General features: G+C 44.7%; 49 protein-coding genes (1 of these 49 running past the window's edge). 27 read left to right on the top strand and 22 right to left on the bottom strand.

Annotated elements, in window-relative coordinates:
* The 7 genes from H0R92_RS11750 to H0R92_RS11720 all read right to left on the bottom strand — a co-directional run.
* Positions 1-745 carry the 5' portion of a PHP domain-containing protein gene (locus H0R92_RS11750; RefSeq protein WP_432965007.1) on the bottom strand. 602 nt of this gene lie to the left of the window's left edge, so only the first 745 of its 1,347 coding nucleotides appear in the window; its start codon is at positions 743-745; its stop codon lies off the left edge, out of view.
* Positions 746-845: 100 nt separating this feature from the next.
* Positions 846-3,302 (bottom strand): alpha-ketoacid dehydrogenase subunit alpha/beta, encoded by a 2,457-nt coding sequence (locus H0R92_RS11745; RefSeq protein WP_432965004.1) that lies wholly within the window; start codon positions 3,300-3,302, stop codon positions 846-848.
* A 21-nt stretch (positions 3,303-3,323) separates the two neighbouring features.
* Complete coding sequence (gene lpdA, locus H0R92_RS11740) at positions 3,324-4,688, bottom strand: dihydrolipoyl dehydrogenase (RefSeq protein WP_432965001.1); 1,365 nt, start codon at positions 4,686-4,688, stop codon at positions 3,324-3,326.
* Between the two features lie 12 nt (positions 4,689-4,700).
* Positions 4,701-6,125 carry a dihydrolipoamide acetyltransferase family protein gene (locus H0R92_RS11735; RefSeq protein ID WP_432964998.1) on the bottom strand — a complete coding sequence of 475 codons (1,425 nt, stop codon included), beginning with the start codon at positions 6,123-6,125 and terminating at the stop codon, positions 4,701-4,703.
* A gap of 60 nt (positions 6,126-6,185) precedes the next feature.
* On the bottom strand, positions 6,186-6,950 hold the full coding sequence (locus tag H0R92_RS11730) for a DeoR/GlpR family DNA-binding transcription regulator (RefSeq protein ID WP_432964995.1): 765 nt from the start codon (positions 6,948-6,950) through the stop codon (positions 6,186-6,188).
* 172 nt (positions 6,951-7,122) lie between these two features.
* The gene (locus tag H0R92_RS11725; RefSeq protein WP_432964992.1) at positions 7,123-8,277 is read right to left on the bottom strand and encodes an iron-containing alcohol dehydrogenase; all 1,155 of its coding nucleotides are present in this window, start codon (positions 8,275-8,277) and stop codon (positions 7,123-7,125) included.
* Between the two features lie 167 nt (positions 8,278-8,444).
* Positions 8,445-9,293 (bottom strand): AraC family transcriptional regulator, encoded by an 849-nt coding sequence (locus H0R92_RS11720; RefSeq protein WP_432964989.1) that lies wholly within the window; start codon positions 9,291-9,293, stop codon positions 8,445-8,447.
* A gap of 83 nt (positions 9,294-9,376) precedes the next feature.
* On the opposite strand from H0R92_RS11720, the gene H0R92_RS11715 reads away from it, so the two are divergent.
* The 8 genes from H0R92_RS11715 to H0R92_RS11680 all read left to right on the top strand — a co-directional run bounded on the left by H0R92_RS11715 (position 9,377) and on the right by H0R92_RS11680 (position 16,636).
* Positions 9,377-10,459, top strand: coding sequence for a mannonate dehydratase (locus H0R92_RS11715; protein ID WP_432964986.1), 1,083 nt, complete (start codon positions 9,377-9,379; stop codon positions 10,457-10,459).
* Positions 10,452-11,114 carry an RraA family protein gene (locus H0R92_RS11710; RefSeq protein WP_432964983.1) on the top strand — a complete coding sequence of 221 codons (663 nt, stop codon included), beginning with the start codon at positions 10,452-10,454 and terminating at the stop codon, positions 11,112-11,114. Before H0R92_RS11715 ends, H0R92_RS11710 begins: the two co-directional genes overlap by 8 nt.
* 9 nt (positions 11,115-11,123) lie before the next feature.
* Positions 11,124-11,897, top strand: a complete 774-nt coding sequence (locus H0R92_RS11705; RefSeq protein WP_432964980.1) for an SDR family NAD(P)-dependent oxidoreductase — start codon at positions 11,124-11,126, stop codon at positions 11,895-11,897.
* A gap of 26 nt (positions 11,898-11,923) precedes the next feature.
* Positions 11,924-12,910 (top strand): C4-dicarboxylate TRAP transporter substrate-binding protein, encoded by a 987-nt coding sequence (locus H0R92_RS11700; RefSeq protein ID WP_432964977.1) that lies wholly within the window; start codon positions 11,924-11,926, stop codon positions 12,908-12,910.
* A gap of 55 nt (positions 12,911-12,965) precedes the next feature.
* Positions 12,966-13,484 carry a TRAP transporter small permease gene (locus tag H0R92_RS11695; protein WP_432964975.1) on the top strand — a complete coding sequence of 173 codons (519 nt, stop codon included), beginning with the start codon at positions 12,966-12,968 and terminating at the stop codon, positions 13,482-13,484.
* Positions 13,469-14,752, top strand: coding sequence for a TRAP transporter large permease (locus tag H0R92_RS11690; RefSeq protein WP_432964972.1), 1,284 nt, complete (start codon positions 13,469-13,471; stop codon positions 14,750-14,752). Before H0R92_RS11695 ends, H0R92_RS11690 begins: the two co-directional genes overlap by 16 nt.
* 29 nt (positions 14,753-14,781) lie before the next feature.
* The gene (gene uxaC / locus H0R92_RS11685) at positions 14,782-16,173 is read left to right on the top strand and encodes a glucuronate isomerase (protein ID WP_432964969.1); all 1,392 of its coding nucleotides are present in this window, start codon (positions 14,782-14,784) and stop codon (positions 16,171-16,173) included.
* Positions 16,174-16,483: 310 nt separating this feature from the next.
* Positions 16,484-16,636 carry a hypothetical protein gene (locus H0R92_RS11680; RefSeq protein WP_432964966.1) on the top strand — a complete coding sequence of 51 codons (153 nt, stop codon included), beginning with the start codon at positions 16,484-16,486 and terminating at the stop codon, positions 16,634-16,636.
* A 14-nt stretch (positions 16,637-16,650) separates the two neighbouring features.
* Here the strand turns inward: H0R92_RS11680 and H0R92_RS11675 are convergent, their stop codons facing one another.
* A complete protein-coding gene (locus H0R92_RS11675) occupies positions 16,651-17,400 on the bottom strand; it encodes a hypothetical protein (RefSeq protein WP_432964963.1) in 750 nt (249 codons plus the stop codon).
* A gap of 226 nt (positions 17,401-17,626) precedes the next feature.
* On the opposite strand from H0R92_RS11675, the gene fucU reads away from it, so the two are divergent.
* From fucU to H0R92_RS11645, 6 genes are all read left to right on the top strand, one after another.
* Complete coding sequence (gene fucU / locus H0R92_RS11670; RefSeq protein WP_432964960.1) at positions 17,627-18,076, top strand: L-fucose mutarotase; 450 nt, start codon at positions 17,627-17,629, stop codon at positions 18,074-18,076.
* 50 nt (positions 18,077-18,126) lie between these two features.
* Entirely contained in the window at positions 18,127-19,209 is a 1,083-nt protein-coding gene (locus tag H0R92_RS11665; RefSeq protein ID WP_432964957.1) for a substrate-binding domain-containing protein, read from the top strand.
* A gap of 104 nt (positions 19,210-19,313) precedes the next feature.
* Positions 19,314-20,840, top strand: a complete 1,527-nt coding sequence (locus tag H0R92_RS11660) for a sugar ABC transporter ATP-binding protein (RefSeq protein ID WP_432964954.1) — start codon at positions 19,314-19,316, stop codon at positions 20,838-20,840.
* Positions 20,841-20,874: 34 nt separating this feature from the next.
* Positions 20,875-21,870 (top strand): ABC transporter permease, encoded by a 996-nt coding sequence (locus H0R92_RS11655; protein ID WP_432964951.1) that lies wholly within the window; start codon positions 20,875-20,877, stop codon positions 21,868-21,870.
* A 48-nt stretch (positions 21,871-21,918) separates the two neighbouring features.
* Positions 21,919-22,896 carry a LacI family DNA-binding transcriptional regulator gene (locus H0R92_RS11650; RefSeq protein WP_432964949.1) on the top strand — a complete coding sequence of 326 codons (978 nt, stop codon included), beginning with the start codon at positions 21,919-21,921 and terminating at the stop codon, positions 22,894-22,896.
* Positions 22,897-22,956: 60 nt separating this feature from the next.
* Positions 22,957-24,756: an L-fucose isomerase gene (locus H0R92_RS11645; protein ID WP_432964947.1), complete on the top strand. Its 1,800-nt coding sequence runs from the start codon at positions 22,957-22,959 to the stop codon at positions 24,754-24,756.
* Between the two features lie 128 nt (positions 24,757-24,884).
* Here H0R92_RS11645 and H0R92_RS11640 read toward each other — a convergent pair whose 3' ends face one another.
* Positions 24,885-25,397, bottom strand: coding sequence for a ferritin (locus tag H0R92_RS11640; protein WP_432964945.1), 513 nt, complete (start codon positions 25,395-25,397; stop codon positions 24,885-24,887).
* A gap of 111 nt (positions 25,398-25,508) precedes the next feature.
* Between H0R92_RS11640 and H0R92_RS11635 the strand changes: the two genes are divergently transcribed.
* Positions 25,509-27,773 carry a peptidase U32 family protein gene (locus H0R92_RS11635; RefSeq protein WP_432964943.1) on the top strand — a complete coding sequence of 755 codons (2,265 nt, stop codon included), beginning with the start codon at positions 25,509-25,511 and terminating at the stop codon, positions 27,771-27,773.
* A gap of 115 nt (positions 27,774-27,888) precedes the next feature.
* Here H0R92_RS11635 and H0R92_RS11630 read toward each other — a convergent pair whose 3' ends face one another.
* Positions 27,889-28,281, bottom strand: a complete 393-nt coding sequence (locus H0R92_RS11630) for a single-stranded DNA-binding protein (protein ID WP_432964941.1) — start codon at positions 28,279-28,281, stop codon at positions 27,889-27,891.
* A gap of 119 nt (positions 28,282-28,400) precedes the next feature.
* Positions 28,401-30,350 (bottom strand): hypothetical protein, encoded by a 1,950-nt coding sequence (locus tag H0R92_RS11625; protein WP_432964939.1) that lies wholly within the window; start codon positions 30,348-30,350, stop codon positions 28,401-28,403.
* Between the two features lie 118 nt (positions 30,351-30,468).
* On the opposite strand from H0R92_RS11625, the gene H0R92_RS11620 reads away from it, so the two are divergent.
* Together H0R92_RS11620 and H0R92_RS11615 are read left to right on the top strand one after the other, a co-directional pair.
* Positions 30,469-31,596, top strand: coding sequence for a pyridoxal phosphate-dependent aminotransferase (locus H0R92_RS11620; RefSeq protein ID WP_432964936.1), 1,128 nt, complete (start codon positions 30,469-30,471; stop codon positions 31,594-31,596).
* A 62-nt stretch (positions 31,597-31,658) separates the two neighbouring features.
* Positions 31,659-32,339, top strand: a complete 681-nt coding sequence (locus tag H0R92_RS11615) for a metallophosphoesterase (RefSeq protein ID WP_432964933.1) — start codon at positions 31,659-31,661, stop codon at positions 32,337-32,339.
* 39 nt (positions 32,340-32,378) lie between these two features.
* On the opposite strand, the gene H0R92_RS11610 is transcribed toward H0R92_RS11615, so the two are convergent.
* Together H0R92_RS11610 and H0R92_RS11605 are read right to left on the bottom strand one after the other, a co-directional pair.
* Complete coding sequence (locus H0R92_RS11610; protein WP_432964930.1) at positions 32,379-33,530, bottom strand: formylglycine-generating enzyme family protein; 1,152 nt, start codon at positions 33,528-33,530, stop codon at positions 32,379-32,381.
* Between the two features lie 2 nt (positions 33,531-33,532).
* A complete protein-coding gene (locus H0R92_RS11605) occupies positions 33,533-34,519 on the bottom strand; it encodes a magnesium transporter CorA family protein (RefSeq protein WP_432964927.1) in 987 nt (328 codons plus the stop codon).
* Positions 34,520-34,953: 434 nt separating this feature from the next.
* Here H0R92_RS11605 and H0R92_RS11600 point away from each other — a divergent pair, with 434 nt between their 5' ends.
* The 4 genes from H0R92_RS11600 to H0R92_RS11585 are packed head-to-tail and all read left to right on the top strand — an operon-like array spanning position 34,954 to position 40,493.
* Complete coding sequence (locus tag H0R92_RS11600; RefSeq protein ID WP_432964924.1) at positions 34,954-35,649, top strand: LolA family protein; 696 nt, start codon at positions 34,954-34,956, stop codon at positions 35,647-35,649.
* Between the two features lie 14 nt (positions 35,650-35,663).
* The gene (locus H0R92_RS11595) at positions 35,664-36,764 is read left to right on the top strand and encodes a helix-turn-helix domain-containing protein (protein WP_432964921.1); all 1,101 of its coding nucleotides are present in this window, start codon (positions 35,664-35,666) and stop codon (positions 36,762-36,764) included.
* Complete coding sequence (locus tag H0R92_RS11590) at positions 36,757-38,226, top strand: MiaB/RimO family radical SAM methylthiotransferase (protein ID WP_432964918.1); 1,470 nt, start codon at positions 36,757-36,759, stop codon at positions 38,224-38,226. Before H0R92_RS11595 ends, H0R92_RS11590 begins: the two co-directional genes overlap by 8 nt.
* The gene (locus H0R92_RS11585) at positions 38,223-40,493 is read left to right on the top strand and encodes an ATP-dependent helicase (protein ID WP_432964915.1); all 2,271 of its coding nucleotides are present in this window, start codon (positions 38,223-38,225) and stop codon (positions 40,491-40,493) included. Before H0R92_RS11590 ends, H0R92_RS11585 begins: the two co-directional genes overlap by 4 nt.
* Before the next feature lie 158 nt (positions 40,494-40,651).
* Here the strand turns inward: H0R92_RS11585 and H0R92_RS11580 are convergent, their stop codons facing one another.
* Positions 40,652-42,244: a glucose-6-phosphate isomerase gene (locus H0R92_RS11580; protein ID WP_432964912.1), complete on the bottom strand. Its 1,593-nt coding sequence runs from the start codon at positions 42,242-42,244 to the stop codon at positions 40,652-40,654.
* 41 nt (positions 42,245-42,285) lie between these two features.
* A complete protein-coding gene (locus tag H0R92_RS11575) occupies positions 42,286-44,049 on the bottom strand; it encodes a flavocytochrome c (RefSeq protein ID WP_432964909.1) in 1,764 nt (587 codons plus the stop codon).
* A 165-nt stretch (positions 44,050-44,214) separates the two neighbouring features.
* Between H0R92_RS11575 and H0R92_RS11570 the strand changes: the two genes are divergently transcribed.
* The 4 genes from H0R92_RS11570 to H0R92_RS11555 all read left to right on the top strand — a co-directional run bounded on the left by H0R92_RS11570 (position 44,215) and on the right by H0R92_RS11555 (position 47,551).
* A complete protein-coding gene (locus H0R92_RS11570; protein ID WP_432964906.1) occupies positions 44,215-45,345 on the top strand; it encodes a TlpA disulfide reductase family protein in 1,131 nt (376 codons plus the stop codon).
* 13 nt (positions 45,346-45,358) lie between these two features.
* A complete protein-coding gene (locus H0R92_RS11565) occupies positions 45,359-45,571 on the top strand; it encodes a CD1871A family CXXC motif-containing protein (protein WP_432964903.1) in 213 nt (70 codons plus the stop codon).
* Between the two features lie 12 nt (positions 45,572-45,583).
* A complete protein-coding gene (locus H0R92_RS11560) occupies positions 45,584-46,558 on the top strand; it encodes a 4Fe-4S binding protein (RefSeq protein ID WP_432964900.1) in 975 nt (324 codons plus the stop codon).
* A gap of 288 nt (positions 46,559-46,846) precedes the next feature.
* A complete protein-coding gene (locus tag H0R92_RS11555) occupies positions 46,847-47,551 on the top strand; it encodes a DNA alkylation repair protein (protein WP_432964897.1) in 705 nt (234 codons plus the stop codon).
* A 95-nt stretch (positions 47,552-47,646) separates the two neighbouring features.
* On the opposite strand, the gene H0R92_RS11550 is transcribed toward H0R92_RS11555, so the two are convergent.
* Positions 47,647-48,198 (bottom strand): GNAT family N-acetyltransferase, encoded by a 552-nt coding sequence (locus H0R92_RS11550; RefSeq protein WP_432964894.1) that lies wholly within the window; start codon positions 48,196-48,198, stop codon positions 47,647-47,649.
* Between the two features lie 214 nt (positions 48,199-48,412).
* Between H0R92_RS11550 and H0R92_RS11545 the strand changes: the two genes are divergently transcribed.
* Positions 48,413-48,856: a PepSY-like domain-containing protein gene (locus H0R92_RS11545; RefSeq protein ID WP_428770837.1), complete on the top strand. Its 444-nt coding sequence runs from the start codon at positions 48,413-48,415 to the stop codon at positions 48,854-48,856.
* Positions 48,857-49,032: 176 nt separating this feature from the next.
* On the opposite strand, the gene H0R92_RS11540 is transcribed toward H0R92_RS11545, so the two are convergent.
* The 4 genes from H0R92_RS11540 to H0R92_RS11525 form a co-directional block, all read right to left on the bottom strand.
* Positions 49,033-50,544, bottom strand: coding sequence for a hypothetical protein (locus tag H0R92_RS11540; protein WP_432964891.1), 1,512 nt, complete (start codon positions 50,542-50,544; stop codon positions 49,033-49,035).
* A gap of 232 nt (positions 50,545-50,776) precedes the next feature.
* Positions 50,777-52,216, bottom strand: a complete 1,440-nt coding sequence (locus H0R92_RS11535; RefSeq protein ID WP_432964888.1) for a flavocytochrome c — start codon at positions 52,214-52,216, stop codon at positions 50,777-50,779.
* Between the two features lie 127 nt (positions 52,217-52,343).
* The gene (locus H0R92_RS11530) at positions 52,344-52,724 is read right to left on the bottom strand and encodes an FMN-binding protein (protein WP_432964885.1); all 381 of its coding nucleotides are present in this window, start codon (positions 52,722-52,724) and stop codon (positions 52,344-52,346) included.
* 110 nt (positions 52,725-52,834) lie between these two features.
* Positions 52,835-54,061, bottom strand: a complete 1,227-nt coding sequence (locus tag H0R92_RS11525; protein WP_432964882.1) for an OmpA family protein — start codon at positions 54,059-54,061, stop codon at positions 52,835-52,837.
* Between the two features lie 34 nt (positions 54,062-54,095).
* On the opposite strand from H0R92_RS11525, the gene H0R92_RS11520 reads away from it, so the two are divergent.
* Positions 54,096-54,968: an acyl-[acyl-carrier-protein] thioesterase gene (locus H0R92_RS11520; protein ID WP_432964879.1), complete on the top strand. Its 873-nt coding sequence runs from the start codon at positions 54,096-54,098 to the stop codon at positions 54,966-54,968.
* Between the two features lie 56 nt (positions 54,969-55,024).
* Here the strand turns inward: H0R92_RS11520 and H0R92_RS11515 are convergent, their stop codons facing one another.
* Together H0R92_RS11515 and H0R92_RS11510 are read right to left on the bottom strand one after the other, a co-directional pair.
* On the bottom strand, positions 55,025-56,749 hold the full coding sequence (locus H0R92_RS11515) for a leucine-rich repeat domain-containing protein (protein WP_432964876.1): 1,725 nt from the start codon (positions 56,747-56,749) through the stop codon (positions 55,025-55,027).
* Positions 56,750-56,927: 178 nt separating this feature from the next.
* A partial coding sequence (locus H0R92_RS11510; protein WP_432964873.1) for a DUF4469 domain-containing protein occupies positions 56,928-57,671 on the bottom strand: 744 nt, incomplete at its 5' end.

The following is a 57,671-nucleotide window of genomic DNA, read 5'->3' as shown; positions in this document are numbered from 1 at the left end:
AAACACCGAGCAAATCGTAGAGATAATGCGGATTTGAAGCGTCTGCGAGCCTGTCGGCTATTTTGCCTTCGATATACAAGTTAAAACGTGCTCTCAGGTTTTTTAAGAGTTCTTCGCCGATACCGTAGATGTCCGTAAAGCGTTTTGCCAAAGCAAACAAAATATGACGTTCGGTAACGCCGCCGGCCTCATCCTTTTTCGATAAGTTTTCAATGTCTTTTTCATACGACAGCGGTTTTAAGCCCGCTTCGGTTATAATCTCATTTAAAGCTTCCGTCATTGCGATGCTGCGTTTTTTACGGGCTTCCTGAAGGGGCTTTAAGAACAATGCGGCCAATTCTCTTTTGGAGGCGGGAATACCCTGTACCGTCATATAGACAATGCCTGCCGAATCGGGATTGTTAAGTTTCATATCGGCAAAGCGCGTATGCTTAAAACTTACCCGTACTTCAAAGCCGGTAACGCTTCCCATACCCAGAATGTGACACGCATCGGTCATTTCAGCGGCAGCCGATACGGAATCGTGGTCTACGGAGCCTGCAACCGAAAGTCCCGCTTCACGCGCTTTTAAAGCGGCCATAGACGGGGTATAGGGGCTGAAGCTGTATATCGTGTGAATGTGATTGTTCGTTTGTTTGTTCAAAGGCGGAAGCGTTTCTTTGTTTTTTTCAGCCCATGATTGAAGGGCTGCAATACGCTTTTCTCCCGTACTCTTAAACTCGTTTATTTTTCCGTAATCGTTCATAGCTTACCTTTATACTCGCACACGGATGTGCAAAAAACACTATAGCTTGAGTTTTGCACCTGCAAAACTCAAGCTAAAAAACGTACAGGATGTACGTTTTTTAAACACCCATGCGGTTTTTGCGCATAATGTCCATCGTTGTTTGGACGGATTTAGGCGTATGTCCTTTTAAAGGAATGATTCTTTCGTGAATTGCATCCAGCATCCATTCCGTGCTCGGGAAATAGTAGTGTTCGCATTCCGGAGCGGGGGTAATCCAGTTGCGGCTTCCCAAAACGGCCGGCGGCGCGTCCAAGTAATCGAAAGCCAGGGCGCTTATGTTTGAAGCAACCGTATGCAGGTAAGAACCGCGTTCGGCCGCATCGCTTGCAAGCAGGATTTTTCCGGTTTTCTTTACCGATTCAACCAACTTTTCGTAGTTGAGCGGGTTAATCCAGCGGATATCGATAACTTCGGCATCCAAACCGTATTTTTCCTCTAAAATCTTTGCCGTGCTCAATGCGGTGTACAAGGTTGCGCCCAATGTTGCAATTGTAATGTCTTTACCCGTTTTGCGGACTGCCGGTTCTCCTTCGGGTACTTCATAATAGCCGGCCGGTACTTCTTTTTCAAATTCTTCACCCTTATCGTAGAGTTTTTGGCTTTCAAAGAAGATTACAGGGTCGGTACCGCGCAAAGCGTAGTTCAGCATACCCTTTGCATCATAGGGGGTTGCCGGGAATACGGCTTTAAGACCGGGAATTGCCGCGACGATGGCGCTCCAATCCTGGCTGTGCTGTGCGCCGTATTTGTTACCGACCGAAACGCGCACCGTAAGCGGCATTTTAAGAAGACCTGCGGACATCGATTGCCACTTGGATGCCTGGTTGAATATTTCGTCTCCGGCGCGTCCCATAAAGTCGCAGTACATCAATTCGACAACTGCACGTCCTCCGCTCATTGCATAGCCGACGCCCGCGCCGACGATTGCGGCTTCGGATATGGGGCTGTTGAACAGGCGCTGGTAGGGCAGGGCTTCGGTTAAGCCGCGGTATACGGCAAAGGCTCCGCCCCAGTCGCGGTTTTCTTCACCCCAAGCCGCCATGGTCGGGTCTGTTGTAAAGCGGTGGAACATCGCTTCAAACAAACCGTCGCGGTATTGAAACATTTTGTTTTTGGAAACGGGTTTGCCGTCCGGCCCGAAGGCGGAGCGTACCTTTCCGGCAATCGCCTTTAAGCGCACATTGGTTTCGGGATTGACGTCAAGCACTTCGGGCTTGCCTTCTTCCATTTTTTCGGCTTTGGTGTTCGAAAACATAACCGACTCGATAAAGGCGGCACTTGCGCGCGGACTTTCTTCGTCGTTAACCGCCAATTTTACCACTTGAATCAGTTTTTCACGGATTATCTCGTCCTGCTTTTCGGCATCGGCCTTTGTAATCAGCTTGTTTTTAATCAAATAGGCTTTGTATTCTTCGATAGCGTCCGCCTTTTCCCACGCTTCGATTTCTTCTTTTGTGCGGTAGCTGGAGGCGTCCGAGGGAGAGTGCCCCGAAACGCGGTAGGTAATCGTGTCCAAAAGAACGGGGCCCTTACCCTTTAAAAGGATTTCTTTTTTGCGTGCGATTGCATCGGCAACGGCCAAAGGATTGTAACCGTCTACGCGCTCGGCGTGCATATTGTCGGGATTGACACCCGCACCGACGCGCGCGACATATTGATAGCCCATGGTTTCGCCGCAGGTTTGGCCGCCCATACCGTAAAAGTTATTAAAGAAGTTAAATAAAATAGGCGGCGCTCCTCCTACCGATTCGGGCCAAAGGTTGTTGTACTGGTCCATCGAAGCCATCATCATAGCTTCCCATACCGGACCGCATCCGAGGGCGGCGTCTCCGACGTTGGAAATAACGATACCCTTCTTTTTATTGATGCGTTTAAAGAGGGCCGAACCGGTTGCAATGTCGGCGCTTCCGCCTACGATTGCATTGTTGGGCATGGAGCCGAAGGGCAAAAAGTATGCGTGCATGGAGCCGCCCAAACCGCGGTTAAAGCCTGCGTTGCGGGCAAAAATTTCGGCCAATGTTCCGTATAAAACGAAGTTTTCAGCCAAATCCTTTACGTTTTTGTAGCCGATTTTTTCGGCCATTTTAAGCGTATCGCCGCCTAAAAATTCTTTCATAATTTTTTCGAGTTCTTTTTCGCTCAGTTTTTCTACAGCGGAATAGCATTTTGCCAAGATTTCGCCGTGGCTTCTGTGTGAACCGAATATAAAGTCGTCTATTCCCAAGTTGACGCACTGACCGACAGCGGCGGCTTCCTGTCCCATCGAAAGGTGGGCAGGGCCCTTGTGGTTGTATTCAATGTTTTCCCATGCGCCCTGGGTTTTAAATGTATTGAGCATGTTTTCAAAGGCGCGGATTGTCTGCATATCGTAGAGGATTCTCTTAAGCCCTTCCGCTCCGTACGTTTTAAGCTCTTTTTCAAAATTGCTTTGATATTGGTTAACCGGAATGTCTTTAATTTTTAAGATTTCCGCCTTTCTGACCTTTTTAGGGTCCACAAATAATGACTTAGGCATGTTCTTCTCCTTATATAAAACCTACAGTGTCCAAATTGCTTCCCGGATCGCTTCACAAACGGTCGGATGGGGGAAGATCATTTGTTTGACATCTTCAACGCGCATTTCGTTTTCGACGAGGGCGGCCGCTCCCCAAATCATTTCGGAAGCATAGGGGCCCAAAACGTGAATACCGAGTATGCGGTTATCGTCTTTTGAAACAATGACTTTTACGCTGCCGGGAGCTTTTACGCCGTTTTCGGCAATAAAGCGTCCCGAAACGAGCATGGGAACCGTTGCCGTTTTTACGGCAATCTTTTTGGCTTCGGCTTCCTGTTCGGTAATACCGCAGCCGGAAGCTTCGGGGATCGAATAGACAACCCAGGGGACTGCGTTATAGCGCATACGGTCGGTATTAGGCGTTCCGTCCAAAACCGAGCAAATATCGTTTACGGCAACTTCCGCCATGCGGTAGGCCGAGTGTGCGAGCATACTGCGGCCGTTTACGTCTCCGATAGCCCATACGCCGCTGATATTCGTCCTCATTCTGTCGTCTACGGCAACACCCTTGGCAGTGATGTCTACTCCCGCGGCCTTACCGTTCCAGTTTTCGGTTTGGCATCTGCGTCCTGCGGCCATCAATACGATGTCGGCTTGCGAAGAAAGACTTTTACCGTCCTTTGTTTTGAAAAAGACCGTTCCGCCTTCGATTTTTTCGACGCGGCAGCCCAAGTGAAATTCCGTGTTTTTAAGGCTGTTTCTCAATACGGGGGCAAGTTCTTTGTCCATAGGCGGAATGATTTCGTCCATCATTTCGATAACCGAAACCTTGCTTCCCAGGGTGCCGAATAAGCTTGCAAACTCGATACCGATAACGCCGCCTCCGATAACGCATAAGCGCTCGGGAACGTGATCGATGTCCAAAAGAGCGGTCGAATCCAATACCTTGGGATTGTCCTTTGCTCCGGGAATGGGCGGCATTGCCGGAAGAGAGCCGGCCGCAATGACAACCGCTTTGGCTTCGTGTACGGCACCCGTTTCGGCTATTTTAACCTTGCCGGCTGATACAAGTTCTCCCGTTCCCATAATAACTTCGACTTTTAAACGCTTCATAAGAGCGCTTACGCCCGAACAAAGGGTTTCGACCGTTTTCTTTTTCCACGCCGACATTTCCTTCATGTCGAAACGGATATTGTCCGCATGAACGCCGAACATGGGTGCTTCGTGGGCATGGAGATAGTGTTTTGCCGAATTCAAAAGCGTCTTTGTGGGGATACAGCCGACATTCAGGCAGGTACCGCCCAGAAATTCTCTTTCAATAAGTAAAACCTGTTTTTTCCGTTGAGCGAGCCGTTCCGCGGCAAGATAGCCTCCGGGGCCGCCTCCGATTACAATAACATCATACATACGTTTTCCGCCTTATTTTGCAATCCAAATATCGATGTCTTTTAAAGCAAGGCATAGAGCTTTCATAAACCGGGCTGCAGGAGCGCCGTCAACCACCGCATGGTCTATCGTTAAACTGAACGAAAGGTGCGGAACGATATCGTACGAACCCTGGGCATTGGCTTCGGGCTTGGGCTGAATACCGCAAACGCCTAAAATCGCAACTTCGGGCGCATTGATAACGGGGGTAAAGCTTTCGATTCCCGTATTGCCGAGGTTTGTGATTGTGAAACTCGAGCCGCCTAAAAGGTCGGGGCTTATCGAACCGTTTTGGCATTCGCCTGCAAGGTATTTTGCCTGAGCCGAGATTTCCGCCAGGGAAAGGGTGTCGGCGTTGCGGATAACCGGAACCATAAGGCCGCGCGGGGTGTCGACCGCCATACCGAGGTGAACGTTTTTGTATTCGCGTACAACGCCGTCTTTTTTTACCGCATTCATATAGCTGTAGTCTTTAAGCAGCCGTGAAGCCAAAAAGAGGATTAAGTCGTTTACGGTAACCTTTGACAAGCCCATCGCAGGGTCGCTTGCTTTAAAGCGCTCGCGGAGCTTTTGCATACGGACAGCGCTTGCACTTGCATTTAAAGTGAACTGGGCGGATGTAGCCAAAGAACTCATCATGCGTTCGGCAATAACTTTGCGGATACCTTTAATCGGTGTATCGGTATACTCGTCCGCTTTGCTTGCGGCACATCCCGTTTGTCCGGCCGGTGCGCCTTGAGCAAGGACCGCTTTTGCGCCCGATGCGACGGCGGCTATATCTTCCAAGGTTACTCTTCCGCCGATACCGCTTCCGCTTGCAGGGATTGCACCGCCTGAACGCAGGGCTTCTTTTGCGGCCGCCGTCAGCGGAGGTCTTTGAGAAGCGGCGCGCAATACGTCGGCTTCTATAATGCGGCCTTCCGCTCCGGTACCCGTCAGCGTGCTTACGTCAATGACTTCTTTTAAAGCCGCAGCGCGTGCGCGCGGAGATACCGCAAGATGTCCGCCGCTTGCAGTCTGTGCGGCGCTTGCCTGCGTTACAAGTGTCTGCACGGCAGGTGCACTCGGTGCAGGGGCGTCTGCCGGACTTTGTGCGGGTGCCTGCGCTGCCGGAACACTTTCCGCGGCGCCGGCCGATTCCGAAGAGGTTCCCGCATCCACAAACTTCGTCCAATCTTCTCCCGCGTTACCGACAACCATAATCGGCTGCAAGACGGGAACGTCGTCCCCTTCCGGGTGAATGATTTTTAAAATCGTTCCGGCAGCTCCTGCGGGAACTTCAAAGGTTGCCTTGTCGGTTTCAACTTCACATACGGTTGTATCCGCGTCTACGGCGTCCCCCTCTTTTTTCTTCCATTCTACAATAATGCAAGATTCTACAGTGTTGCCCTGTCTGGGCATAATCAAAACATGAGCCATGTTTCCTCCTGTTTTTTATATAGGGGTCTTCCAAAAACACCCGTTTTATGGAAGTACCCGTTAGCCTTTGCACGTAATAAGGTGCAAGGGAACTTGTTCCAATTCCGTTTTATCCTGCGCCCTTATGCCGCCGTCGGTAATTAAAATATCTATATCGCTCATCGGTAAAATCGTTACCACCCCGCTTTTACCGTGCTTTGAAGAGTCGGCCATAAGAACGAGCTTTTCCGCGCGTTCTCGCATAGCCGTAATAACGTCGCCGCCTTCGACCAAGTGGGTGGTAATGCCCGTCTTTACACTGAAGCCGTCGGTGCCGACAAAGGCGTAGCGCACGTTAAAGCGGCGTATCGTATCCAATGCAATGCTGCCTACAAAGGAATCGGTGCTGTTGCGGAACTCGCCGCCTACAAGGGTGATTTTTAAAGCGGGGTTCGACTTTGCTGATTCGAAGGCCGCGATGGAATTGGTGATAATCAATACATCGCGCTTACCCGTTAAATACCGCGGTAAAAGAGCGGTTGTTGTTCCCGCTTCTATCATGATTGCATCTCCGTCCCGCACCAACTCTGCGGCGGAACGCGCAATGCAGTGCTTTTCTTCGATATTCATATTTTGCCGCTGGAAGATATGGGGGTGAATGGTGGGCAGGGCTCCTCCGTGAGTGCGGCTTAAAAGACCTCTTTCTTCCAAGCTGCTTAAATCCGAACGAATCGTAACTTCCGAAACGTCCAGCTCGCCGCTCAATTCGGCGACGGACACGGCCCCCTGCGCCATAAGACGGTTTAATATACTGTGTTCGCGGTCGGATAATTCCTGAATCACCATTGTTTCCCCTTTCTTTTCGATTATATTACGAAATTGAATAAAACGCAAGCAAAAAGCAAGATAAAAGATAAAAAAACGTAAAAAAAAGCTGCCGAAAGCTGAAAATTGATGCTTAGGGCAGCTTTTTTATCAAGACCGCCGGTAAAATTATTCTTATCGGCGGCTTCCTTTTTTAGTTGATTTTTTTTCCGTAATACGCTGCTTCGTAAATCATCTTGACGTCTTCCGGAGTGGGTTTTCCGGGGTTGGTCAGCGTACAGGGGTCGCCGTGGGCGTTTTTACTCATGCGCTCCAAAACCGTTTTGAACTTTTCTTCGTTAAAGTCGACTTCTTTACAGTCTTTAAAGCACAAGGGAATGTCGAGTTTTTTGTTAAGTTCACGGACGGTTTCGGCAATGTCTTTTACGCCGAGTCTTTTTTCCGCCAAATCGTATTTATCCGAGAATTTGCGGTTAAAGTCGATAATGTAGGGCATGAGGATTGCGTTTGCCAAGCCGTGCGTAACGCCGAATTCGCCTCCGATTTTATGGGCAAGCGAGTGTACCAAGCCCAAGGATGCATTTGTGAAGGCCATACCGGCAAGGCTGGATGCATTGTGCATGTGGGCGCGGGCTGTCATATCTTTGCCGTTTTTGTATGCAGCGGGAAGATATTCAATGACGAGGCGCAAAGCTTCGATGGAATAAGGTTCCGTAAACGAAGTTGCGGCCGTTGAAGCAAAGGATTCAATTGCGTGGGCAAATACGTCCATACCGGTGTTTGCGGTGATGTGGGGCGGCATACATGCGGGAAGTGCGGGGTCGAGGATTGCGATATCCGGAACCATATCCGCAGCGACTATCGGGTATTTAATGTGATTGTCGGTATCGGTGATAACGGAAAATGCCGTGATTTCGCTTGCGGTTCCGCTGGTTGAAGGAATACAAATCATCTTTGCCTTGTTGCGTAGCGGAGGCATTGCACCGACGGGGATGATGGCTTCGAATTTAACGGAAGGATGTTCGTAAAAACACCACATAACCTTGGCCGCATCGAGCGCCGAACCGCCTCCGAGTGCGACAATCCAATCGGGGCCGAAATCGCTCATTTTTTTGCCGCCGTCCACAACGGTTTTTACCGAAGGGTTCGGTTCTACACCGTCGATAATAATCGATTCGATGCCGGCTTTTTTCAACAGCTCTACGGCCTTATCCAAAAAGCCGAATTTTTTCATCGAGCTTCCGCCGGTAACGATGGCGGCTTTTTTGCCCTTTAATTGGGCCAAATGATCCATTGCATTTTCGCCGTAAATAATTTGGCGCGGCACCGAGAAATTCATAATACTCATGTGGAGTCTCCTTAGCGGTACAGATAACCCTCTTGTTTTGAATTAGAGTACCTTTATAAATATATAATTATTTATATATAAAAAATGTTTTATTGTCAAGAGGAGGGTGTGTTTAGATTAACTTTTTTTTGGAAACAAAAAAAGAGGGAGAATCATGGTTTTTAAGTTTATTCGCTTATCTTTTTTTTCATTCTGTATTGTCTGGGGGTCATTGAAAAAGCCTTTTTGAATTGTTTATAAAAATAGCTGATTGAATTGAAATTAAGATCTTCGCTTATAGTTGAAATTTCCTTGTCAGTGTATGAAAGCATGTGGGCTGCGAGATTTAGTCGATGAATATTGTGATAGGTCGTGGGGGTTGTTCCTAAGTGCTTTTTAAAGGAACGAATTACATGTTCCTTGCTTAATCCGGTTTCTTTTATTATTACCGACATCTGTTCGTTTATGCTGTTTGGAGAATCTAAACGATTTAAAAGAGTATCAAGCCAAAGGGGAAAATCTGTTCTTTTCAATTCTTGCCCGACTTTTGGATTTATTATGTAGTGCAACAGTTCTGTAAGCAGCCATCTCATGTGATGTTTTTCCGCTTCGGCATTTTCCGTTACATAACTGGAGAGTCTTTGCATTTCCCGCTTTATAAGATCTAGATAGTTGTCATTCAAATGGAACAGTACTGTATTTGAAGAAAAATATTCCTCATCGTTCTTATCATATAGATAATTTATCGCGCTATTCATTACACTTTTGAGAAATGCAAGGTTTATATGAACCGGCGTTTGTCCGCTAAGATATTTTTTCTTATGAATTGTTCCCGGTTTTGTAAGTATCAAATCTCCTTGTTCGAGTTCATATACATGGTTCTTTTGTTCCATAATAAAGCCTCCGCTTAGGACCAAGGAGAATTCATAGAAATCATGAACTTGGGGATAACTTTTTATATCAATTGCGGTTCGAAAGGAATAATGAACTTCTCTGTCCGAATCTATTACTTCCGAGGCTAAAATTTTATTTATCACAATATCAATATACAGCAATAAATTTTAATTGTAAATACAATATTTAAAGGGAAAATGAATGTAATCTAATGTTAGAGGTAAAAATGAAATTAGGAATAGGTCTTTATAGACATATGCTTGATCGTAACCATTTCAAATTTGCAAAGCAGCTGGGTTGTTCCCATGTTATCGTTCATCTTGTAAATTATTATTCAGAAAAACAGGGCATATTACCGGCTACGGATGATAAGACGAATTATGGTGAATCGATAGAAAATGATTTTATTTGGAGTTACGACGGATTAAAGAATCTGAAAGATATTGCAGCAGAAGAGGGCATTGAAATATACGGTATTGAAAATTTCAGCCCCGCAGATTGGTATGATGTACTTTTGGACGGACCGCATCGTGATGAACAAGTGGAAAACTTGAAGCGAATCATCGCAAATGTAGGTAGAGTTGGTATACGGAATTTTGGATATAATTTTTCAATTGCAGGCGTTTGGGGGCATAAGAGACTTGCTGTTGCTCGTGGCGGAGCTGTAAGCGTATGTTTTGATGCTTCGGCATTACCGATTGATGCCTCTATACCTGACGGAGAAGTTTGGAATATGACCTATAGGGATGGTCCAAAAGATACATTTATCGCTCCTGTTTCTCATGCCGATCTTTGGAATCGGTTCGAAAGATTCTTGAATGAAATTTTACCCGTATGTGAAAAAAGCGGCGTTGCTTTAGCACTTCATCCGGATGATCCCCCCATGCCCGAACTCAGACAGACTGCCCGGCTTGTTTATCAGCCCAAGTATTATGATAAGCTCATCAATCTTAATAAAAGTCCTATGAATCAGCTGGAATTTTGTTTGGGCAGTTTAAAGGAGATGAGTGAAGGAAATATTTATAAGGAAACGGAAAAATACAGCAGAAACAAGCGTATCAGTTATATTCATTTTAGAAATGTAAAAGGTACTGTCCCCAAATATGATGAGGTATTTTTGGATGAAGGGGATATTGATATGTTCAAAATTTTAAGGATTTTAAGGGACACGGAGTACACGGGACTTCTTATCCCCGATCATACTCCGGAAATGACCTGTCCCGGTTCATGGTATGCCGGTATGGCTTATGCGATCGGATATATGAAAGCAGCTATCAGAGCTATCTGTGAGGAGAAATGTAATGAATAAGCAAAAAATTATTAAATATTTTGATGTGATAAAGACTGAATTATATACTCCGGTCGTGGGTGATATTCTTGATACTATGGGCTATGTTCATCAATTTTTACCCCCTTCGATTGTTTCGGCTCGAGAAGATTTTAAGATTGTCGGTTTTGCAATGCCCGCTCTTATGATCGATGTGTATGGTGTACAAAAAAAGCCTTTCGGCTATCTTACAGAAGCGCTTGATCAACTGGAGGAAGGAGATGTTTATCTTGCAAGCGGGGGAGTATTTAGATGCGCTTACTGGGGAGAGTTATTGACGGCGACGGCCAAAATGAGGAAAGCTGCAGGTGCGGTGATAAACGGATTTCATCGTGATACCCCTCAAATGCTTGCACAGAATTGGCCCGTGTTTTCAAGAGGCAGGTATGCTCAGGACAGCTCTGTAAGAACACAGGTTATTGATTATCGGTGCAAGATCGAGGTCGGTGAGGTCACTGTGAATCCGGGAGATCTTGTTTTCGGGGATATCGATGGTGTGTTGGTTATACCGCAAGATACATGTGAAGAGGTTATTGAGAAAGCGATTGAAAAAGCACGAGCCGAAAAAGTTGTGAGAGCCGCAATAGAAGATGGTATGTCGGCAACGGAAGCTTTTTCAAAGTTCGGGGTTTTGTGAGGTGATATTGTGGAATACGATTACAGAAAAATATTTTCGCTTGAAAATAAGGTGGCTGTAGTAACAGGAGGTACATCGGGGCTTGGATTTGCTATGGCAAAGTGTTTTGCCGCTGCGGGTGCTAGAGTTGTTATTACCGGTACCAGAGAACAGGAGGGGCTTGATCGAGCGGCGGATGAAGTAGGTAATGATTGCATCGGTATTCGTTATGATATTTCTGATGACAGTCTGCATGAAGAAATTGTCGAAGATATAGTCGCACGCTATAAAAAAATCGATATCATTGTTAGTAATGCGGGGATACATTCTAAAAAGGATGTAGAGAATATAAGCAGAAAAGATTTCGAAGAGATGCTTTCCGTACATGTGGTGGGTCCCTTGGGGCTAATAAGAGCTGCGGTACCTCATATGAAAAGCCAAAAAAAAGGAAGCATCATAATGATCTCTTCTATGTCCGCATATCTTGCTTTGACAAAGGTAGTTGCCTATGGTGCGGCCAAAAGTGCCGTTTTGGGAATGATAAAGTGTCTTTCAGGTGATCTTTGCCCATACGGCATCAGAATCAATGCCATTGCTCCGGGATTTATTGACACGCCCATGTTCCATAAGGCTGTTGATTCGGATCCCGAGCGACAGAAAAAGATACTCTCTCATACCCCGATGGGAGTGTATGGTCAGCCGGAAGATATTGCGTGGGCAGCGCTCTATCTTGCCTCAGATGCGTCTAAGTTTGTTACAGGAGTTTCTATTCCTGTTGATGGTGGTTGTTCAATCGGTTTTTAGATTTACAAAAAAAGGAGAAAGACATTATGAAAAAAATCTTAATGAGTTTCTTGGGTGCTCTATTTGTTTTAGGATTCGGTTTTGCAGGTGGAGCGGGTGAAAGTATTGCAAAAGGGCCTTATAAGATTAAGTTCGGTAATACCCAGGGCGAAAAGGATACACAGACCATGGGGCTAAATGAAGTGGCGCGACGTTTAAATGCATCAGGTCTTTTTGAAGTTACAGTTTATCCTTCCTCTGCACTCGGTGAAACAGATGATATCATGGAGCAAGGGCTTCAAGGTGCTCCTGTTCTCACTGTAACTGATCCCGGTCGTCTGATGAGTTATATTAATGAATTTGGTGTAATTCAGATGCCTTATATCTTTAAGGATGCCTCTGATTTAGACAAACTTATCGAAACACCCATGTATAAAAAATGGGAGAAAAGCTTTGAGGATAAGTTTGGTCTGAAGCTTATAACTTCGAATTGGTATTCAGGAGCGAGGAATTTTGTTTGTGATAAAGAAATAAACAAACCATCCGATTTGAAAGGGTTGAAAATCAGAACTATCGGAGCTCAGCTCTATACAGAGAGTATCAATGCAATGGGTGCTGTTGCAACTCCAATGGCCTGGTCTGAAGTATATTCGGCAATTCAGCAGGGAGCTATCGACGGTGCCGAAGTTCAAACTCCATCTTCCTATGCTACAAGGATATACGAGGTTTCCAAGGTAACAAATAGAACGGAGCATTTTCAACTTATTGGCTGTGTTGTTATGGGTGCCAAGATATTCAATTCTTGGAGTAGGGAGGCGCAGGAGTTTTTCATAAAGACATTTAAAGAGGTTGGTTCTGAAAATCAACAGCTTGTAAAGAAATTGACATTACAATATGAGAAGGAAATGGAAGGATATGGGATGATTGTGCGAGATGTTGACAAAACACCCTTTATTGAGGCTGTACAGCCTGTGTACGATAAACTTAATTACAGAAAGCTTAAAGATGAATTGTTTAAACAACTCGGTTATTGATGAATAATGTCCGCTGCCCGATCTTTTGGCAGCGGCTTTGTGTGAATGAGGGTTTATGATAAAGGCAACTTTTTTTGTAAAATTATCTCGGTTTTACGAGAAGCTTTGTAAGATAGAGATGTTTTTTTGTTGCGTATTGTTCTTAATGGTTATCCTGTTGGTTTTTATTTCCGCAATACTGAGGAAATTGAATATGCCGCTTGCATGGACGGTTGATGTTTCCCAACTTTGTTTTGCATGGGCAGCGTTTTTTGGTGCAGATATTACTTTGAGAAAAGGATCTTTGGTTGGCGTAGATCTTGTTACCATGCATCTTAACCTTCGGATTCAGAAAAAAATAAAGATGATAAATTTAGTTATAATGTTCTTTTTCGTGTTGATACTTATAAAGTACGGATTTCCTCTGGCGATAAAGAACTGGAACAGAAGTTTTCAAACTCTTAAGATAAGTTACGGATTTGTTACTTTAAGTCTTCCTTGTTCCGGTATGTTTATGATAATGAGTATAATTCATAATATTGTTGTGCTCTTCAGGGACATTGAATCAGGGGTGGAAAAATGTGGTTATTGTTGACACTTTTTATTATTCTCCTGGTAATAGGTATGCCGGTTGCGTTTGTTATTGGAATTGCAGGAGGCGGATACTTTCTTATCAATAATGAGATCCCTTGGACGGTTTTGGTTCAGCGAGTTGTATCACAGACGCAATCTTTTTCTTTTCTAGCGGTTCCGTTCTTTTTATTTGCCGGTAATCTTATGAATGAAACCGGAATAACAAAACATCTTCTTTCGCTTGCCCGTCTTATTACAAGAAGGATGTATGGAGGTACGGCGCAGGTAAATGTTATTCTTTCCACGTTGATGGGAGGTGTTTCCGGGTCTGCTTGTGCGGATGCCGGAATGGAGATACGCATTTTAGGCCCAGAGATGGATAGTCGCGGCTATCCTAAAGGTTATACATGTGGTCTTACATGTCTTACCAGTCTTATTACGGCCACAATCCCGCCGAGTCTCGGTCTCATTTTATACGGTTTCGTAGGAGAGGTTTCTATCGGTCAGCTTTTTGCGGCAGGTATTGTTCCCGGTTTTTTGATGTGTTTGGTATTAATGGTTACCGTAACTATTACAAGTCGCAGGCATGGATATGATGCCCCAAGACCCGATTCGAAACGATTTACTTTTAAGGAATTGATGGATAATCTAAAAACATCCGTATGGGCTCTTTTGTTTCCTATTATTCTCATTATTGGTATTAGGTTTGGTTTTTTTACACCAAGTGAAGCAGGAGCCTTTGCTGTTGTTTATGCAATTGTCATCGGAACTTTCGTCTATAAAGAACTTACGATAGAAAGCTTTATTCGCAGTTTAAAAAATGCCGTTATAGATACGGGCGCAATAATTTTTATAATTGCACTCTCTGGAATATTTAGTTATGCACTTACATATGGAAATATTCCTAAAATTATGTCTGCTTTTTTAATTGGAATAACCGATAGTCCTCAACTTATGGTTCTACTCATGCTCGGATTTTTATTTCTAACGGGGATGCTTGTCGATTCAAATGTAAATATTTTGTTACTTACTCCGATTTTTCTTCCTGTGGTTACAGAGCTTGAAATAAATCCTGTTCATTTTGGAATATGTATGATGACGATTGTTACAATGGGATGTATGACACCGCCTGTAGGTACTGCAATTTATGTTGTTTGCGGAATACACAAGACATCAATACAGGATTATGTTAAATATTCGTTGCCGTTTTTTATCTCCGTATTGCTGGAAGTTGTCGTTTTGGTGTTTTTCCCTCAGATTACAATGTTTATTCCCAATTTGCTTTATTGAAACCAAAAGACTGCATGGAAAATGTTTAAATGAGAGATTTTTTTTCAGATGAGTTTTTATTGGATAGCCCTCTTGCCGTGAATTTGTATACGGAACACGCCGTAAAAAAACCTATTTTTGATTATCATTGTCATTTGTCAGCAAAGGAGATATATGAGGATGTTCAATTTTCTTCTTTGGGGGAACTCTGGCTTAATCATGATCATTATAAGTGGAGATTGATAAGATCCCGCGGTATTGATGAAAAGTATGTTACGGGAGAAGGAGATATTTATAAAAAGTATTTGATTTTCATCGATACTCTTTATTATGCGATGGGTAATCCTGTTTTGCATTGGAGTTATAGGGAATTAAATGACATATTCAAAATAAGAGAAGTTCTTACAAAAGAATCTGCATTAAGAATTTGGAATAAAACAAAAAAAATTATAAATGAAAAAAAATTATCCCCAAGAAAAATACTTTCGTTGTATAATGTGCGGGGTTTATGTACTACGGAAGATGTTTCGGCTGATTTGGGTTATCATGAAAAGTTGAAAAAAGAATGGAAAGAATGTATGGTTCTTCCTGCATGGCGACCTGACAGAATATTAAACGTCAATAGCCAAAAATTTATAGATGAAATTCATGCGATTGAAAAACATGGTTATGAAATTAAATCTTATCAGGATTTTCTTGCGGCCGTTATAAAGAGAATGGATGACTTTGATAATGCGGGATGTGTTGCGAGCGATCATGATCTTAATGCATTTGTGTTTAATATGACATCAGAAGATGAGATGTCCGATATTTTCCTGAAAATAATGAAAAGCGAAACCTTAACAAAGGTTGAAATTCAAAGATGGAAATGTACTCTGCTTGTTTTTCTTTTTTCGGAATATAAAAAACGAAATTGGGTTGTAGAATTGCATGCGGGATGTAATAGAAATCAGAACATGAAAATGGTTAGAAAAGTCGGGGAGGCTTGCGGCTATGATACTCCCGGAGATTTTGAAATGTCACTTCCCATTGGAGAACTTTTAAACTACCTTGAAGAAAATGGAATACTTACAAAAATAATACTCTTTTCGCTCAATCCAAAAGATCTTTGGCCGCTTGCAAGTCTTTGTTATACGTTTCATGAAACCGGGGTAGATTCGAAAATTCAATTGGGAGCTGCTTGGTGGATGCAAGACCATAAAAAAGGAATGATAGAGCAGATGGATGCTCTTGCTAATACAGGATTACTGGGTGGATTTATAGGAATGTTAACCGATTCAAGGTCCTTTCTTTCCTACTCACGACATGATTATTTTAGGAGAATCCTTTGTTCCTATATTGCATCCTATTATGACAGAGGAGAATATCCTTATACGGAAATGCTCGGAAAGCTTTGTGAAGATATTTCTTATAATAATGTAATAAAATATTTTCTCAAATAGATAAAAATCATCAATCGCTGATGTATGCCTATACCACTGTATTTTTTATTCTTCATCTCAACGCTATTGTGAAGTTGTGAAGGGAAGTCGTATCTTTAATACACGTAATATTCTTACATATTTGGCTTTGATATGGGGGATGTGAAACTTGATATACTGAACCGGCCTCAAATTTTAGGAAAATTTAAGCAGATTTTTTGACTGCGGGTGCCTGGATTGAAATACGTTGTTTTGTGCTGCCCATTTGTGCGCGGTTCATCGGAACATTACAGACTGAATGTATGGTGCGCTGGATTATCACTATAAACAAATGGATGTACACAAGTTGCAGGGCATTATTGACGAGTGGATTTTTAAGTACGAAAACCAACGTCCGCATGAAGGTTTGAACTTCTTGATTTCAAAACAGTTTGAGGCTGCATTCTATGCACAAAAACATTCGCTTGTGTCCTATTTGTTGTGAGTACGGACATATCTTTATATACAATAGTTATGCCTATTGACTCCGAAAGCGTTATTTTCTTTTATGTCTTTGTAAAAATATAATATTTTTTTATCTTCTTCTTTTATGCCCTTTAAACGTACCAAGTCCTCAAGCAGGGCGGGATTATCCTTTGTTGTGGTTATAAGAGCATCTAGTTTTGTCAGTTCTTTGTTTATAATGAGTTCCGACTTTAGGGCAAGCCCCTGCAAACGACAGGCAAGATTTATTCCATAACCCACATAATCCCGATATTTTAGCAAAGAAGCCTCCGCCGAAATTTCATATTTATACACTTGGTCCATAACAAGAGCTCCGGCAAGACCGAGTTCCGGATACGGTTTAAATAATTCTTCTTGGGTAAATTCACTGTACATTTCGAAAACCATGATAGCTTCCGTCAAAGTACGAGCATCCGTTTTATCCCAAATTATCAGAGCCCCGTCACCGAGTAATTTATAGTAAGAACAGCCGCAGCCGAATTGATTTACGCATGATAAAAAATTTGATGTAAAAGAGGTGATAAGTGAAAAAACTAATTTGTCGTCTTGTGAACAAAGAAAATTACTGAAACCGCGTACATCGATACATAATATTAAAGCATCCGGTTTTGTTTCGCCTAAATATATATTGTCAAAAATATCGATAGGCATTTTTTTAAAACCGGAAAGGGTTGATGCATCCAGTTCAATGCTGCCGTCTTTTCGCGAACCGAATGCGAGACTTTTTATATCTTCAGAATTCATGGATTTATTATATCTGATAGGAAAAAAAAAGACAACACGGACGATATCGCGCAAAAACACGGATTTTAACGGAAAGTTTATAAAAAAAATCCCGTTTTTTATGGAATTTTCATTAAAATGATAAAATTTTTCTTGACAGATTTGAATTTCAATGCGATTATACTATGTAAACGATTACATGATTTTTGTAAAATGTTTGCTATTTATATAAGTTTGGAGGCGTTGTATGTTGATCGGAGTTTCTCCCGTTATAAGTCCCGAATTGATTTCCGTTTTACACCGCATGGGGCACGGTGACGAGCTGGTGCTGTCCGACGCGTTTTATCCTGCGGATTCATGCAATACGCGGGTACTCCGTGCCGACGGTATTAAAATTCCTGCACTGCTTGACGGTATTTTGCGTTTGATAAATATCGACTCCTATGTACCGGATGCTTTGGTTATGATGCAGGCTGTAAAGGGCGATACGCTCGATCCTGCCGTTGAGGCATCTTATGTCAAAGCTATAAAAAACATTTATCCCGACTCCCCTGCGATAACACGTATAGACCGTTTTGCCTTTTATGAGCGGTCGAAATCGGCTTTTGCGATTGTGGTTACCGGCGAAACGGTAAAATACGGTAATATTATCCTCAAAAAAGGAGTGGTGCCCGTTGCCGCGCATTGGGCGCTTTAATATCTGGTATAAGGGTGTTAGTCACCCAAAAATAAATAAGGAGTAATCTTATGAAAAAATTAGGATTGGTATTGATGGTTTCCGTGCTCATGGCGGGAATGATGTTTGTAGGCTGTACGAAAAAAAGTGCTGCAGACGGCAAAGTTGTAATGGGAGCCCTTATCCGCAACTTAAACGAAACCTTTGTCCGTGACTATGCCGATAACTTAAAAAAGTTGGCTGAAGAAAACAACGTTGACTTAAAAGTTATGGACGGTAACGGCGACGTTGCAACACAGCTTGACCAATTGAACACATTGTTGACACAGGGTGTAAAATACTTTGTTATTATTCCTCAAGATACTGCTGCAACCGAACAAATGGCAAAGGCTATCAATGCGAAAGGCGGAGCCGCCGCTTTTTCCAACATTCAACCTTCCGTTGCCGCTTTGAAAGTAGGTAAGAATTTCTTCCTTGCTTCTTCTCCGGAAAGCGTAGCGGGCGATATTCAAGCTCAAATTATCGACGATTATTTTAAAAAATATCCCGATAAGGCGCCCGGAAAAACCGTAAATGCATTGCTCTTAAACGGTCAGCTCGGACATCCTGCCCAAGTAAACCGCAAAAAAGGTGTTGTTGAAGGTCTTGCTTCCCGCGGTTACACGGTGAATATGGTTGCCGAAGATACGGCAAACTGGGGTGCCGGCGAAGCTCAGCAAAAAATGGACGCATGGATTGCCGCACACAACGGTAAATTCAACGTTGTTATCGCTCAAAACGACGATATGGGACTCGGTGCAATCGAATCCATGTTGACCAACAAATACACCGACAATCCTTCCGATGTTACCAAAGATACCAACGGCGACGGTACCGTATTGAAAGTACCGGTTATCGGCGTTGACGGAACGGAAACCGGTGTGCGTTCTATGAACGAAAACAAAATGTATGCCACCGTTTTGCAGGACTCCGTAGGTCAGTCCACCACCGCTTTTGAATTGGTATATCAGGTTGCTACAAAGGGCACCGCTATCGGTTATACGACAAAGGCCGGCTTATCGGCAGCTAAAGCCGTTACCGGTGAAGATCCTGTAACCGACACCGCTATTTTGGCTCAGTGCTATTTGGTTCCCTTTAAACCGATTGTAAAATAAAACAATAACGTAAAAAAGGGATTTTCAAAAAGCAATCCGTTTTGCAGCAATCCCTAGGAGGGGTGCTTTTACCCCTCCTTAAAAATACACACACAGGAATTCCAATGAATGACGAATACATTCTCCGTATGGAAGGTATAACAAAACAATTCCCCGGCGTTCTTGCCCTCGATAATGTATCGATAAATGTTAAACCGGGTACGGTACACGCTTTTATGGGTGAAAACGGCGCGGGAAAATCCACCCTTATGAAATGTTTGTTCGGTATATATCATCCGGACAAGGGCAGGATTGTATTTAAAGGTAAAGAAGTAAAATTTCATGACGCAAAAGACGCTTTGGAAGCGGGCATTTCTATGATACATCAAGAATTATCGAATGTGCCGCAGCGTACCGTTGCGCAAAATATTTGGCTCGGCCGCGAACCGAAACGCGGGGGAAAATTTCCCTTTATAGATCACCATAAAATGATAGCAGACACGGCACATCTTTTAAAACAGCTCGATATGCCGATATCTCCTACAAGTAAAATGTCCGATCTTTCCATTTCCGCTCAACAAACATGCGAAATTGCAAAAGCGGTTTCTTACGGTGCGTCGGTTGTAGTGATGGACGAACCCACATCTTCTTTATCCGAAAAAGAAGTCGAGCATCTTTTTAAAATTGTAAACGATTTGCGCTCAAAAGGCGTTGCAGTTATATATATTTCACACCGCATGAACGAAATATTCCGCATTGCCGACGAAGTAACGGTTATGCGTGACGGTACTATGGTCGGAACCTACCCTGCTTCCGAACTGAATGAAGACAAGCTTATCAACTTGATGATCGGGCGCGTAAATACACAGCGATTTCCGCCGGTAGACACCGTACCCGGAGAAGTTCGTTTAAGAGTCGAGCATCTTTCTTCTCCGAATCCTCATTCGTTTCAAGACATCAGCTTTGATTTACGTAAATCCGAAATTTTAGGAATCGGAGGTTTGGTCGGTGCTCAGCGCTCCGAAATGGTTGAAGCATTGTTCGGGCTGAGAGCCGTTTCCGTAGGTGAAATTATTATAGACGGTAAAAAAGTAAAAATACGTTCTCCGCGCGATGCGATAAAAAACAAAATCGGCCTTATTACCGAAGACAGGCGTGGCACGGGTATATTTCCCCTGTTATCGATAACAAAGAATACGGCTATGGCAGCCGTTACGACAAATACCGAAAAAAAATATCTGAATAAATTCCGCCTCATCCGCCATAAAGAAGTTGAAAAGATGGCAACCGGTTTAAGCTTGCTTTTACGTACCAAAACGCCGTCGATGAATACGCAAATACAAAACCTGTCCGGCGGAAACCAGCAAAAGGTTATTGTAAGCCGCTGGCTTATGACCTTACCGGATGTTCTTATAATGGATGAACCGACACGCGGTATAGATGTCGGCGCAAAGTATGAAATATATACGATAATGACGGATTTGGTAAAAGAAGGAAAATCGATTATTATGGTATCGTCGGAAATGCCCGAACTTATCGGTATGTCGCAGCGTATTGCGGTATTATGCAACGGCCGCTTAACCGGTATTTTGGATAAAAAAGATGCAACGCAAGAATCGGTTATGCGTTTGGCAACTAAATTTTCCGATTAATCGAAAAGACTTTTAAATTAGGAGAAGTATTTTTATGGATAAATTAAACATAAACCGCCGTACATTAAAAGAATTCGGCAGTAAATATACAAACTATATTACGTTTGTATTCTTATTCATTATCTTAGGCATTTTAACGCGCGGCGGTTCTATGGAAGTCGCATCGCTTCAAAATCTTGTTATCGCCGAATCGGTGAGAGCCTTTGCCGCCTTGGGTGTCGGTATGATTATCATTACGCGAGGTATCGACTTATCAATTGGTTTTATGGTATGCCTTACAACCAGTATTGCCGCTTCTTTTGCACAAAACCCGGATTACAGTTCGGCTATGTATCCCGGTATAGATTTTCCCCTGTTTTTGCCCATCATTGCGGCAATGCTTGTAGGTTTATTGTTCGGCGCCTTTAACGGAACCCTCGTCGCTTATGCAAAGCTTCCGCCCTTTATTGCAACGCTGGGTACAATGTCTTTGGCGCGCGGTATTCAGCTTATCTATACTCAGGCAAAGGTTGTCGGAAGCGTAAAGGACAGTTATAAGCACATTGCACAGGGCTTTGTCGGTCCTATTCCGAATCTTGTCATTTACGTTGCGGTTGCCGCCTTTCTTGTATGGGTTATCTTAAAACATACGCGATTGGGCGCGAACTTTTACGCAATCGGCGGAAACCCGCAAGCCGCCCGTGTTGCCGGAATCAATGTTGAAGCAAACCTCGTTATCGTGTATGCTTTGGCCGGCCTTTTATACGGTATCGCCGGCGTTTTACAATCGTCGCGTTTGGGGCTTGCAAACTCGCTTACCGGTCAGGGAATGGAGCTTGACGCCATTGCGGCGGTTACCGTCGGCGGTATTTCACAATCAGGCGGTGTCGGAACTATGGGCGGAATGCTTGTCGGTGTATTGACGATGGGTATTATCAACTACGGTATGACCTATTTAAGCATCGACTCTTATTACCAGCTTTTGGTAAAAGGAACGATTATTATTATTGCGGTATACTTCGATATGCGCAAAAATGCCCGCAAAGCATAAGCGTTTCGGATTATTTAAAAGGATTTTTAAAAACGGGAAGATACGGAAGTGATTACGATAAAAGATGTTGCTCAGGATGCAGGGGTTTCAACCGCAACGGTTTCCCGCGTATTGAATAAGGATACGAAGGTATCCGAAGAAAAACGGCGTGCCGTAAACACTTCCATCGCCCGTTTAAACTATCGCTTGTATCCGGCTGCCCGCAGCTTGAAAATGGGAAAGAGTAAAACTATCGGTGTGATCGCGCCGGAATTGTCCAATTACTTTTTTATGTTTTTGTGCGAGTGCTTTGAAAAAGTACTGCGGCAAGCCGGTTATTCTATGATTTTATGCTGTTCCAACGATTCCGTAGAAGTTGAAAAAAAACGCCTCGACTATCTTGCAGGTCAATTTGTGGACGGTATTATCGCCATTCCGGTAAGTCCTTCGTACCGCCACTTCAAACGTATTCAGCAGGATATTCCTCTGGTACTCGTAGACCGCAATTTCAGCGCTTTTTCTACCGACTGCGTGTTGGTCGATAATGCGGGAGGTACCCAAGAAGCGGTGTGTGCGTTAATTGCCGACGGGTTTAAACGTATAGCCTTTCTCGGCGGCGATGAAGATTCGATGACCAGCCGTGAACGCTTTGCAGGTTATAAAAAAGCTTTGGAAACGGCGCATATTAGAGTTGATGAACGCTTGATTGTTTCAAGCGGTTTGAATATGGAAGGCGGCTATAAGGCTATGGATGCTATGCTCGCTTGTAAAAAACTTCCGGATGCCTATTTTTGTGTAAATCTTATGGTAACGCTGGGAGCGGCCAAACGGGTAATGGAAGAACCGGAAGAAGTACAAAAAAAAATTGTCTTTGCCGCCTTTGACGATGTGTATTATTCTTCCCTTATTTCGTGGTGCCGCTACTTTGTGGCTCAGCCCATGCAGGATATCGGCATAAAGGCTGCCGAAATGATATTGGAACGTATTAATAATCCCGAAAGGGAATACTGTGAAATACGGCTGCCTACAACGCTGATTCGGCGCTGACGGGCTTGTATATTATTACTACGCTTGCATAAGGATGCAGCGTATACAGGAGGTACATATATGGCAAAAAGCAGACTTATCGGGGAATATCCTATTATCGGTATTCGCCCCACTATCGACGGAAGACAGGGACCGCTTAACGTTCGCGCTGCTCTTGAAGAGCAGACAATGAACATGGCTAAAGCGGCCGCAAAGCTCTTTAAAAAACATGTCCGTTATACAAACGGCGAACCCGTTAAAGTTATTATTGCCGATACAACCATCGGACGCGTTGCCGAAGCGGCTGCCTGCGCCGAAAAGTTTAAAAAAGCCGGCGTAGACATTACCTTAACCGTAACGCCTTGCTGGTGCTACGGATCGGAAACCATGGATATGGATCCGATGACCATTAAAGCCGTGTGGGGTTTTAACGGAACCGAACGCCCCGGTGCCGTTTATTTGGCCGCCGTTTTGGCAGGACATGCTCAAAAGGGCTTGCCTGCATTCGGCATTTACGGACACGACGTACAGGAAGCCGATGCAAAAGATATCCCTGCCGACGTACAGGAAAAACTTTTACGCTTTGCTCGTTCCGCCGTCGCGGCCGCAACCATGCGCGGAAAATCTTATTTACAAATCGGTTCCATTTGTATGGGAATTGCAGGCTCCATCATCGACCCCTCATTCTTTGAAAGCTATCTGGGAATGCGCGTCGAATCCGTTGACGAAGTGGAAATTATCCGCCGCATGACCGAAGGTATCTACGACAAAAAAGAATACGAAAAAGCCCTTGCATGGACAAAAAAATACTGTCCGGAAGGCATCGATATGAATCCCGATAATATGAAAAAGTCGGATAAAGAAAAAGCCGAATCATGGGAATTTGTCGTTAAAATGATGTGCATCATCAAAGATTTGTACAACGGCAATCAAAACCTTCCGGAAGGCTGCTCGGAAGAAAAGGTCGGACACAATGCGATTGCAGGCGGTTTCCAGGGTCAGCGCCAATGGACGGATTTTTATCCGAACTGCGACTTCCCCGAAGCCCTGCTCAATTCGTCGTTCGACTGGAACGGCGCGCGCGAGCCTTACGTTTTGGCAACCGAAAACGACACCTTAAACGGCGTTTCCATGCTGTTCGGAAAACTGCTTACCGGTACCGCCCAGATATTCTCCGACGTGCGCACCTATTGGAGCGCCGATGCGGTTAAAAAAGCTTCCGGTTACGAATTGGAAGGCGTTGCAAAAGAAGCCGGCGGCTTTTTGCACCTTATCAACTCCGGTGCAAGCTGTTTGGATGCCAGTGCCGAAATGAAAGATAAAAAAGGCAACGGCGTTATGAAGCCTTTCTGGGAAGTTACCGACGAAGATCAAAAAGCCTGTCTTAAAGCAACTACGTGGTGTGCCGCCGACTTCGGCTATTTCCGCGGAGGCGGTTTTTCCTCGCGCTTTGTAACGAATGCCGAAATGCCCGTAACGATGACCCGTTTGAACATCGTCAAAGGCTTAGGCCCGGTTATTCAAATTGCCGAAGGATGGACAGTTCTCTTGCCGGATGAAGTAACGGATAAACTGTGGCTGCGCACAAACTACACATGGCCCTGTACTTGGTTTGCCCCGCGCATTACGGGCAAGGGAGCCTTTACGTCCGCATACGACGTTATGAACAACTGGGGTGCAAATCACGGTGCCATCAGCTACGGACACATCGGTGCGGATTTAATTACACTCTGTTCCATCCTGCGTATTCCCGTCTGTATGCACAATGTACCGGAAGACAAGGTGTTCCGCCCTGCCGCATGGAATGCATTCGGTATGGATAAAGAAGGACAGGACTACCGCGCATGTAAAGCCTACGGCCCCATGTACGGTCACTATTAAGCATTAAGGAGTTGTTTTAATTCTTTTTTAATGGGATAAAAAAATAAAGAGCTGCCTTCGGAAAATTTGTGAAGGCAGCTCTTTTTTATACTGCTGCGTTTTGCATTCGGATATAACCCTTACAAAACCTACAGAACCAAAGACGGCGGGGCGTATGTGCGCGCTTTTAATTCGCTGTCGAGCATGTACAGCGCTTTTGCGTCCGAACCGAATAAGTCGTACTTTTTAATCATATCCTCGGTGTTTTTTTCTTCTTCGCCCTGTTCTTTTACAAACCAATCCAAAAACTGCATAGTGCGGTAATCCTTTACCTCAATCGCCGCTGCGTAAATCGTATGAATCAAGCTTGTAACATACTGCTCGTGGTGCAAACTTACAACCAAGGCATCCTTAAATTCCTTGTAAGAATGATTCGGTTTGTCGATAGCTTCCAAAATGATTTTTTCACCGTTGTTTTGCAAATACTGAAGAATTAAATCGGCGTGATCCTGTTCTTCCTTTGCTTGAATTTTATACCAGTTACCGAAACCTTCCAAGCCTTCATCATAAAAATAATTGGAAATATCCAAGTATACATAAGCCGAAAACAATTCCTTGTTGATTTGTTCGTTCAACAATCGACTTACTTTTTTGTCCAGCATAATAAGCCTCCTAATAAGGGTGTGTTTTACAAGATAACGGATTTCAGCTGAATAAGCAAGTAAAAATGTAAGATTGTCACATTACGGTTTTTGGTGTATACTCAACTTATTATGGCGGAATTATTAGCTCCTGCGGGCAACATAGAAGCTTTGGACGCGGCAATAGGCGAGGGTGCCGATGCCGTCTATATGGGACTTAAAAGTTTTAATGCCCGTTTACGCTCCTCGAATTTTGCGTGGAATCAATTTGAAGCGGCGGTTGAAGCCGTACACCGGCAAAAGAAAAAAATATATGTAACGGTCAATACGGTTATCGAAGAAAGCGAAACCGAACGCTTATACCGTTTTTTATCCTATTTGAATAAGGTCGGCCCCGATGCCCTGATTGTTCAGGATTTCGGTATCGTGCGCATGGTACAGGAGTTTTTCCCGAAACTTGAACTGCACGCTTCAACTCAAATGAATATTGCAAGTGCGGCGGCGGTAAACCTTTTAAGCAAAGAAGGCATAAAACGTGTCGTTTTGGCGCGGGAATTAAACCTTGAAGAAATATCTTCAATAAAACGCAGCACCTCTTCCGAATTGGAAGTGTTTGTACACGGCGCCCTTTGTGTGAGCGAATCGGGCTTGTGTCTTTTTTCAAGTTTTTTGGGCGGAAAATCGGCAAACCGCGGTATGTGTACACAAGCGTGCCGCCGTTATTACGAAGCCGAACTTCCCGGAGGCGCAAAAGAAAAAGGCTATTATTTTTCGCCGCACGACTTGCAGCTTATAGACCGCCTTCCCGCCCTGATAAAAGCGGGTGTCGATTCATTCAAAATAGAAGGACGCATGAAAAGCGCCGAATACGTCGGAAGCGTAACGGCAGCCTACCGCTATGTTTTAGACAATTGGGAAAAAGATGAAAAAGGCGCCGTTGAAACCGGAAAACGTATGCTTGCAACCGACTTCGCCCGCGCAAAAACCCGCTATTGGTTTGACGGAAGCGATGCTTCAAAATTCTTAAACCCGAATCAGGCGGGCGGTACGGGTATTTATTTGGGAGTAATAGACAGTGTGCGCTCGGAAAAAGCGCCGACCCCTAAAGCTTTAGACGAACCGGATAAAAAAAATGTCGGCAAGCGTCCGGCCGCCTCCGATAAAAAAACAGAGGACGTGCAAAAATTCGCCCTTTTAAAAGGCGGTTCTTACGAGCCGGAAGCCGGAGATTCAATCCGCATCCACAAAAAAGACGATTCGGGACGTATCAGTTACAAGGTACAGGAAGTAAAGGTTTTTGAAAACACCCGTGCACAAGCCGAAACATGGATAAGCGTACCGCCCGAAGCCGGCCGCGGCGATCCGGTATATCTTTTGCAAACAAAGTCCATGTCCAAGCGGTATAAGCGCGTGCTTCCGGCCGATTTATCGCCCTACCGTTTACAGCCCGCAGATGAAAGACTGCCCATACTCGACTTAACGCCTTTAAAAAAAGACAGCTTATCCTTTTTTCCTGAAGGAGTGTATATACAGGTGAGTACGCTTTCGGATATGCACGCATGTTTGGCGGAGCACCCGGTACGCTTTATTTTGGAATTGAACAGCGATACGCGGCGTTCGCTTATCGAAAAAAAAGAAGCGCTTCCCTGTTCGAAAAAACAGGTTTTTATTTCGCTTGACCCCTTTTGTACGCCGGAAACGCAGGCGGTTTTGGAAAAGGATATAGCGTCACTGCGCGCAGACGGTTTTTATCAGTGGATTGTAAACAATCCGGCCCATATCAATATGCTTAAATCGGAAAAGGATATACTGATAGGCGGCCCTTATTTATACACCTTTAACCGCTGGGCGGTTTCCTGGCTCGAAAATCAAAACATAGATGCTTTTATTATGAGCCATGAAAGCAGCCGAAGCACCCTCGAAAGCATTTTTGAAGGCCCTCAGCGCTCCCGCCTGATGATATGCCTCTTTGCATATCCTGCCCTCTTTCGTATGCGCTTTAAACTGCCCGAATCCTATGATTTTGCCGCATTTAACGACAAAGAAGGCATGTCCTTCCGCGCCCTTTCTACACCGGACGGTTCCTTTGTCATGCCCGCCGACCCCTTTTCGATTGTGGACCGCGTGCATGTTTTAAAAAAGAGCGGCTTTTCGCGCTTTTTAATCGATATGTCCAAAACAAGCGTGCGCCGTGCGGACATTAAGGCTATTGTGCGCGCGATGCATAGGGGAGAATCTTTACCCGATACCTCACGTTTTAATTGGAAAGACGGCTTTTATTCCGCCGTACCCGCACAAAGCAAAAAATCGTTTATTTTATCCGAAAAGGATAACAAAACATTTTTTTCCCGCGGGGAAAAAAACGGTCACAAAAATACAAAAAAAAAGCATAAGTAAAAAAAACGTGTTGCGGGTACTTGCTGATATACATAAAATACGGGGGTTTTCAAAAGCATTGCACTTTTTCAATACCCCCGCTTGTAAAACCGGAAAAAGAATCTAAAACTTTTAGTTAAAAAGCCGGAACTTTTTCAAGTTCGGCCGCTTTTTCTTCCGATTTTTCCGATTGTACTTTTTTGAAAAGCGGCTTAAATTCTATGTGTTCGGCAACAATCGTAATCTTGCTGCGGTTTTTTTCTTCACTGTCTACCCAACGACTTTGCTTTAACCTTCCTACAACACGGACACCCCTGCCTTTAACGCCGTTTTTTATGCTGAGTTCGGCCAGTTTCCCCCATGCATCGATGTCGAAAAAAGAAATTTCTTTTTCATAGGAATCATCCTGTTTGTACGTTCGCATACACATAACGGAAAAAGTACATACCTGCGTTCCCTTTGCCGTTTCGCGTAAAACGGGTTCTTGGACAACATTGCCTTCCAAGATAATCGAATTGAGTGAATTCATACGTTAACCTCCGTAATTTTTTCCGGCTACATAATATGATAGGGGTAAAAAAATAAAAAAACAGAGATTTTATAAAAAAATCTCTGTTTTTTTTGTAAAGCCGAAAAAACGGTTGCAAGTTATCCGTTTTTTACAAGTCTGATAATGTATAAAACCACATAGATTTGCAGCGGCTCTTTGTTTTTTATTTTTTGTAAAGAAGATGTTTTAATCAATATTTCCGCCAAATTTTGTATGCGGTCAACCGTAAAATTGGAAGCTTTTAAAGTTCTGATTGTACGCCGCATATAATCGCGTATAAGAGAATTGACGTCTTCCGTCAGATTTGCGCGCAGCTCTTTATCCAATAAGGGATTCCACTGATTGATGTATGATGTCATTTCTCTGTCTAAAGAAGAACCGGGCGGAACCAATACTTTTTCCGCTTGTTCGGCAGCCGTACGGAATTCTTTTTTCCGCGCGCTCCGTGTCGCACTTTCGGGTAAGCTGTCGTCCTGTAATTCAACATGGGCGGTTTCGACGGGAATATCCGTTTTCTTTTTTTTCCGTTTCCGCGGCCGCAGTATAAATGCGGCTATCCATGATATGGGAGGAAGAGTGTACCACCACGGCAATAAAATTTTTGCATCGGTAATAATTTCGGAGCGGGAAAGCATAAGCAATTCGCTGTAAGGAAGCAATTTTCCGTCGGCAAATAAATTAAGAGCATTTTTTGTCGTTTCTTTGGAAATTAACGTTTCATAATAAATAAGCGATAAAAAATTCGAATGCAGCAGGGCATATAAAATCGGCGCCCGCGACAACAATTCTTGTTCAAGCCGCCGTTCAAAAGCTTTTTTATCCGTCATTGCGGGAACGCTGTCAAAATGCTTGTATAAGGTAAACCATTCTTTCGTTAAATTGTTTTTTATGGTTTCGCGCGCATCGCTGCATAACCGTATAATAAGGGGAATTACTTTTGATTTTGTAATATAGTAATATTCTCCCGTATGCAATTTAAAAGTAAGCAGTTCCGGCAGATTGTTATCCGAAAACGCCGTTGTTTTTGCATGCAGGAATTCATTTAAATCTTTTTCAGTGTATTGCCCCAAAAGCCGCCGTCCCTTGGAATCCGAAAAATTTTGAATGGTTTCTTTATTAAAATAAAAAGGCGGTTTATCCAAAAGCTGTTCCAACACACGGAGTGCGGCGTCTTTTTGCTGTGCTTGTTGAGATTTATTTTTATAGTAATTGATTGCAATTTCGGTTAAATAAATACTTTGCAGCAGGGCAATGTCTTCTTGCGTATAATCTTTTACCTTTTCGTAATCCTGACGGATAAAAAAACACAATTGTCCCCAAAAGTAAAAAACTTCACCGGAATTTCGTATCGATTCCATTGCTTCCATCGGCCGCTGGATAAATTGCGTAAAAAAAGATTTGATGGAGATGTCCTTACCCGGATTTGTTACACGCAGTTTTTTTAAAAAATAATCATGGTATTCTTCTTTGCGAAGCATTTGGCGTATTTTTGCCATTGCAATGTCGAATAAGATGTTTACCGAAGTTTCGGACGGAAATATTATAATCGGCATATCGCGCGGTAATATAAGACCGTAAAGTTTTGGAACTGCGGAAACGTTTTTAGAACCGCTTTCTCTTTTTTCTTCGGGCTGCATTTCATCGAACAAACGGGTTAAAAGCCCCGACGCTTGTTGGCGGTCTATAATTTCCAAAGGGGTTTGTGAAGGCAAGTCGGTTATAAGCGGGTAGGGTATTGCAGGATTATTAAGTATTTCACGATAACGATTTGCATATTTTTCAACATAAAAAGAAATAACGATAATCCCTTTTTTGGGCGTATCTGCGTTTACGATTATAATTGAACGTTCCGTTTCAAGTTTGCTTAAATACTTTTGTAACGAAGTTTCCGGATTTTTTAAAAAAATAACGAGTTCGGGAACTTCATGCAAATGCTTTTGTGCATAATACTGTATATATGCACAAAATTCCGCAAACGAAATCAGAGCATGATTTTGACGCTGAGCAAAAAGCTTCAGCAAGGTTAACATGTTTACTTTATTTGCCATCTGTCTTAATTATACAATAATATAAAAACTTTGCAATCGTCTACAGGCGTATTATTGAATTTTTACCCCCTTGACGTTTTAGAAAGCATTGCATACTATAGCACAAAACGGAGGAAGTGTGTTTTCAAAAAAACTTCAAAATCTGCATCCCTATGTTCCCGGCGAACAATTACCCGCTTGCAATTATATAAAACTCAATGCCAATGAAAATCCTTATCCTCCGGCGCCCGCAGTTTCGGAAATTTTATCGGCCTTTATAAAAGATAAAGCCGCTTCAATGTCTTTGTATCCGGATCCGGAGTCGGCCGATTTATGTAAAGCGCTTGCTCGTATGCTTAATGAATCGGGAGGCATATTGAACGCTTCGGCTAAACTTCCTTTTAATGTCACCGAAGATATGATTTTTTGCGGGAACGGTTCCGATGAAGTGCTTTCGTTTATTTTTTATTCTTTTTTCGATGCCGACGCTCCCCTTATTTTGCCCCGATATACGTACAGCTTTTATCCGGTTTACGGAGAATATTACGGCATTCCTTTAAAAAGAATTCCTTTAAAACCGGACTGGTCGGTTGATGTTCCCACCGTAATTTCCGCATTAAAAGAACCCTGTTCCGGCTTTATATGCGCGAATCCCAATGCTCCTACCGGTATTGCATTGACAAATGAGGACATAGAAGCCGTTTTAAAAAACGCAAGGGGCCGTGCCGTCGTTATAGATGAAGCGTACGCCGATTTCGGAAACACAACCGCTCTATCCCTTTTAGACCGTTATGACAATTTAATAATCGTGCGTACCTTTTCAAAAGCGTTTTGTTTTGCCGGAATGCGTTTGGGCTTTTGCATTGCCCGGCCGGAAGCTGTGAGTGCGCTTAAAAAAGCGAAAAACAGCTTTAATCATTTTCCCGTTGACGTTCTTACGCAATGTGCGGGTTCCGCCGTATGCAAAAATTGGTCTTATTATGCCGATAAAGCGTCCCGAATTGCAGCCGATCGGGATATTTTCAAAAATGAATTGGAAAAGGCGGGCTGGACGGTATTGCCTTCACAAACGAATTTTGTTATGGTAAAAAAGGGAAAACCGGAAGCTCCCGCAGAATTTTCGGGGGCCTTTGTGTACAAACAGCTTAAAGAGCGGGGCTTTTTAGTACGCTATTTTGAAGGACCCGATACCGGCGATTTTGTGCGTATTACGGTAGGAACCGGCGAACAAATGCGTTTGCTGGCGGATATAATGTTAAAAATGTAAAGCGGATCGATGTACGTGCAATAAGCATATACATCGGTTGTTCCGCCGCAGCGGAGGAAGGTATGCGTTTTCTTGTTTTATCGGATATTCACGGCGATGAACAAAGTCTTGATCGGCTCGACGAGGAATTCGGTCTTGCGGATGCCGTGTTGTTTGCAGGCGATTTTGCCCGTTTTAAAGCCCCCGATACGGCTTTACCGGTGCTTAATACGCTGGTAAAAAAACACGACAGCTTGTTTTGCGTTTTGGGAAACTGCGACGAAAAAGAGTTTTTAACCGAATTGGAAAATCTCGACGTATCGGTACAGGGTGATTTGGTGTTTCGTGACGGACTTGCGTTTGCCGGAAGCGGCGGCGGCTTGCGTTTCACCGGCGTTACACCCTTTGAAAGAACCGAAGAAGAATTGATAAGCGATTTGAATATAGTACACGAAAAAGACGACTGCGATAATTTGATTTTATTGATTCATCATCCGCCCTACAATACAAAACTCGATACCGTAAACGGGGGTTCTCATGTCGGCTCCAAATCGGTACGTACCTTTGTGGAAACACATAAGCCCCTTGCCCTTATAAGCGGCCATATCCACGAATCTTTTGCCGTCGATACACTCGGCTGCACCGTCCTTATGAATCCGGGTTCTTTAACCGAAGGGCGTTACGGTATTTTGGAAGTCGAGCGTAATTACAAAGACAAGTGGACGGTTACAAAGGCCGAGTTAAAATGCCTGCCGCAGGAGTAAATCGGCTTGCGATTTCAGCTGTTACACGCTTTTTAATTTTCAACGGGCAGTAGCGGCAAAACGGAAGCCCATATAGTTGTAGGCTTCTCCGGGGTTGTATGCGTAGCGGTCGGCGCTGTATAAAAAGGCGGCATAGGGACTCCAGCTCCCGCCGCGGCACACCCTGTCGGAACCGTAACGCGGCCCGTACAGTTCTTGTGCGGCGGTTTTTTCGGTATTGTGTATTTTTTTGTCCGCTGCGGGCAGATTTGTAAGGTTTTTTCCTTCATCGGAAGAGTCGCCCCTGTCGGCTTTATCGTAGCCGGCAAACCAGTCCCAGCAAAATTCCAGCACATTGCCGCTCATATCGTAGATACCGGAAGCATTGGCTTTGCCGCTTTCGGGCATACTCATAGGGCCGAGAATGCTTCCCGCCGTTGCTATATTAGCCGTTCCCGGATACAAAAAATAGGGTAAAATCAAGACTTCGGTTTGTCCGGCTTCTTTTGTACTGTTTTCGTTATCGGCACTTTCCAAAAAAAGCTTCCGTGCTTTTTGAGCGGCTTTTTCGGTATTTTCGGCGTTCCACGCCGCTCCGGAGAGGCTGTTGCCTGCGGTAAAGCTTTTTTTACCTTCTTTGCCGCGTATTTTGCGTGCCGCATATTCCCATTCGGCTTCACTCGGAAGCCGGAACCCGTCCGCATTCCAATCGCATTCGGCCAAATCGACTGCGGCCGCATGCGAAGAATCGCGCAGCACTTCTCCCTTGTATGTGTAGCAGGGCGTGCGGTTTTCCAATTCACTGAATGCATTACACCATACAATTGCATCGCGCCAGCTGATGTTTGTAACCGGCTGGTATATACCTTGTTCCGTCGGTTCGCGGCCGCGCCGTCCGGCAGAACCTTCTTGTCCCGGGTTTTGAAATACATAACCTAAATGTTTTTCCGAACGCACGCGCACTTCATACCACAAAATATAGGCCGTTTCGTACTTGTTTAAATAAAACGGTTTTACGCTGCGTTCCGCCGTTACGGTCTGGTTGTGTTCGCCGATAATAAAACAATCCTCTTTTTCGGTGAGGCGAACCAAGGCAATCATACTGTTTTTTATATCGGAAGGTATCGTTTCTTGGGCGGACACGACGCCCGTATGCAAGATAAAAACGGAAAATACCAAAAAGGCATAATATCGTTTTTTTGTAAAATTCACCGCTATCCTCTTTTGTTTTCTTTACGGCGTTTTTTAGGCCGAATTGACGGATCCGGACGGTCCGAAAATGTCAATTTTGCGATAAATCCGGTAACCAAACAAAGTAAACTTATAACGATTACGCCCGTCCAGCCCGACTTCATAAAGGGCAGGGGAACGTTCATTCCGAAAAAGCTGACGATAAAGGTCGGTACCATTAAAATCAGGGAAATAACCGTTAAACGCTTCATAACGATGTTTAGGTTATTCGAAATAACCGATGCAAAGGCATCCATCATGCCCGAAAGAATATTACTGTAAGTATCCGCCATTTCGATAGCTTGGCGGTTGTCTATGGCAACGTCTTCAAGCCAATCTTTATCTTCTTCATCCAAATTGATAATGCGCGTTTTGCTTATTTTTTCAAATAAAATCTGATTGCTTTTAAGCGATGTCGTAAAAAATACCAAAGACTTTTCAAGGTTTAAAAGCAAAATCAATTCGTTATTTCTGATAGAACGTTCAAGTTGACTTTGAATGGTTGCAGAGCGCCTGTTTATTTCTTTAAGATAGCGCAAAAAAGTGGTATCCGAACGGCTTAAAATACGCACAATAAAGGCGGGAAAATCCGAAAGCGTTAAATCCCGTATACGGTTTTCGGCAATATCCTTTAAAACCTCGCAATCCGTCCAGCAAATGGTGATAACCGTTCCCGGATACAAAATAATACCCAGCGGAACCGTAAAATAGCTGATATCGTTGTCGGGAATAAAGACGGGAAGCCGCAAAATAATAAGCGTGTAATCGTCTTCGCGTTCTATGCGCGAAAGTTCGTCTTGATCGAGAATATCGAGGATGTGTTCTTGTTCAATATTATAATCTTCTTCGAGAATGCGGATGTCTTCGCGCGTTACCGAACGGGCATCCACCCATTTATTTAAATCGGGGTTTAACTCCGATTCGGAACGTTGAACGAGTTTGTCTTTTTCCTGCTGCCAAAATGTTATCATGGGCCTGTCCTCCTGTGTGCATAGAAAAATATAAACAACTACTGCCGGGGTCGGAATCCATACGGCGCCTCCTATGTACACATGATAACAGGTCCACAAACCTGTACCGATTGTAACGCTCAGTGAAAAAAAAATCAACACACAAGGCGATTTTTTTTCCGGCTTGTGTCGGAAAAGGGGATGTAAGTCGGGATTCTTAAGGAATTGCACGTAAAGTGAAAACGACATGATAACGGGGACCGAGTGCAAGCCATTTTGAGCGTTTTTCTCAGGTGATTTTGCCCTAAAAGCTCAACCATGGCAAAGCACTCGTGTTCTCGTCAGTATGATATTTTCAGCGTTTTTGCAGTTTTTATTCATACTGAATCCTGCAGACGATACTTGACTTATAAGAAAATCTTTTTTATTATAGTCTATTGAGGTAAGTGCATATAATGAAGAAAATTGCTGGCAGTATTTTTTATTTATTGCTGATCGGTATCGGCATAAGCGCTCAATCACAGATATTGACGGTCAGTGCTTTTTTTAAAACCGTATCGGAAAAATATGCCCAAATACAGGATTTTGAAGCGGATATGGCCGTTGCGGCAGGAAAAACACAGATGCAGTCACACGTATCTTTTAAACGGCCGAATTTGCTTCGGATAGATTTTTCAAACCCGGAAACGCAGGTAATCGTGTTTAACGGCGAACAGTTGACTATTTATCTTCCCGGACCGCGTTCGATATTAAGCCAATCCGTTGAAAGCGGCGGCCGTTCACAGGCGGCAAATCTTGCAACGCCGGAAGGCCTTGCGCTCATGCGGCGCTACTATTCGATTGCCTACGAAACCGGACAAGAACCGGTCGCCCTTGATGCAGATACCGCCGGTACCTCCGCCGAAGAAAAAGTCATCAAATTAATTTTATCGCGTAAAAGTCTTTCGGAAGGATTTCAAACAATAAAGCTTGCAATTAATCCGACTACCTTGCTTATTCGGCGGGTAGAAGCGGTTTCCGCATTAAGCCGGGAAGTTTTTAGATATGATTTTTCAAATTATGTGTTAAATCAAAACATTCCCGATACTCGCTTTTTATACGATGCACCCTCTTCTGCAAATACGTATAATAATTTTTTACTTGCGGAATAGCGGGGGAGTTTGTCATGGAAAGTTTCGGTGCAATTTTACGTAAAACCCGGGAAGAAAAAAATCTGAGTCTTGAAACGATTTCGCGCGATACGATTATATCAAAGCAATACCTTGAAGCTTTGGAAAACGAAAATACGGATATTTTTCCCGGCGACACCTATGTAACGGGTTTTTTACGTAATTACAGCGAATATTTAGGCTTGGACAGTGTATATCTTATTAAATTATTTCAGGGAAAAATGCTGCAAGAAGCGCCCGTTCCCGAAAATCTTATTATAAAAAAGAGAGTAAATAAAAAGCTCATTGCAGCCATTGTCGGCGGTGCCGTCGGTTTGTGTGCGGCGCTTATTTTCAGCGTGTATTTTACCGTCATAAAACCCCGCAATTCAAAATTAACTTCAGTCGATTTGAAAAAAAACAAGGGACAGTCTTATACCGTTTCTTCCGTTCCGCTTCAAAGGCGTTTGTACAAGGGAGATGCGATAGAAGTTCCCTTTCCCGATAATAAGGTAACCTTACATGTTTCACAAACGCTTAATACCCTTGCATTGACAACTCCCATAGGAGTTCAATATGTCGAATTGGGCGAAGAACTTGAAATGGATGTTGACGGCACAGGAGATGCCGACATTGTCGTCTTTTTATCCGATATTTCCAAAGAAAAAGAAGAATTGGGTGCGGAAGTACGTATGTTCGTTAAATCGGGAAGCGCCGCTGCAATTACGTCCGAAACCGTAACGGCCGGGACAGTTGCGCTGGAGTCCGGTGAAGCTTTAAAAGAAGGAACCAAGCACACGGTTATTTTGCAGGATAATCGTGCGTATCCGTTTACGATAAATGCAAGTTTTCGGGGCGTATGTTTGTACCGTTATAAAAGCGATAAACATGAAAGCGTTGAAAACCTTTTAACTTCCGGCGATACTCTTAAAATGTCGGCCCAAAGCGCTTTGCGGTTATGGATTTCAAATGCGAATACCGTAAAAATGCAATTGATTGCCGAAGGCAAATCTTACGATTTGGAAATGGGACGCCCCGGTCAGGTTTTAGTACAGGATGTGCGCTGGATAAAAGAAGCGGACGGTGTCTATAAGCTGACGGTAGCGGAAGTTGACTGAGTACAAACATAAATCGCCGCGTTATTTTTTTCTCGATCAGCACGGTTGTGCAAAAAATCAAGTTGACGGCGAATTGATAATCGCATACTTGGAAAAACGCGGTTATACATACAGTGAAAATCCCGAATACGCCCATTTGATTATCGTAAACTCATGCGGTTTTATAGAAAGTGCAAAAAAAGAATCGCTGGATGCTCTCTTTGCCGCCCGTAAAGCTCATCCCGATGCAAAAATTGTTCTTGCAGGCTGCCTTTCCGAGCGTTATGCGGACGTTTTTGCAAAAGATTTACCCGAAGCGGATGCGGTATTCGGAAACGGTGATTTAAACGCACTGGACGAAGTGCTTAAAAAGCTTGACAGAGGAGAACGTCCCCTTGTCAAACCTCCCCAAAGCGGAGTATGTACGGGCGAGCGGCACAAGCTTTTGGGCTTTCCTTCTTCAGCCTATATTAAGATAACGGAAGGATGCAATAACCGCTGTTCGTTTTGCGCCATTCCCCTTATACGCGGGCCTCTTCGAAGCCGCAGTGCCGATGATATTGTAGATGAAATACGCAGTTTGCAAAAGCGCGGCATCTTCGAGTTTAATTTAATCGGCCAGGATTTGGCGGCTTACGGCTGCGACGGCGCCGAAGAGGGAAACTCGGAACATCCCCTGTATTTTCAACGCCCCAGTCCCTTAAGCCTGTTATTGCAAAAAATAAGCGCTTTGGAAGGGAATTTTTGGCTTAGACTTTTATACATTCACCCCGATCACTTCCCCGCCGATATCTTGCCGCTTATACAAAAAGATACGCGCATAGTTCCGTATTTCGACCTTCCCTTTCAATCCGGAGACAACCGCATTATCCGTGCAATGAACCGCCGCGGAAGTGCCGAACGTTATATACAGCTTATACGAAACATAAAAGGCTCTTTGAGCAATGCCGTACTCAGAACCACTTTTTTATGCGGTTTTCCCGGCGAAACCGATGAAGAAGCCGAACGCACACTTCGGTTTTTGGAAACCGTAGAACCTCTTTGGTCGGGCTGTTTTGCATACAGTGCCGAAGAAGACACACCGGCAGCTTTGCTTAAACAAAGGGTAGGCGCACAAACGGTAGGCAAACGTATACAAAAACTGCAAAAAGCACAGGAAAAAATAACCGAACGTCTTTTACATCGCTATGTCGGGCAGGTCCGCGATGTTTTGGTCGAAGAATGTATTTTGCCCGATACCGCTCCTCCCGTCCGCGCCGATACGGCCGGCGATACGGCTGCCGATAACTTTTTCGCGGCGGACGAAGAAACGGCCTTTGCCCTTGGGCGATGCGATTTTCAAGCACCCGAAGTTGACGGCAGCTGCGTTATCCGCTTTGATCCGGATGCAAAACATGCCGCCGCCGTTTTTCCCGGAGCAGTGGTTAAAGTGCGCATAACGGGAGTGCGCGGTGTCGATATGGTCGGAGTATTAAGCGTATGAGCGGATGCGAATATTTGAATGTTTTGAACCCCGAACAATACGAAGCGGTAGTACACGAAGGGTCTCCTCTTTTGATTTTAGCCGGAGCCGGTTCGGGTAAAACGCGGGTTATTACTACAAAAATCGCCTATCTTATCGGTGAAAAAGGTTTGGACCCGCAGTCGATATTGGCCGTTACGTTTACAAAAAAAGCCGCCAATGAAATGGCAGAACGCGCCCGGTTGTTGGAAGAAAAAGCCGCATTTACTCAAATACGCACCTTTCACTCGTTCGGCGCGCGTTTTTTACGTACCTTTTCTTCTCAAGCGGGAATCGGACCCAACTTTACCGTGTACGACGATACCGATACGGTTACCTTACTTTCAAAGGCGGTGCCTTCGTTGTCGCGTCAACAAGCTTCTCATGCCGCACATAAAATCTCTCTTGCAAAAGATTACTGCCTTTTCCCCGATTCTCCGGATTTGGTACAAGTAGAAAGCGACCCGGATTTTCCGGATATCTATGCGGCATACCAACAGCGTTTGCGGGAAACGGGAAATGTCGATTTCGGCGACCTTATTATGCTGCCCGTCTGCGTGCTTCGTGCCGACGAAACCGTGCGCGCTCATATGCACGAACGATTTAAAGTGATTATGGTTGACGAATATCAGGATTCGAATACCGCCCAGTTTTTGCTTTTGCAGCAGCTTTCTTCAAGTGCAACCTATGTGTGCGTTGTCGGCGACGACGACCAGTCCATTTATAAATTCCGGGGCGCCGAAGTTAAAAATATTTTAACCTTTCAAGAGCATTTTCCGGGAACTAAAATCATACGCTTGGAACGCAATTACCGATCTGTTTCTCCCATTTTACATGCGGCGGATACGGTGGTACAAAACAATACCGAGCGTTTGGGAAAAACGCTGCGTGCCGAGCGGGGAAGCGGAAAGCGCCCCGTCCTTGCTTTTTTGCCGACACAGGATGCCGAAACCGCCTATTGCGCGGATCTTATTCAAAAAGCCCGTACAATGGGCTGTCCTTATGCGGATTGGGCGATTTTATACCGTACAAACGCTCAATCGTTGGGCTTTGAAACCGAATTTTTACACCGAAAAATTCCTTATACCGTTGTCGGCTCTTTAAAGTTTTACGAACGTGAAGAAATTAAAGATATACTTGCTTTTTTAGCCCTCGTCGTGAATCCGAAAGATGAAATAGCCTTTCGGCGTATAGTCAATAAACCCGCCCGTTCCGTGGGAGCGGTTTCTCAAGATAAAATCGTTGATTTTGTGCGTTCGGTAAATGCGCGCGGTCAAGACAATCAAATCGACTTTATACAAGGCTGTCGCATGAGCGCTTCTTTTTTGTCTAAAAAAACCGCAGATGCGGTGCACGGTTTTGTATCCGTTATGGAATCGCTGTGTTCCTTTTTGGGAGAAGATGACGGGTCGCCTAAAGATTCGGCACATGGGACAACTGCCGAAAACCGTTCCGATGCCGACAAAACGGATCAAAAACTTTCGGTTTTTGTCGAAAAAATAATACTGTCTTCGGGATTGAATGAGTATTACAGTGCTCAGGATGAAATTGCCGGTACTCAAAAAACGGCAAATATGCAGGAACTGGCAAACAGTGCCGTTTTTTATCCGAAAACGCTGAACGGTCTTTTGGATTTTCTCGATCATATCGAACTTGACCGTACCCTTGAAGCGGCCGAAGAAAAAAACGGGGAGCCGCAGGATGCGGTAACTTTAATAACACTGCACAATACCAAGGGCTTGGAATTTCCGCGTGTTATTATTACGGGCCTTGAAAAAGGTATTTTCCCCCGCGTCGATAAGGACAGTGAAGAAATAGAAGAAGAACGGCGATTGTTTTATGTAGGAATTACTCGTGCAAAAGATGAATTATATATGACATCCTGCGCGATGAGAAGACTGTACGGCCGTACCGAATATACCGAACCGAGTCCCTTTTTATATGAATTGGGAAATAAAACCGCCGATATAGAGGGAAGAGCCCCCTACGGATTTTCACCGTCTTCCCGCGCAGTGTCGTTCGGAGAAGGCGGTAGCGGAAAAAGCGCAAAAGCGCAAAGTGCCCTTGAGCGGCGCTGGGCGAAGGGGGTACGCGTATATCACGACGATTGGGGCTACGGCGTTATTGTCGGTACAAAGGCGGGCGCACATGACAGCGATTACGTTATTACCGTGCAGTTTGAAAATGCTGCGGTAAAGCGCTTTTTACCGAAATATCAAGCCCACAGTTTGATGATAACCGAAGACTGATATGTACCTTACGGCTGCCGTACAAGGATTGTACGGCAGCTATGCAATCGGCGGCCGTGCATTAAGCCTCATATGTTTTATACGTTTTTTATTCCCCGCAAACTTTACTCGTTTCGGACGCTTTGTATGTTTTTATGTCTTACATACTGTCTTACAGTTCACAGGCCTAAAAGCGAAGCGAACACTTTAAGGGCGCCCTCGCTTTGACCGGCGAGTACTTTTTTTGTAAGGATTTTACCCAGCTGCACGCCTTCCTGGTCGAAGCTGTTGATGTTCCACAAAAAGCCTTGGAACATAATTTTGTTTTCGTAGTGGGCGAGTAGGGCGCCCAAGGTTTCGGGGGTCAACCGTTCGGCATAGATAAGGCTTGAAGGCCGCTCGCCGGTAAATACCTTTGCCGGGTTTTCGTCGTCTTTTCCGAGGGCAAAGGCGGCGATTTGTGCGGCAAGGTTTGCGCACAGCTTTTTTTGGCTTGTCGAGCCGTCAACGGTGATGTCCGTTCCGCTTTGGCTTTGCAAAAAGCCTATAAATTGCAGGGGAATCGTATCGGTTCCCTGATGGAGCAATTGGTAAAAGGAGTGCTGACCGTTTGTTCCCGGCTCGCCGAAGATAACCGGCCCCGTTGCGTAATTGATGGCGCCTCCCGCACGGTTGACGCTTTTACCGTTCGACTCCATATCCGCCTGCTGTAAGTGGGCGGGAAAGCGGCTGAGCGCTTGACTGTAGGGCAGGATCGCGGTTACCGGATACCCCTGCACGTTGCGCTCGTAAACACCGATAAGGGCGTCGAGCATAGCCGTGTTTTTACCGATTTGTTTTTCGCATGCGTTTTTATCCTGAGCGTGCGCGCCCTTTAAAAAGGCTTCAAATATGTCTGGCCCGAAGGCAAGCGAAAGTACCGCGCCGCCGACCGCCGATGTTGAAGAATAACGTCCGCCTATAAAGTCGTCTATGTAAAAAGACGCAAGATAGTCAGGATTGTTCGCGAGGGGGCTTGTTTCCGAAGTTACGGCTATCATGTGCTTGGAAGCGTCCAAGCCGGCCTTTTTCAAAAAGTCTTTAACCAGCAATTCGTTTGCCAAAGTTTCCTGAGTGGTGCCCGACTTTGAAACGAGGATAAAAAGGGTGCGCGATATGTCGCGGATTAAAACGTTTATAACGCGGTCGGCGTCGTCGGGGTCTACATTCGAAATAAAATGGGCATCCATTTTTTGTGCGCCCTGAACCCGTGCCCACTCTTCAAGGGCAAGGCAGATTGCCCGCGGTCCCAAGTCCGAGCCGCCGATGCCGATTTGTACTACCGCGGTAAAGGTTTCGCCCTTTTCGTTCAGGATTTTTCCTGCGTGAACTTTACGGGCAAAATCGGCAACGGCCAGGCGCTGTTCTTCGTAAAAACCGCGCGCATTTTTTGTTCCCGACGCTGTTTCGTACAATACGTCCTTCCCCAACTGACCGCGCAGCAAGTGGTGCAATACTTTGCGTTTTTCGCCCGTGTTTATAACCGCGCCTTCATACAAGGCTTTGAATTTTTCGGTCAACTGCGCTTCGTCGGCAGCTTCCTGCATAACCGAAAGGATTTGACCGTTTACCTGTTTTGCCGCATAATTATAGTGCAAACCGGCGGCCCCTTCGGCACAAAAACCGGCTGCCCGTTCGGCGTTCAGTACTTCTTTAAGCGAAACCTGCCCCTTAAGCGATAAAAGCTTTTTAAAGGCTTCCAATGTATCCAAATTATCCCAATTCAATTCCATACCGAACCTCCGAATAGGCTAATGTATATAATTATTGCGTATTATTGCGCGGCATTTTTTCCGGCAATGCGGCCGAATACGATTATATCGGCAATGGCATCGCTTCCGAGTCTGTTTTTACCGTGAACGCCTCCGGTTACTTCTCCCGCCGCAAAAAGTCCGGGTATAGCGGAACCGTCGGCTTTAAGTACTTGCGCCTTGGTATTGATTTTAATACCGCCCATTGTGTGGTGTACGGCGGGAACCGCTTTCAAAATATAAAACGGCGCTTGTTCAATGGGATGAACCATACTGCGTTTGTTGAATTCTTCATCCTTACCCTTTGCAACGTATGTATTGTAGCGTTTGACGGTTTCGACAACTTCTTTTTGATCTATACCGAAAAATTCCGCCGCTTTTTCTAAGGTATCGGCCTTTGTCAGTAAATTATTTTTCATTAAATAGTTGATTTCAGGTGCATGATTTGCCTGCAAATGACTTTCATCAAAACCGCGCTGGTCTATAATTTCATAACAACAATGTCCCGTTTGCGCTTTTATCGCCATAGATATAACATCGCGGCGGCCGAGTTCTTCTACAAAGCGCTTGCCTTCTTTATTGACGATAACACTGTGGCCGTATAAGCGCGCATCGTCAAAGTATAAAAGGGTGCCCGTTAAGGGGTCGCAAATGGGATAGGTTTGAATATACTCCATATCGGTTAATGCGGCGCCGATTTTTTCGGCCATTGTAATACCGTCTCCGGTGCTTCCTACCGTATTTGTAGAAAGAATTGCTTCGTCAACAGCCGGATTGTATTTTTTACGCATTTCGATATTTGACCCGAAACCGCCGGAGGCTATAATAACCGCTTTTTTGGCATAAAGGGTGTATTTTACCGTATCGCTTTCGGCGATAACGCCGGTAACGCGCCCGTCTTTATCCTGTATCAATTCAAGGGCGGCGGTTTTATATAAAATCGGTATTTTTAAAGATTCGGCTTTTGCAAGCATTTTGGTAATTAATTCTTTGCCGCTTGCACCGGCGGGAATTAAGCTTCGTTTTACCGAATGTCCGCCGAAAAACATTAAAGAATCTTCCCATACGACACCGCATTCGTCACGCAGCCATTTTGCGCCGTCCAAAGCGTTGCGGGCGATTACGTTTACCAATTCGGGATTGTTTATGTTATCGCCGCCTTTCATCATGTCTTTTGCAAATTGTTCGGGGCTGTCCGTTATTCCGTCGCGCTGCTGAATCCAATTGTTCGGAGCCGCCATTTCCGCACCGGAAATAAGCGTATTCCCGCCGGCCATAGGCATTTTTTCCAAAACAAGAATGTCGGCACCCGCATTTTTTGCTTCAATGGCGGCGGCAAGACCCGCACCGCCTGCACCGATTATCACTACGTCGCAGCTTTGTTCTTTTGCTTCTTTTTTTATGCTTCCTGCGGTTTTTGCCGCATTCATTTCAGGGTTTCCGCCCGCTTGTGTTATAGCGGCGCCGACAGCCTGTAAAAAACCCTTCGAAGTAAGCGTACAGCCGCTGACCGTATCAAGCGCGGTTGTACCGGTTTTTATAACCTGCTCTTTTAGGGTTTCCATAGCTTTGTCGAACCCCGGCGTTTCGTTATGCGAAAGAACTTTAATATCTTTAACCGCGCCGCCTTTTACGGTAATTTCGACGGAAATATCTCCGCCCTTTCCTTCTCCGGTTCCCGTATAGGTTCCGTTTTTCATACCGGCCGAAGTATTTTTTGAACACGATGCAAACAGCACGGCAAAAACTGCCGCTACAAGACACAGTGTTTTCCGAAATTGTTTCATAAAAACCTCCCTTTTGTTTTTACGCTATGTTTTTATCATTTAGATTGTATATAAAAAGAAAGATTTGTACCAGTAGGGAATCCCTGTGACAGAGTTACATTTCCGCTTGTAACCATTGAAGCGATTTTGTATTATTATGTTAAAGACATTTTTAACGACGAGGTTATGATGAACAAATCACAATCATTTTTTAAAACGGCGGCCATTGTTACCGCTTTGTTGATTTTTACCGCTTCAAGCTGCAGTGCGTTTTCGTTCGGTACAAAAACGAATAAAAAATACAACGAAAAAAAGATGAAAACCCTTACGGGTAAAACGGTTACAGTAGAAAACCGCGACAATGTTTATACCGATCAAGAATTCGGCTTCGGTTTTGTTGTTCCCGAATCTTTTAAGACTTTAAGCGGCGAAGGTTTGTTGGAAGTGCTTCCCTATTCAAACAGTATAACGCTTTTCAGTTTTTATTCCCAAAAACTGCACGATTTGGTTTCCAGAATGGATCCGGCGACTCTTACTCAAGAACAGCGGGTCTTTTTTGAGCAGGAAGCTCGAAAATATGCTTTTGAGGCTGCTTTTTTATTCCGCCTCCCTTCAGGAAAACCCAAGGGGGACGATGAGGAAATACTGAACTTCCTCAAAGAAAACTATTCGGTTGTTGAAAAAATAGCCGACTTTTCCGGAACTGCGTACTATTTCGGTTATAACACCGATTACGCACACATTCAATTTTCCGATGACGAAAAAACCAAGGCCGGCACGCTTATAGGCGAGTTAAAGGACTTTAAAAAGAATATCTTTGTATTTCCTCCCCTTGTACGTGCGGACGAAAACGCTCTGTCCGCTCCCGCTCCTTCATCGGCAGGCTTAACGTCTTTTCAAGCGCAAACCTTAACCGGCGAAACGGTAAATCAGGATATGTTCAAGGACTATAAGGTAACGATGATAAATATCTGGGCTACCTGGTGTCCGCCCTGTGTAAAAGAAATGCCCGACCTTGCAAAACTCCATTCGTCCATGCTTCCGGAAGGAACAAACATGATAAGCATTTGTATCGATTCGGATTCCGACCCGCAGGGCGCCCGCGATATTTTGAATAAGGTATCGGCGCGTTTTACAACCATTGTGCCGAACGCCGGTTTAAGCGGCTTTTTAAGCTCCTTTTCGGCAATTCCCGCAACGTTTTTTGTGGATTCTCACGGAAACCTTATCGGTAAACCTATTACGGGCGTTCCCGGCCGCGACCCTGCCTCAGCTTATGCAAAAACACTTGCAGAGCTTGCCGCTTCTCAAAATTGACGGGACAGCCGAGATGGAAAAGGCTAAAGTATCCGGGCACAAATCCGCACCGGAGATTTTACCCCAAGCCGCGCCGCCGTTTGGGATACGTATAAAAAATCTTGCCGCCGCCTGCGCCCTTGTACTGGGTGCCGCCTTTATCGTGTTCGGCATTATGCGCGGCGAACAGCGTATCGTTTTGCAAAAGGCGATACGCATTTGCCTTGAATGTATCGGTATAGGCTAGGGGGGGGCGGCGGTGAAAGCTTATAAACGTGATAAAGCCCGAAAAAAAAGGCTTCCGTTTTCATCGAGAACTTTTATACAAACCTGTGCTTCCATAGGCTCGAACGCCCATATTGCAGGCTTTATACGCGGCGATATATTCAAGGGAAGCACAAAAAACGTCTGCGTTCCGGGCTTAAACTGCTATTCATGTCCGGGCGCCGTCGGTTCCTGCCCGGTGGGAGCTTTTCAAGCGGTTGCGGGAAGCAAAAAATACGATTTCAGCTTTTATATAAGCGGCATTGCAATTGTATTCGGTGCGGTTTTCGGCCGCTTTATTTGCGGCTTTTTATGCCCCTTCGGCTTTGTACAGGACTTATTGCATAAAATCAAAGTAAAGCGCATTAAAGTAGCGGCAAAACTCGATTTTGCGCTGCGCCTTTTTAAATATGCACTGCTTGCCGTTTTTGTCGTGCTGCTTCCCGCCCTTGTGCATAACGCATTCGGCATAAGCGACCCCTATTTTTGTAAATGGGTATGCCCGGCCGGTATTTTCGGAGGAGCGCTTCCCCTTATAGCGGCAAACGAAGGCTTGCGCTCAAGCCTCGGTTTTTTATTCGGCTGGAAAACCCTCGTCCTTGGCGCCGTATTGATTTTTTCGCTTTTTATCTACCGCCCCTTTTGCAAGTACCTGTGCCCGCTCGGCGCCTTTTACGCTTTTTTTAATAAAATCTCTTTGTACCGCATGAGCGTGGATACCTCCCTGTGTACCCGCTGCGGTGCCTGCCAAAGAGAGTGCCCCATGCAGGTTCCGATTATCAAGCCCCTTAAAGGTTCCGCCCGCGAAGAACAAAACCCGCGTTTTTTTGACGTAACCTCTGCCGAATGCATCCGCTGCAAAGCATGTCAAAAAGCATGTCCGCACGGCGCAATTTCGTTCGGCTTTAAAAAGAGGCCCGAAGCCTCCGTCATTCTTCGCTCAAAACCGCAAGCCGAAACTAAGGTTTGATATTCCGGACGCCTGAACCGCGCTTTTCGGGTGTCGGCTTTTCAGCTCCGTTTTTCGCGGGACACGGATTTTTCACCTCCCGTACACGGATGTGCGGACAAGTTTTAAATAATCGATTTTGTGAAGTAAAACTCAAAATGTAAACTGCACATGACGTGCAGTTTACCTACAAGCCCTGCCGCTGTTTAAAATCTGTTAAGAATAAAACGCAAAGCATCAGCGCAAAAAACGTAATTCGTCATTGATTTTCACACTTGACTTGCTTTCGTAAACCGATATAATTTCCGTATGAAGTCAACTTCTGCAAATGCCGTCGAGCGCATTCAAAAAGAACTTTTTTCTTTTCGCGACGAAGCATACAAGGCCTTTAATAAAAAGCTGGTGCCTACTATCGACGAAAAAACGATGATAGGAATCCGCACGCCCGTCCTGCGTACCTTTGCAAAAAGCTTTTTTAAAGCCGAGCCGGATGAAGCACAAGCCTTTATGAGCGTTCTTCCTCATACTTATTTTGAAGAAAACAACCTGCACGCATTTTTTGTCGAACAAATCCGTGATTTTGACACTTGCCTTGCAAAGACGGAAGCTTTTTTGCCCTTTATCGACAATTGGGAAACCTGCGACCTTTTTTCGCCGCCTGTGTTCAAAAAGCATCCCGGCGCGGTGTACGAGCGTATCCTCGTTTGGCTTAAATCGAAGCATTGCTATACGGTGCGCTATGCCCTCGGTCTTTTGCTGGCGAATTATCTTGACAGTGAATTCAAACCGGAAATGCTTGAACGTGCCGCCGCCGTCAAATCCGACGAATACTATATAAAGATGATGGTTGCCTGGTATTTCAGCTTTGCCCTGATTAAACAGTACGATACGGCGATTCCTTACATTCAAAACAGGCGGCTTGAACCCTTTACACACGCAAAGGCGATTCAAAAAGCGGTTGAAAGTACGCGCATTCCGGCCGAAACAAAGGCTTACTTAAAAACACTCAAATAAAGTATTCAATTTTAAGGAAGGTTTAAAACGGGCGTCTGAAATAGCGCCGCTCACTTTAATTTGAGTTTTGCCTCAATAGTTGACACTTTGTTCAGCTATTTTATTTTAAGGAGCATTTGAATTTCGTCGCGGTATGTGCCGTCTTTGAGTTTATATGCGCGGGGAATAATACCCGTTTGCACAAAGCCGGCTTTTTTATACATATGCAGGGCGCGGCTATTGTCGGCAAAAACGCCCAATTCGATTTGCTCTAAGCGCGTTTGCTTTGCCGCTAAAATGGCCTCGGAAAGCATACGGGTTCCCAAGCCGAAACCCCAAAACGCTTTTTTTATTCCCATACCGAAATCGCCCCTGTGCCGTGTTTTTATGCAATCGGCTTTACACAACACTCCTGCATTACCGACCAATTCTCCGTCTATAAAGGCCGCAAGCATAAAACCGTTTTCGGAATTATTGATATCATCCAAGCGCTTTTTTTCGTCTTCAACGGTTAATACGATTTCTTCAGGATAACGCAGTAAAAAATACGTTTGTGATGCGCTAAGGCGCATACATTCAAGGACTGCCGCCGCATCCGCCGGTTCGGGACTTTTAAAAACCGCCGTTTTTCCGTTCGAAAGCTCTATGTGTTTAGGCTGAATATACATAATGAAAAAGCTTACACCGTTTCGCCCCTTATTGCAAGCATCGCTGAACTTTGTAAAAAATTCACCGGACTTGCAAAAGTGCTTGAAATCATAATAAACTTGCCGCAGCTTTAAAATTATAGTATCTTTAGTTAAACCGTAAAAACGGTTCAAACAAAACGGTTTAAATATGTACTGTCCGCTGCGGCATTCGCTTTAAACCGTCGGAGGTTATATGAAACAAAAAATACTCGGAATAAGCGCTTTGCTTTTAATGCTTGTTGTATCGGGAAGCGCTTTGTTTGCAAAGGATATTCCGGTAGCCGAAAAGGATTTACCCCAAGCGGTACGTTCCTATGTAAACACGCATTTTCCCGAAGCCGCAATCGCCCTTGCGGTAAAGGATACGGAAGGCGTTTCTCACAGCTATGAAATAAAGCTTAACAACGGAGTAGAGCTTGATTTTAATGCAAAGGGCGAAATTACCTCGATTGACGGGCGCGAAAAACTTCCCGATTCGGTAATTCCTGCAAAAATCCTTGCCTATGTTCAGGCACAGTATCCTCAAAATTATATAACGGACTGGACTTTGGAAAGAACGGGGCAGGAAGTTGAACTAAACAACGGTCTCGAATTGAAATTCAACCGCAAAGGCGATTTTCTAAGACTGGATAGCTAAGCCGCTGCACCGTACTAAACACAAAGGGGCGGCCTGAAAGACTTGCGCTTTCAGGCCGCCTGCAACAATACCGTAAAACATTGCAACGGCAAAAGCCGATAACGAAATATATAATTTGACAGAGAAGAGAAAATAAGAAAATATTCTATAATTATAGAGTATGGGGTCTATACTTGTTAAAACTCCGGTAAATTTACTTCTGTTTCGGCCGGGTATTCTCCGTCGGCATATTCCGTAATAACAAAATCTCCGTCCTCATTTTTTTTATATATCGGATAAGAGAATTCGACATTGCACAGTACCGTAAAAGGAGTTTCAACTATAGGGATAGAATACGAAGCGGTATGCCGGATGTACGGATTGTTTATTAAAAGAATACCTTCAATGTTAATTCTTTCCGCTTCTCCTATTTCATATAAGTTTCCGTATTGGTCTATCAGCCTTATATCGTTTAAACTTATCGATGTATCCGAAAAATCTTGGGTATTTGCCGTAAGGGGGAAAAAGGCTGAAAGAGTAATTTGCTTATTTGCAATGTGTAAGCTGTAAGGTTCAATTTTTATTTTTTGCTCTAACTCTTCGGCCGTATAATTTTGATAAGCCGGTTCTTTCTGTCTCTCTGTATTTCCGTTTTGCCCGTCTCTTTTATTTTGTTCCACATTCAAAAGGCCTAAATCGATTTTATGTTTTTTTACCGTGTCGGATAAAACCGATAAACTGACGGATTTTATTTTTCCCGCAGCCCTAAGTTTTGCAATAAAAAAAGGATGATACTCGTTTTTTTCGTCATTTTCGGCTTCGATATAGCGTTCTTTTATATCATAGAAATATTCCGCAAGCCATGGGTATGGCATGTCCGTGTTTCTGTACCAGAGATAATGCCGGAAGTCTGCCGAAAAACTTTCAAAGTTTAAATCTTCGCCGCCCGTTCCATGTACAACAGCATGTATCTTGTTTGTTTTATAAAATAATTCATTGGGTTTTTCATTGACCCGATAAGAAAGTCTGTAACCTCGGCGGGAAATATCGTATTTTCTTTCGTATTCGAGCATCTTATCATAAGAAAATTCTTCATCAGCCTTAGTTTCGGTTTCATTGGAATTTTCATCTTCTTCATTTTCATCATCGATATAATCGTCTTTTGTGTAAGAGTAATCGTATTTTATTCCCATATCCCGTATAAAGAAAACCGCTTCATTGTCTTTTATTTCGAGAAGTTTGATATGAAGATTGTCGAAGCTCTTTGTTATGCCGATTTGGTTTACCGTAAATTCAAAATCGCCTACGGATTGCGGAACGGCAGCTAAAGCTTCAGCCTTATATATGTTTTCCTTAATCTTATTGAAGCTTATATAATGAGGAAGCGGAATTTGAGCATTATAGTTTATTTTTAAATTGCCGTCATAATCTTCTTCAAAAAAAATATTTTTTAAAATTCGTTTTTTTATTTCGTTTTGATTTAGTTTTATTTTTTCGTTGGAAAAGGGGTTGGGAGAGTCTATATTATCAAAAACCCAAGGATAATAAATTACACCCGATCTATAAAGATCTTCATACTTTGCAAAATCTAAAAAGATTTTATCTTGACTATTGTCTTCTTCAATTTTAGGAACACTCACACAGGCTGCAATTAAAGCAATAATTAAAAGTGCGTAAAGGCATAAAACGATAATCGATTCCGGTTTCATAAAAGCTCCTTTTTTTAGTTAAAGTTTCTTGGATATTTTAAATAATACCATTCATATTTCCCCTCTGCAAAAACTCCGGAACAATGATACCACAGCCTGACGAATTTCACAATTAAAAAGGGGCTGCCTAAAAGCACAAGTCTTTCAGACAGCCCCGCCTTATTTACAGTTTTAACACCGCCGCTTCCGGAGAAGCGCTTTCGAAAAAGCAAGCGGCATATTTTACATATTTTTACTTACCTTTTGCGTAGGCGGCGGCATTGGTACCGGCAATTTTACCGTATACGGCAATATCGGCCATAGCGTTTCCGCCCAAGCGGTTTGCACCGTGAACGCCGCCGGTTACTTCGCCTGCGGCAAATAAACCGGGAATGGAGCTGCCGTCGGCGGTTAGTACTTCGGCTTTGTTATTGATTGCCAAACCGCCCATTGTGTGGTGCACTGCGGGGCCTACTTCTACGGCATAGAAGGGGGCCTTTTCGATTTTGCGCGGCATATCGGCGCGGCCGAAATCGGTATCTTTTTTTGCCGCGGCAAACGAGTTGTAACGCTTTACTTGCGCTTCCAAGGTGGCTGCAGGAATGTTCAACTTGCCCGCTAAATCGGTAAGACTGGTGCCTTCAATCAGCAAGCCTTTTTTGTAGTACCCTTCAATGGCTTTTAAAGATTCACGCACGCCCTGGTCGAATAAAAGATATGCCGTTTTGCCTTTTTGAGCAAGAATAGCTTTTGACATAACGTCGCGTGTGGTCATTTCCTGTTCGAAGCGGCCGCCGTCGCGGTTTACCATAATGGCGCCGTTACCCCTTACGGCTTCTGTAATCATAATGTTTTTGACGGGTACAACGGTCGGGTGGGTTTGAATTTGATCGGGGTCGTTGAGGGCGCCGTTAAAGGGTTTTACCCATTCAAATGCGTCGCCGGTAGCTCCCGGATGGTTTGTGGTGCCGAACCCTTCAAGTTCGGGCTTATAAGAGGTAATAATAGCCGGATTTGCACCGAAGCCGCCGGAAGCGATAACAACGGCCTTTGCATTGATTTTTTCCGTTTTACCGTCCGCACTGACAATAACGCCGGCAGGTTTACCGTTTTTTTCGATAAGACCGGTTACCTTTGTATTGTAGCGGATTTGCGCGCCCGCTTTTTCCGCGGCGGCAAGCATAACTTTTACAAAGTGGGGACCGACCGGCGCTCCTCCTGCGGGACGGTGAGCGCGGCTATTTGTCGCGCCGCCGAGTTTACCGATATCCGACAAATCCATACCCTGTGCAATGAGCCAATCGACGGTCTTTGCCGATTCGTCGGTTAAGGTGCGTACCAATTCGGGACGGTTTACGTTTTTTCCGCCTTTCATGGTGTCATTGTAAAACTGTTCGGTTGTGTCGGCAATGCCCTTAGCTTTTTGCACCGAGGTTTCCGATGCGTTTAAACCGCCGGTTGCATAGTTTGTGTTACCGCCGGCAAAGGGCATTTTTTCGACGATTAAAACCGAAGCGCCGGCTTCGCGTGCCGCAACGGCAGCCGAAAGACCGGCTCCTCCGCTTCCTACAATAACGACGTCATACCCCGAACCTTTCGCACAAGCGCTCAAAAAGCACAGGGCAATGCATAAAATCGAAACGGCAAGCACTTTCAGTGCCGTTTTTGACTTTGATGTTTTTTGTGTGAACATGAGTTCCTCCGATATGCGTATGCACGGCCCGCTTTTCTGTATGTATCGGCGAAGCCGAACTTACGCTTTTTAATATTCAAGCCGGGAAAATCCCGGTGTTGGAATTGAGTACCGTTTTATTCTTGCGCTATTGCGCCGCTTGGGCTTCTTCGGCTTTTGCCTTTTCGAGCGCTTCATTCAAAGCTTTAATAGTAGCCTTTGACGAATAGGTTGCCCCCGATACAATATCCAAATTCGCAGTACCGCCGTTTTTTACGGCTTGGGCGATAATGCTTTCTATTGAAGATTTGGTAAAATCGGAATCTTCTGTTGAAACCAAGCGTGCGGTTTTAATTTTTCCGTTTGCCGCCGTCACTTCAACCGTGATTGCTCCCTTATAACCTTCGGCGCTCGACTGTACCGTAACGCCGCCCGACGATGTTCCGCATACGGTTAATATAATAATTACGGCCGATGCCGCAACGGCATATACAACCGTACTTATACGTGATATTTTTTGTTCGTTCATACTGCCTCCGAAAAGCCCCGACATAAATGTTGTACGGGACCGTATCGGGAATTATAGGCTAGGGTGGGAAAAAAAGCAATACGCTGAGGGTAAAATCGCTTAAACGGATGCTATTTATCCAAAATGGTAATTTCAACCCGCCTGTTGCGCGCCTTACCTTCTTCCGTAGTATTCGGTGCAATCGGTATTTGGGCTCCGAAACCCTTTGTAAAAAGCCGTTCGTGATTTTTTACGCCCAGCTCTGCAAGATAATCGGCAACGGCCCAAGCGCGTTCTTCCGAAAGCCTGAGCCTTCCGGCCTGAGTCCCTGCAAGGGCGGTATGCCCGCTTATAAGCAAATCGTAGTCGGGAAAATCTTTGAGAATTTCTCCGATTTTCCGCAGTTTAAGCAATTCGCTTTCGGTCAATACGGCGGACTCGGCTTCAAATTGAATGTTTTCCAAACTGATGGTAATACCCTTTTCGTCCGCGCTGGCAGTCGTATTTTCTATGCCCATTTCACGAATTTGATTTTGTACCCGCTCCAGCACATTACTCTCTTTTAAATTTTCAAGTTCGCTTACCGCAGCCTGTGCATTCCCCCTAAACTCAAGCTTAGTGCCCGCGGTCGTTTCGATAATGATGCGGAAACGCTCGTGATAATGGTCCAAAAAGCCGCGCTCGTTATCCCAATAAAGGGTTTGGTCGGAATAGCCCATTGTCGTAAGCGGCAGGTTTTTCGTATTGCCTGCGGGAACGGGCGACTCGAAAAACAGGTTGTATTTTACCGAAATAACGTGCAGTTTTTTACCGTCCGCATGTTCCGTACCCTTATACGTGTAAGAAGCGGTAAAGGGCACTTTAAAAGGTTTTTGCAAACCGAAGTTTATGCGTAAGTCGTGGGCTTCTTCGCCCGAAGCCGTCCACGTGTCTCCGACACGCATATCCTTACCCGTAAAAACAGGCACATTGCGTACAACGGGCATAAAGGCTTCTTCTCCGATTGTATAATGCCCCAGCTTACTTCTGGTAAAAAAGCTTTCGTATTCTTCTCCCCACACAAAATGAGGCGTTTCTCCTTCGCGGGAAGCATTTTCGCTTGTCATAAAGCGCGCTTCAATATCCGCAGAACCGTCGCCGTGCACTTTTTTTTCTTTTACCGATATGCGGTTTACGATAATTGAATTAAAGGATTTTTTTCCGTTTATAAATACTTCTTCGTTCACCGTAGACAAGATACGGTATGAATTTCCCGTTTTATATTTGAATATAAAGTTTTCGGCCCGGCAGGGAACCGTAAAACTCAAAAAAATCAGGCTTAAAATCGGTAAAATGACATATTTCACTCTTTTGTGCATTGAATAAACCTCCGGAACCTGTTATACTCCTTATATGATTATCGACAACAAATACACGATACCTTATACAATCCCGTCCGTATACATTGACGGAAAATGCCGCTGTACCGCCCTTGCCTTTGTAAGCTTGGCACAGGAAATGGCCGCTTTGCACTACAGCTCGGCCGGGCTTTCGATTCCTCACTTACAGCAAATGGATTTAACTTGGGTAATCAGCAAACAGCATTTTGAAATATACGAGTACCCCCTGTGGCTCGACGAAATGATTTTAAAAACATGGGCACAGCCGTCCAAAGGCCTTATGTGCTTGCGCGATTTTGAATATACCTATGCCAAGGGCGGAAAAAAAACGTCGATAGATGCGGCCTTTGCCGAAAAAAAAGAAGATTCTCAAAGCTGTGCACCGCCCCGCCTTGAAAGCGAAAGCGGCGCTAAGGCCTGTATGAGAGCAACTTCATGCTGGCTTATACTGAACAGCAAAACCGGCCGCTTGGTTAAACCCGATGAAAAAACAATGGGCGGGTTGACTTTTAACGACGAACATATGGAAGGCGATGTGCTCATCAAAATAGAATTGTGCGAAAACTGGGATATCGAAGAGCATTTTTCACCGACATTGCTCGACATTGATTTAAACTCGCACGTAAACAACTTAAACTATGTGCGCTGGATTCTTTCGTTTATGAGCGCATCCTTTTGCCGCGGAAAACTGTTGCGCGTACTGGACACCAACTTTATGTCGTCGGCCGTATACGGCGAAAAACTTATCTGCCGCTGCAAGCAAATAGATGAAGCAACCTGTATCCATTCAATCGTCCGCGAAGCCGACGGAAGCGACGTATTCCGCGCCCGAACCGAATGGGCCGACGAAAAAGAGCTGTCGAGGGAATTGCAAGTAATGGCATAAAATCGGACATCGTGTCCGATTTTATGCCATGTTCGGTTTTGAAACATTTTCAAACATTAAAATGTACTGAACTTCTTTTTTTGCTCGGCAGGGTTGCCGGCAGGAGGGACTGCCATATCATCAAGAGCTGCCGGGGCGGTGTAAGCGGCAAGTTGGGCATTCTTTACCTTTATGCCGCCTGCTTCCAAAGCGGTGCAGTCTGCAAAGACATCCGTAAACCTGTCCCCCGTACCGTCATAATTACACAGAAGCTTTACTCCTTTTAAAGCGGTGCAGCCTGCAAAGCAGTAGCTCATACTGGTAACGCCGGAAGGAATGTCGGGAGCTTTAGTTAAACTTGTGCAGCCTCTAAAACAGTATGCCATATTCGTAACGCTTGCAGGAATGGCGGGAGCTTTAGTTAAACGTGTGCAGCCGGAAAAACAGCTTGCCATATTTGTAACGCTTGCAGGAATGGCGGGAGCTTCAGTTAAACTTTTGCAGCCCTCAAAACAGCCTGCCATATTCGTAACGTTTGCAGGAATGGCGGGAGCTTTAGTTAAACTTGTGCAGCCCTTAAAACAGCCTGCCATATTCGTAACGCCCTCGGGTATGTTTGCCAAAGACACAAGATTGGTACAGCCGGAAAAGCACCAGCTCATACTGTAAAGACCTGCAACTTCGCCGGGCAGTTTAAGGGCAACTTTTTTGGCAGGGTGAGCCTTTATCGTTTGTCCTAAGGCCGAGGTGTTGCTGATACCTCCTTGAAAGTCGGCAATGAGGATACCGCCGGTTATTTCGATGAAGTTTACCTTATCGGCAAAGGCGGTGTTTGTAAGGTAGGCGTCAAGCTCGGCGTAGGCTACCTTTACGTATTCGATAGGGAGTTCTCCTCCTATGGTTGCAAACTTCGCCGCTTGTTCCGCAGGAGTGCCGCCGGGAACTGCCATTACATCAAGGGCTTCGTCGGCGGTGTAGTTATTGTAGAATGCGGCGGGTACTTTTACCCCGCCTTCTTCCAAAGCGGTGCAGTTTTTAAAGACTCCCTTAAACCTGTTCCCCGTACCGTTATAATTACAGAGAAGCTTTACCCCTTTTAAAGCGGTACAGCCGTAAAAACAGTTTTTCATACCTATAACACTTGAAGGAATGTCGGGAGCTTGCGTTAAACTTGTGCAGCCGGCAAAACAGCCTACCATATTCTTAACGTTTAAAGGAATAACGGGGCTTTCAGTTAAACTTGTGCAGCCGTAAAAACAGCTTTGCATATCCTTAACGCTTGCAGGGATAACCGGGCCTTGAGTTAAACTTGTGCAGTCCTTAAAACAGCCTGCCATATTCGTAACGCCCTCGGGTATGTTTGCAAGCGACACAAGATTGGTACAGCCGTAAAAGCACCAGCTCATATCGTCAAGATCTGCAACTTCGCCGGGCAGTTTAAGGGCAACCTTTTTAGGAACGGCAGCCAGTATCTTTTTGCTCAGTTCTCCCGCTTCAGTATTGGTGCCTACGACTTTGTACGCAAGGTCGTCTTTAGATACGCCCGTTACCTCGATGTAGTTTACCTTATCGGCAGACGCGGTGTTTGCAAGGTAGGTTTCAAGCTCGCTATAGGCTACCTGTACATAGACGGAGCCGCTTCCGCCGCCGGACGAACCGCCGCCCGTGTTCCCTCCGGAACTTGTTCCGCCGCCGCCTGCGGCGTTGGGGCATGCGGTAAAGAGCAGTGCTAAAAGTGCGGCTGTGATGAGCGCCGCGGCTCCCTTAAAGGCGTGTGCCTTGTGCTTGTTGATTGTTTTCATAAAAAATCTCCTTATAATTCAATTTGTAATTGATAATTACCTAAATTAACCATTTAACAGCCCTCCGCCGTGAGGGAGAGCGTTCCTCCGCCCGAAGGAAGTATGTTCCTCCGTCCGAAGGAAGTATGTTCCTCCGCCCGAGGGAAGTATGTTCCCCCGCCCGAAGGAAGCGTCTTCCTTAGACCTTTGCCGTACACGGATAGCCGTATACTATTGTCCGCATTTCTTTCAAAGTACCTTTTCCTTTTAAAAACTTTGTTTTTACCACCACTTCCACTTTCCCCGCAGGAACCGTCGCGGGTACGCGGGCGATTATTTGGCTCGGCTGGTTTACCGAAAGGCGGCGGGTTACCTTGTGCTCCGTGCCGTCCGCAAGGCGGAAAAAGACGCCTTGTGCCGCGTCGGTTTCGTCGATTTTAAGCTTGTTGCCTTCGATGATGATGTCATCTCCGATGGTGAGCGTGCCGTCGTTTAAGCCCGTTGCGGTGTCGGTTACGGCGGTTATGCGGGCGCTTTCTTCTTTTGCGCCCATTACCTTTACGCCGATTGCGTCAAGCACCGTGCGTAAGTCGGCGGTGGGGATGAGGTCTACCGTACGTTTGTGAATCTTTTCGTCGTAGGGGGCGTTTTCGGTAGCCCACACACCCGACACGCGCGGGCTTATTTGCACCAAGCCGTCCATAAAACTGATGCCCTCTTGGATAAGGTCTTTAACCGCCTTGTCGCGCATGTTGAGTATGTTGATGATGGTTTCCTTGCGGAACTCTGTGCGCTCCTTTGTGATGAGCTCTGCAATGTCCTCGTTACGCTGAGTTGCGGCGTGAGCATGAACGTCCGCAATACAGTCGCGGTCGTTTTCTTTGGTTAAGGTGTTGGGACGAAGATAGACTTCCCAAATGCTTTTCTTTTTTGCCATAGCATA

This window comes from Treponema sp. OMZ 840 (assembly GCF_050937815.1).
Classification (GTDB): domain Bacteria; phylum Spirochaetota; class Spirochaetia; order Treponematales; family Treponemataceae; genus Treponema_C.
This window is presented reverse-complemented; position numbering and strand designations above follow the sequence as displayed.

What these genes read in the sequence shown, in the direction of transcription:
- H0R92_RS11745 (WP_432965004.1), bottom strand. Translation starts at nt 3,302, where the DNA reads ATGCCTAAGTCATTATTTGTGGACCCTAAAAAGGTCAGAAAGGCGGAA.
- lpdA (WP_432965001.1), bottom strand. Translation starts at nt 4,688, where the DNA reads ATGTATGATGTTATTGTAATCGGAGGCGGCCCCGGAGGCTATCTTGCC.
- H0R92_RS11735 (WP_432964998.1), bottom strand. Translation starts at nt 6,125, where the DNA reads ATGGCTCATGTTTTGATTATGCCCAGACAGGGCAACACTGTAGAATCT.
- H0R92_RS11730 (WP_432964995.1), bottom strand. Translation starts at nt 6,950, where the DNA reads ATGGTGATTCAGGAATTATCCGACCGCGAACACAGTATATTAAACCGT.
- H0R92_RS11725 (WP_432964992.1), bottom strand. Translation starts at nt 8,277, where the DNA reads ATGAGTATTATGAATTTCTCGGTGCCGCGCCAAATTATTTACGGCGAA.
- H0R92_RS11715 (WP_432964986.1), top strand. Translation starts at nt 9,377, where the DNA reads ATGAAATTAGGAATAGGTCTTTATAGACATATGCTTGATCGTAACCAT.
- H0R92_RS11710 (WP_432964983.1), top strand. Translation starts at nt 10,452, where the DNA reads ATGAATAAGCAAAAAATTATTAAATATTTTGATGTGATAAAGACTGAA.
- H0R92_RS11700 (WP_432964977.1), top strand. Translation starts at nt 11,924, where the DNA reads ATGAAAAAAATCTTAATGAGTTTCTTGGGTGCTCTATTTGTTTTAGGA.
- H0R92_RS11695 (WP_432964975.1), top strand. Translation starts at nt 12,966, where the DNA reads ATGATAAAGGCAACTTTTTTTGTAAAATTATCTCGGTTTTACGAGAAG.
- H0R92_RS11690 (WP_432964972.1), top strand. Translation starts at nt 13,469, where the DNA reads ATGTGGTTATTGTTGACACTTTTTATTATTCTCCTGGTAATAGGTATG.
- uxaC (WP_432964969.1), top strand. Translation starts at nt 14,782, where the DNA reads ATGAGAGATTTTTTTTCAGATGAGTTTTTATTGGATAGCCCTCTTGCC.
- H0R92_RS11680 (WP_432964966.1), top strand. Translation starts at nt 16,484, where the DNA reads ATGGATGTACACAAGTTGCAGGGCATTATTGACGAGTGGATTTTTAAG.
- H0R92_RS11675 (WP_432964963.1), bottom strand. Translation starts at nt 17,400, where the DNA reads ATGAATTCTGAAGATATAAAAAGTCTCGCATTCGGTTCGCGAAAAGAC.
- fucU (WP_432964960.1), top strand. Translation starts at nt 17,627, where the DNA reads ATGTTGATCGGAGTTTCTCCCGTTATAAGTCCCGAATTGATTTCCGTT.
- H0R92_RS11665 (WP_432964957.1), top strand. Translation starts at nt 18,127, where the DNA reads ATGAAAAAATTAGGATTGGTATTGATGGTTTCCGTGCTCATGGCGGGA.
- H0R92_RS11660 (WP_432964954.1), top strand. Translation starts at nt 19,314, where the DNA reads ATGAATGACGAATACATTCTCCGTATGGAAGGTATAACAAAACAATTC.
- H0R92_RS11655 (WP_432964951.1), top strand. Translation starts at nt 20,875, where the DNA reads ATGGATAAATTAAACATAAACCGCCGTACATTAAAAGAATTCGGCAGT.
- H0R92_RS11645 (WP_432964947.1), top strand. Translation starts at nt 22,957, where the DNA reads ATGGCAAAAAGCAGACTTATCGGGGAATATCCTATTATCGGTATTCGC.
- H0R92_RS11640 (WP_432964945.1), bottom strand. Translation starts at nt 25,397, where the DNA reads ATGCTGGACAAAAAAGTAAGTCGATTGTTGAACGAACAAATCAACAAG.
- H0R92_RS11635 (WP_432964943.1), top strand. Translation starts at nt 25,509, where the DNA reads ATGGCGGAATTATTAGCTCCTGCGGGCAACATAGAAGCTTTGGACGCG.
- H0R92_RS11630 (WP_432964941.1), bottom strand. Translation starts at nt 28,281, where the DNA reads ATGAATTCACTCAATTCGATTATCTTGGAAGGCAATGTTGTCCAAGAA.
- H0R92_RS11625 (WP_432964939.1), bottom strand. Translation starts at nt 30,350, where the DNA reads ATGGCAAATAAAGTAAACATGTTAACCTTGCTGAAGCTTTTTGCTCAG.
- H0R92_RS11615 (WP_432964933.1), top strand. Translation starts at nt 31,659, where the DNA reads ATGCGTTTTCTTGTTTTATCGGATATTCACGGCGATGAACAAAGTCTT.
- H0R92_RS11605 (WP_432964927.1), bottom strand. Translation starts at nt 34,519, where the DNA reads ATGATAACATTTTGGCAGCAGGAAAAAGACAAACTCGTTCAACGTTCC.
- H0R92_RS11600 (WP_432964924.1), top strand. Translation starts at nt 34,954, where the DNA reads ATGAAGAAAATTGCTGGCAGTATTTTTTATTTATTGCTGATCGGTATC.
- H0R92_RS11595 (WP_432964921.1), top strand. Translation starts at nt 35,664, where the DNA reads ATGGAAAGTTTCGGTGCAATTTTACGTAAAACCCGGGAAGAAAAAAAT.
- H0R92_RS11585 (WP_432964915.1), top strand. Translation starts at nt 38,223, where the DNA reads ATGAGCGGATGCGAATATTTGAATGTTTTGAACCCCGAACAATACGAA.
- H0R92_RS11580 (WP_432964912.1), bottom strand. Translation starts at nt 42,244, where the DNA reads ATGGAATTGAATTGGGATAATTTGGATACATTGGAAGCCTTTAAAAAG.
- H0R92_RS11575 (WP_432964909.1), bottom strand. Translation starts at nt 44,049, where the DNA reads ATGAAACAATTTCGGAAAACACTGTGTCTTGTAGCGGCAGTTTTTGCC.
- H0R92_RS11570 (WP_432964906.1), top strand. Translation starts at nt 44,215, where the DNA reads ATGATGAACAAATCACAATCATTTTTTAAAACGGCGGCCATTGTTACC.
- H0R92_RS11565 (WP_432964903.1), top strand. Translation starts at nt 45,359, where the DNA reads ATGGAAAAGGCTAAAGTATCCGGGCACAAATCCGCACCGGAGATTTTA.
- H0R92_RS11555 (WP_432964897.1), top strand. Translation starts at nt 46,847, where the DNA reads ATGAAGTCAACTTCTGCAAATGCCGTCGAGCGCATTCAAAAAGAACTT.
- H0R92_RS11550 (WP_432964894.1), bottom strand. Translation starts at nt 48,198, where the DNA reads ATGTATATTCAGCCTAAACACATAGAGCTTTCGAACGGAAAAACGGCG.
- H0R92_RS11545 (WP_428770837.1), top strand. Translation starts at nt 48,413, where the DNA reads ATGAAACAAAAAATACTCGGAATAAGCGCTTTGCTTTTAATGCTTGTT.
- H0R92_RS11540 (WP_432964891.1), bottom strand. Translation starts at nt 50,544, where the DNA reads ATGAAACCGGAATCGATTATCGTTTTATGCCTTTACGCACTTTTAATT.
- H0R92_RS11535 (WP_432964888.1), bottom strand. Translation starts at nt 52,216, where the DNA reads ATGTTCACACAAAAAACATCAAAGTCAAAAACGGCACTGAAAGTGCTT.
- H0R92_RS11530 (WP_432964885.1), bottom strand. Translation starts at nt 52,724, where the DNA reads ATGAACGAACAAAAAATATCACGTATAAGTACGGTTGTATATGCCGTT.
- H0R92_RS11525 (WP_432964882.1), bottom strand. Translation starts at nt 54,061, where the DNA reads ATGCACAAAAGAGTGAAATATGTCATTTTACCGATTTTAAGCCTGATT.
- H0R92_RS11520 (WP_432964879.1), top strand. Translation starts at nt 54,096, where the DNA reads ATGATTATCGACAACAAATACACGATACCTTATACAATCCCGTCCGTA.
- H0R92_RS11515 (WP_432964876.1), bottom strand. Translation starts at nt 56,749, where the DNA reads ATGAAAACAATCAACAAGCACAAGGCACACGCCTTTAAGGGAGCCGCG.